The following is a 46,537-nucleotide window of genomic DNA, read 5'->3' on the forward strand; positions in this document are numbered from 1 at the left end:
GCACATTCGGCATGGAGCGCGCGCCACTCGGATTCCAGCGCTTCGCCGATGCCGGTCATCAGCCGCTCGCGCGCCGCATGGATGGCATCGGGATCGACGACCTGCATCTGGTCGCCCAGATAGGCCTCGCTCGGCAGGCGGACGGCCTCGGCCACGAAGGAGCGGTCGAGCGTCGGATCGGTGATCGTCCTGCGGATGGAATCGATGATGACGTCGCTTTCCAGCGGCGCGCCGGAGATATGCGCGAGCAGGCCATTGATCATCAGCTGCTGCATCGCTTCATAGCGGCTGAACGGATCATCGTCGCGCGCGGCAAGGAAGGCGAGATCCTGCGCGCTTTGCTCCGCCTCGACGATCACCGGCGCGGCAAAACCGCGGTTGAGCGAGAGGACCGGCGCCTGGGCAAAGCCTTCCCGGCGCATTTCGAGCTGGTCGCGCGTCAGCACCACCAGTTCCTCGCCGCCATGCTCCCCCGTTGCCGGATCGAACAGCGCGAACTTGACGGGGATTGCCATCGGCGCCTTCTCGGGCTGGCCGGGGGTGGGCGGAACCGTCTGGCGCAGGGTGATCGACAGGCTGCCGCTGGCCGGATCGTAGCGCTGCCGCACGGTGAGGCGGGGCGTGCCGGCCTGGCTGTACCAGAGGCGGAACTGACCCAGGTCGATCCCGCCGCCATCTTCCATGGCCTTGACGAAATCCTCGCACGTCACGGCTTGGCCGTCATGGCGCTCGAAATAAAGGTCGGTGCCCTGCCGGAACCGCTCCGGGCCCAGCAGCAGCGCGATCATGCGGATCAGCTCTGCGCCCTTGTTGTAGACGGTCGCGGTGTAGAAGTTGCTGATCTCCATGTAGGATTCTGGCCGCACCGGATGCGCCAGCGGGCCGGCGTCCTCCTGGAACTGGGCTGCGCGCAACGTGCGCACGTCCTCGATGCGCTTGACCGCCGCCGAGCCCATGTCGGCCGAAAAGCACTGGTCGCGATAGACCGTGAAGCCTTCCTTCAGGGACAGCTGGAACCAGTCCCGGCAGGTGACGCGGTCGCCTGACCAGTTGTGGAAATATTCGTGCGCCACGACGCTTTCGATCGCGTCATAGTCCGGATCGGTCGCGGTTTCGGGATCAGCCAACACGTAGCGCGAGTTGAAGATGTTGAGGCCCTTGTTCTCCATCGCCCCGAAATTGAAGTCCGAAACGGCGACGATGTTGAACACGTCGAGATCATATTCGCGGCCATAGACGCGCTCGTCCCAGGCCATGCTGTTCTTGAGCGCCGTCATGGCGTGGCTGGTGCGCGGCAGGTCTTCCTCCCGCACCCAGATGCCCAGCCGCACCGCGCGGCCGCTCATGGTCGTGAAGCTGTCCGCATTGCAGGCCAGGTCACCGGCCACCATCGCGAAGAGATAGCTCGGCTTGGGATAGGGATCGACCCAGCGGGCCCAATGCCGGCCATCGGGCAGCTCGCCCTGTTCCACCGGATCGCCATTGGCCAGCAGCACCGGATAGGTCGCCTTGTCGGCGCGCATCGTGACGTCATAGCGCGAGAGCACGTCCGGCCTGTCGGGGAAGAAAGTGATACGGCGGAAGCCTTCCGGTTCGCACTGGGTACAGAGCAGGCCGCCCGAAGCATAGAGGCCCATGAGCTGGGTGTTGGTCGCGGGCGCGATCTGCACTTCCGTCTCGACTTCATGGGCATTGCCGGGCAGCGCAATGACGAGCACGTCATCGTCCAGCCGCCAGTCTGCCGGGCTCAGCGCCTTGCCGTCCACCGCGACGCTCAGCGGAACCAGCCCGTCCCCGTCGAGGCGCAGTGGCCGGTCATGCCGGCCGGCGCGCGTGACGCTGAGCCGCGCTTTCACGCGCGTCGCGTGCGCGTCGAGGTCGAACTCGAGCCGGATGTGGTCGACCAGCCAGAGCGGCGGTTGATAGTCCTCGCGGCGAATGACGGGAGGCGTGGCGGGGGCGTGCGTGGTCTGGGTGTCTGCCATGGCCTATCCCTATGATGCCGCAGGCAAACGCACAACCTGGCATGGGCCCGGATGAGACGGGCGACACAGGATCACCGCACCATGCGTCGCCTTCGTGCATCTGTCCCCGCCCAGGAACCACCGCGGGCAACATGACGTCATCCTGACCGATGGCGAATGGGCCTTGCCCGCTCAGGGGAAAGGCGCCAGTCCGGCAGCGAAGGCGCGGGCATTGGCCCGTCGGCCGTTTCCGGAGGCGGCATGGCAAAGCATCTTCTCATCTTCGGGCTCGGCTACAGCGCGGGCCGGCTGGCCGGGCGTCTTGCCGCAGCGGGCTGGACGATCGAGTCCACCGGGCGCGCCGGATCGATGGCATTCGACGACACAAAGCGCGTTCATGACGCCATCGCCCGCGCCACGCATATCCTCTCCTCCGTCCCCCCCATGGAAGCGACCGACCCGGTCCTGGATCGCTACGGCGCGGCGTTGCGCGGCGCACCGGCCGCGTGGATCGGCTATCTTTCCTCCACCGGCGTCTATGGCGACACTGGCGGGGCGTGGGTGGATGAAAGCGCGCCGACGGGCGGCGGGCGGCGCGATGCCCGCGCGCGGGCGGACAGCGCGTGGCAGGCGCTCGGCCGACCGGTCCATATCTTCCGTCTGCCCGGCATTTACGGCCCCGGGCGCAGCGTGCTGGATCGCATTCGGGCAGGGAAGGCCCGTCGCGTCGCACTGCCCGGGCAGGTCTTCAGCCGCATTCATGTCGACGATATCGCCTCGGGCGTGGTCGCCGGCATGGATGGACCGGCGGGCGTCTACAATCTCGCGGACGATCGTCCCTGCGCGCACAATGACGTCATTGCCTATAGCTGCGCCTTGCTGGGCCAACCGCGCCCGCCCTTGCTGCCGCTGGAGGACGCCGGGCTCTCGCCTGCCGCGATGGCTTTCTATGCCGAGAACCGGCGCGTTTCGAACGGCAAGGCCCGGCGCCTGCTGGACTGGACGCCGGCCTTTCCCGATTATCGCGCCGGTCTAGCGGCGTGCCTTGCCGCGGAAACGGGCGCGCAAGGCGATGACCATGCCGCCTAGCGCCAGCAGCACGCCGGCAATCGCCAGCGCCGTCCAGCGATAGCCCTCGAAGAGGGTGGAAAGCCCCATCGCGAGGATCGGGACGAGGACGCTGCTGTAGGCCGCCGGCCCAGCACCGATCCGCTGGATGAGGCGGAAGTAGAGTGGAAAGGTGATGACCGAGCCGGCAATCGCCAGATAAGCGACGCCCAGCCAGTAAGCGGGACGCGGATCGATCACGGGCGGGCCGGTCGTGATCCACGCCCAGACGGCATCCGCCGCCGCGCCGATCGCCATCGCCCAGGTGAGCAGGCTCGCCATCGGCACCGTGCGCGCAAGCGGCGCCGCCTGCATGACGTTGGACACCGATGCGAACATCACCGCGATCACGCAGATGCCAAAGCCCAGCAGGACCTGCGCTGGCGTCGCCATCACGCTGGTGCGATACTCATTGAGGAAAAGCAGGGCGATACCGGCAATCGCCACGGCCGAGCCGAGCACGAAGCCGCCGGTCACGCGCTCGCCGAAGAAGATGCGGGCGAGCAGGCTGTTGGGGATCATCAGCAGCGCATAGACCAGCGCGCAGAGCCCGGAGGTCAGGAACACCTCGGCCCGGTAGAGAAGATTGAAGTTGAAGGCGAATTGCGTGAGGCCGAGCGCGGCGGCGAACAGCATGGCGCGCCGGTCGATCGCCAGCGAGGCCCCGCTCAGCCGCGCGACCATTGCCATGCCGAGCGCCGCCAGCGCGAAGCGATAGCAGACGGACCAGCCCGGCGGCACGATCGCGAGCTGATCGCGGATCACGATCCAGGTCGAGGACCAGATGAGGGTGACAGTCGCGAACGGCAGGATGATGCCACTCGCGGAAGGGGCTTTGCTCACAGAGCGGAAAGCGCGGCGGCGAGCGGCGCCACCTCAGCCTCGCCCTGATGCCAGCTCGTGACCAGCCGCGCGGCGCCGGCACCCCAATCGTAGAAAGCGAAGCCCTGCGCGCGCAGCCGGGCCGCCTCGTCTGCCGAGAGACGCAGGAACAGCTCGTTCGCCTCCACGGGATGGAGCAGCCGCTCGCCCGCCGCCTGCGCCAGAATGGTCGCGGCGGCATTGGCGGCGCGCGCGTTCGCCAGCCACAGCTCGCCCTCCAGCATGGCGTGAAGCTGGGCGGCGATGAACCGGCCCTTGGAAAGCAGATGGCCGGCCCGCTTGCGCCGCCGCCGGGCCTCGTCCGCCCGGGCGGGATCGAAAAGGACAAGCGCCTCCGCGTTGAGCGCGCCATTCTTGGTGAAGCCGAAGCTCAAGGCATCCACGCCCGCGCGCCACGTGACGTCCGCGGGCGCGCAATCGCGGCTCGCGATCGCATTGGCGAAGCGCGCGCCATCCATGTGCAGCGCCAGCCCATGCTCGCGGCAGAAGGCGCCGATCGCCGCCAGCTCGTCGGGCGTGTAGACCCGGCCATATTCCGTGGCATTGGTGAGCGAGACCGCATGCGGCTGGACCTGATGCACGTCCCTGCGGACCTGCGCCATCCGCTCGCGCAGGCCCTGCGCCGAGAGTTTTCCGCCCGCGGCGCGGCAGGTCATCAGCCGCGCGCCGCCGGTCTGCAGTTCCACGGCGCCGCATTCATCGGCGACGATATGGGCTTCCTCATGCGTCAGCACACCGCCATAGGGCGGGCACAGCAGCGCAAGCGCAAGCGCATTGGCGGACGTCCCCGTCGAGGTCCAGATGACCGCCACGTCCCGTTCGAACAGCGCTGAAAAACGCGCGTCGAGCCCCTGGCTGAGCGCGTCGCCATCATAAGCGGTATCCACGCCATTGGCGGCCTCCATCGCCGCCAGAAGCGCGGGATGCACAGGGGCTGCATTGTCGGAAAAGAACTGCATGGCGTTCAGCGATGGCGTCTCACACGGGCCTCGTCAATGCGGCGTGGAACCGCGATTGTCGAAAAGGCGCGCGCATCCATGGCTGCGGGCTTTCCGCGCGGCGACGGCCCCGCTAATGCGGCCGGAGACTTTCAGGAAGGAATGCACGCCCGATGAGGATGCCCGGTCATTTCAGGTCCCCAGCGCCGACCCCGCGCAGGCCACGCGGGAACCGGTCTTGCCTGTGACGGTGGTGCAGCCCCGCACTGTCATGGTCGGCGATATCGCGGTCGCCAATGACCGGCCGCTGGCGCTGATCGCCGGCCCCTGCGCGATGGAATCACGCGCGCATGCGCTGGAGACGGCGCAGGCCCTGGTCGAGATGACAAGCGCGCTCGCCATGCCGCTCATCTACAAGAGCAGCTTCGACAAGGCGAACCGGACGTCGGTCGATGCCGCGCGCGGGATCGGACTCGCCGCTGCGCTCGACATCTTCGCCGAGGTGAAGGTCCGTTTCGGCTGCCCCGTCATCACCGATGTACATGAGGCCGGTCAGTGCGCCCCCGTGGCCGAGGTAGTGGACGTGCTGCAGATCCCCGCCTTTCTCTGTCGCCAGACCGATCTTCTGCTTGCAGCCGCGGGCACCGGGCGTGCCGTCAATGTAAAGAAAGGGCAGTTCCTCGCCCCCTGGGACATGGCGAATGTCGCGGCCAAGCTGATGAGCACCGGCAATGAGAAAGTGCTGCTTACCGAGCGCGGCGCAAGCTTCGGCTACAACATGCTCGTCAGCGACATGCGCGCACTGCCCATCCTTGCCGAGACCGGGTGCCCGGTGGTGTTCGACGCGACGCACAGCGTCCAGCAACCCGGCGGGCGCGGCACGAGCTCCGGGGGCGAGCGGCGTTTCGTCCCCGTCCTGGCGCGAGCGGCGGTCGCGGTCGGCGTGGCGGCGGTCTTCATCGAGACGCATGAATCGCCCGACCGCGCGCCAAGCGATGGCCCGAACATGGTCCCGCTGGATGAGCTGCCCGCGCTTCTCGCTGATCTTCAGGCCTTCGACCGGCTGGCCAAGAACCGGACCTGAGGCCGGAAGACATTAGCTGCGAAAGCTTTGCCGGTCGGATCTTTCGCGACCGGCCGGCAATAGGTCGTGCCGCCTCAAATGCCTGTGACGGATAACACCGGCGCTCCCGCGACCCGTAACTTTCAGAAACCGCCGCCGGTGAGCTTCTGGCAGATCATGTCCAGCTGTTCGAGGCTGGAATAATTGAGCGTCAGTGAGCCCTTGCCGTTCTCGAACGCGATGCCGACCTTGAGGCCGAGCAGATCGGAAAGATGCTGCTCCATCGCGACGAGATCGGGGTCGCGAGCCCCGCCAGCATTGCTTGTTTCTTCACGTGGAGAACGCCCTTCCCGCTTGAGCCGTACGAGCTTCTCCGTTTCGCGCACGGACAAGCCTTTATGCGCGATGTCGCGAGCCAGTTGCGAGCAGTCGGAGACCCCGATCAGCGCGCGCCCGTGCCCCATGCTCAGCTGGCCGCCCATCACGAGATCCTGCACATCGTCCGGCAGGTCCAGGAGGCGCATCAGGTTGGCGATGTGGCTGCGAGACTTGCCGACGATCCGCGCCAGCGCATCCTGGCTATGCTGGAACTGGTCGATCAGCCGCCGATAGGCCTGCGCTTCCTCGATGGGGTTCAGGTCCTCGCGCTGGATATTCTCCACCAGCGCGATTTCCAGCGTCTCGGCCTCGCTGAAATCCCGAACGATCGCCGGAATTTCGTGAAGCTGTGCTTTCTGCACGGCGCGCCAGCGCCGCTCGCCCGCGACGATCTGATAGCGCCCGCCGCTGACCGGGCGCACGATGATGGGCTGGATCACCCCGCGCGCGCGGATGCTCTCCGCCAGTTCATCCAGCGCCTGCTCGTCGAACTGCCGACGCGGCTGTTCGGGATGCGGCGCGATGCGGGAGACCGGCAGGAACTGGACCGAGCGATTATTCTCTGGCCGCCCGCCCTCCGCACCGTCATTGCTCACCGGCACGTCTTGCGTCACGTCGCCCAGCAAGGCCGAGAGGCCGCGTCCCAGCGGCCGCCGCGCTTGCGCCCGGTTGGTCACGTCACCTTCACTCATGCCGCAACCTCCGCCTTGGGCAGCTTTTCGATCAATTCCCGGGCCAGCGCCATATAGGCCTCCGATCCAGCGCAGCGCATATCGTAGATGAGCGCCGGCACGCCATGACTAGGCGCCTCGGAAAGGCGCACGTTGCGCGGAATCACGGTCTTGAAGACGAGATCGCCCAAGCACGCGCGCACATCCTCTGCCACCTGCTCGGTCAGCCGGTTCCGCCGGTCATACATGGTCAGCGCCACCCCAAGGATCGACAAGTCCTCATTGAAGCGCGCACGGATACGCTCGAATGTCTGAAGCAGTTGGGACAGACCCTCCAGCGCAAAGAATTCGCATTGCAGCGGCACGAGAATGGACTGCACTGCGACCATGGCGTTCACCGTAAGCAATCCCAGTGACGGTGGGCAATCGATGAGACACACGTTCCAGCGATGCGTCCCGGCCGATTGCAGCGCATTGAGGAGACGATGGGTGCGCTGTTCCACTTCGATCAGCTCGATCTCCGCGCCGGACAGGTCCTGCGTTGCGGGGATGATATCCAGGCCGGGCACCAGGCTGCGAATGACCGCGTCATCAATGGTGCAATCGCCCATCAGCAGATCATAGCTGGACCGCTTGCGATCGCGCACCTGCACGCCGAGCCCTGTCGACGCATTTCCCTGCGGATCAAGATCGATCAGCAGGGTGCGATGGCCTGTCGCTGCAAGCGCGGTGGCGAGATTGATTGCGGTTGTCGTCTTGCCGACCCCGCCTTTCTGGTTCGCGATGGCAATGCTGATCATGACCGTCCTCGCGCGCCGCGAGATCTGGTTGCCGCTCGCTTCGGGCGCTGGCGAAGCGATGCTGCACTGCGGGGTGCCGGGCCCCGCCCGGGCCTGTGGAGGTCCTTGATTGTCACGACGACACTTTCGGGATCGGTGATGCTATGTTCCACGTGAAACATAGCTTGCCAGTCCTGACGAATGTTTTCCAGTTCCTTCTCGCCATTTCGGCCCTTCGGCAGCAACCAAAGCGTTTTTTCATCCGAAAGATGAGAAGCGCTCGGCAGAAGACGATCGAGCGGAGCGTAAGCGCGCGCAGAAATGACGGCTGCCGGTGCCTCCACATCAACGCGCTCGACCTTTCCCGTCATGACCTCGACATGTGCCAATCCCAGCGCGTCCACACAGCGCTGAAGAAACGCGCTCCGCAAAGGCCTGACCTCGATCAGCTTCACAGGACCCGATCGGAGGCACGCCACGACCATGCCGGGAAATCCTGCACCCGTGCCCAGATCGACCCATGCGCCCTCACCTCCCCCGGTGCCTTCGGCAAGAGACAGGAGCTGGGCCGAGTCCACGATATGGCGCGCCCAGAGATGCTCCCGGCTTGCCGTCGATATCAGATTCTGTCGTTCCGATTCTTCGAGCACCATATCCGCAAAAGCCCGCAACCGCTCACCCGCTGCCCCCTGCCACCAGCCATGCCCATCAAGCCACGCTTTCGCTTCGTTTTCGGTCATGCCGCATGCTGCCGAATGGCCACGAGAAGTGCTGCCAGGGCTGCGGGCGTTATGCCCCTGATTCGCGCCGCGGCACCCAGCGTCTCGGGGCGCGCTAAAGTCAGGCGTTCGACCATCTCCGTGCTCAGGCCCCCGATCGCGCCATAGTCCAGATCGCCCGGCAGTCCGATCGCCTCATTCGCACGCAGCGCACGCACCTCGGCATTCTGGCGCTCCACATAGGGCGCGTAGACGGCATCCTGTATGAGCTCGTCCAGAAGCTCTCCGTCGCCCGCCTCTTCCAGGGCCGGGGCCACCTCCAGGAGATGATCGACCGTCACCGCGGGAAAGCGCGCCCACTCGTGCAGCGGGCGTTTGACTCCGTCATCCTTCATATCGGCACCAGCCGCGCGCAATATGTCCGCTCCCACAACTGCGCCGAGAGCCTGGACAGCTTCTTCCCGGCGTACTTCCCGCTCGTGCCACCAGAGTTCACGCTCCTCCCCTAACAAGCCGAGTTCGCGCCCGACAGGCGTCAGCCGTGTGGCTGCATTGTCGGCACGGAGCCTCAAGCGAAACTCGGCGCGTGCGGTGAGCATCCGATAGGGCTCCGTAATCCCCTGCAGGCACAGGTCATCCACAAGAACCCCAAGATAGCTTTCCGCCCGATCAAGAATGAGAGGCGCAAGATCGCGCGCATGAGCAGCCGCATTGGCACCCGCGAGCAAGCCCTGCGCGGCCGCTTCCTCATAGCCCGTCGTTCCGTTGATCTGCCCTCCTAGGAAGAGTCCCTGCATCGCCCGCAGCGCGAGCCGCCTGTCCAGCGCGCGCGGATCGATATGGTCATACTCGACCGCATAGCCCGGCACCGCAACCTCGACTTGGGCAAGCCCGGGCAATGTCCGGAGAAATGCGCGCTGAACGTCCGCCGGCAGCGATGTGCTGAGACCATTGGGATAGACCAGATGCGTGTCCAGACCCTCTGGCTCCAGAAAGACCTGATGCCCATCCCGGTCGCCAAAGCGGATGATCTTGTCCTCTATGGACGGGCAATAACGCGGCCCCCGTCCCTCGATATCGCCCGAGAAGAGCGGCGACTGGCCGAGATTATCCCGAATGATCGCATGGGTATGCTCGTTTGTACGGGTGATGGCGCAGCGCAGTTGCGGCAAGCTCTGCCTGCCCTCTCCGCCCAGGAACGACATGGTCCAGTGTTCGCTATCGCTCGGCTGCTCCTCCAGCGCGGACCAGTCTATGGTTCGGCCGTCAAGTCTGGCCGGGGTGCCTGTCTTGAGGCGTCCCATCGGCAGATCCAGCTCACGAAGCTGGCGCGCCAACTGGCTCGCGCCATGCTCATCGATCCGCCCGCCCTCGATGCGCTCCGCACCCCGAAACATCAGGCCACCGAGAAATGTGCCGGCCGTGAGCACGACGGCGCGGCCCTCAACACCGGTGCCATCCGCAAGGACGACGCCGCTCACCATCCCTCCTGCACGCTGCTGGAGCGCAGCGACCTCGCCACGCAGGACGTGAATGCCTCTCTGCTTTGCCACCGCGCTTTGCACCGCCGCGCGATACAGCCGGCGATCAGCCTGCACTCGGGGACCCCGCACGGCGGCACCCTTACTGGCATTCAGCATGCGCCGATGGATGGCCGCTGCATCGGCGGCCCTGGCCATGATGCCGTCGAGGGCATCGATCTCGCGAACGAGATGCCCTTTGCCAAGGCCACCAATGGAAGGGTTGCAGGACATCTCGCCGATCCGAGCCGGATCGGCCGTGATCAGCGCGACGCTGGCCCCGCGACGCGCAGCAGCGGCCGCAGCCTCGGTCCCTGCATGACCGCCGCCGACAATGATGACATCGAAACCGTCCATAGCTCGCCTCTAGAACGCATGGTCGAAATGGTCAAAGCGGAACGGGCGTGGCGTCAGTGTTCCACGTGGAACAACATGAACGCAGTCACTTTCCGATGCAAAATCCGGAAAAGACCTCATCGAGAACGGCGTCGGTGGTGGATCGGCCGGTGAGCTCATCCAGGGCGGCCAAAGCCTGCCGCAGGCATTCGCCCACGAGAATCTCATCATCCAGTTCCCCGGCTTCGCCGACGGACAGCGCCGCACGCCCCACAATCTCTCGTTGACGTTGCGACAGGGCATAATCTCCCGGAACTGGCAGGAGCAACATTGCCTGCGCACAAACAGCCCCGATCAGCTGATCCATCCCCTCGCCCGAAATAGCGGAAATCGCGAGGCCTTCGCCATGACCTTGCCCGAGATCCGCCTTGGCCTGAACGCAAATCACGTATCCCGTGACGCCAGGGCGATCTGCCGGGTCGCCAAGCCACAGGATGACATCCGCCCCTGCAAGAAAAGCCGATGCCCGGGATATGCCGATACGCTCGATCTCGTCGCTCGAATCCTCGCGCAGCCCCGCCGTATCCGCAAGGATGATGGGAATGCCATTCAAGGAAATCGTGGCCTCGATCACATCCCGCGTCGTGCCGGCATGCGGTGAGACGATCGCCGCTTCCCGCCCCACCAGATAGTTGAACAAGGTGGATTTACCGGCATTGGGCGGCCCGCCAATGGCTACCCTGATGCCTTCCCGCATCCGTTCGGCACCCGGCCGGGCCAGTTCGCTTTCCATATCGCGGGCGATCACTCCGCAGTCCTCTGCAAGCGCATCGCTTATGGCTCCGGCGCGCGACACATCATCCTCATCGGCAAAATCAAGCCGGGCTTCCACCTGCGCGGCGAGCCGCGTGAGCGCCTGCGTCCACGTGGAAATACGCTGCGAAAACTGCCCGGCCATCATCGCCATCGCGGTGCGGCGCTGAAGAGCCGTCTCGGCGGCCAGCAGATCACCCAGCCCCTCGATAGCCGCCAGATCGGTCCGGCCATTCAGGAAGGCCCGTCGCGTAAATTCGCCCGCCTGCGCAGGGCGCAGACCCGGTAGGGCCGCCAGCGCCGCTTCGATACCGCGCACCACGGCCCACGACCCATGACAATGAAGCTCCGCCATCGGCTCGCCCGTCTCCGTCCGGTCTCCCGGAAAGCAGATGAGCAGACCCTCGTCCAGCAGCTCCCCACTCGCCGGATCGACGAAGCGCCGCAGACCCGCCTGGCGCGGCGGGGGCAGATCGCGCGTGGTCAGCCGTCGCGCAGCTCCGAGAGCGTCCGGACCCGAGAGCCGAATGACGGCAATGGCCGCCGGCGGCCGGCCACTCGACAAGGCAAAGATGGTATCGGGGCTCGCCATGGAGAATGAACCGCGAGAGACGAGAGCCTCAGCCGTCCTTCTTCGCGGGACCCCCGGCGGCATTCATGCCGAGGTCCATGAAGCTGGAGAACAGCTTCATGCCAGCGTCGCCCAGCGGCGAAAGACTGCGGAACATGCGCTCCATCTGCTCGAGATTGGTCTGCCCGCTCATCGTGTCGAGAACGGTCTGGATATAGAGGTCATGGATCGGCTTCATGTCCGGCAGGCCCAGAAAGGTGCGGGCTTCCTCGGGCGTGCATTGCACATCGACATTGAACTTCATGGTCGCGATGCTCCGACTGTGATCCGCCTGCTGCTGCCATGCCCGATCTTCGGGTCTTTGGCCACCAGCTTGCTGGCAACAGGGCCGCCGCAAGGCAGCGCCCTGTTGCCCCGTTCCTACTGGAACAGCTGCAGCAGACCGATCTTCTGGTCAGTGATGCCGGTGTAGATCATCGTCACCGCGACATAGAGGATCACCAGAAGGCCGATCCAGGCAATCCAGCGGTAACGCTCGATATATTTGGCGATGACATTGGCGGCGAGGCCCATCAGAGCCACTGCGAAGACGAGGCCGATCATCAGGATGCCCGGATGTTCGCGCGCCGCGCCGGCGACAGCCAGCACATTGTCGAGACTCATCGAGACGTCGGCGATGGCCACGGCCCAGGCCGCGCCCAGGAAACTCTTCGCCGGCTTGAGGCCGCTGCTTTCGTCGCCTTCGATCTCGGGCGATCCGGGGCTTTCCACCGCTGCGGCGCCATGGCCGATCTCGCGATACATCTTCCAGGCGACCCAGAGCAGCAACACACCGCCCGCGAAAACCAGTCCGATGACCTGCAGGAGCTGCGTGACCACCAGCGCGAAGCCGATGCGCAGCACCAGAGCGGCGATGATGCCGATCAGGATCACCTGGCGGCGCTGGTGGGCGGGCAGGCCCGCCGCCAGCGCGCCAATCACGATCGCATTGTCGCCGGCCAGCACGACGTCGATGAGCAGCACTTTGCCGAAGGCGGACCAGGCGCTGAGGTCGCCCGAGAAAAGATGCGCGATATCCGCGACGATGAGGTTCCAGATCTCGGTCATGACGAAGTGATAACCCCCGGCTCGCCTACTGGTTCATTGTGGCGAAGAAATCCTCGTTCGTCTTGGAATCCTTCATCTTGTCCAGCAGGAACTCCATGGCGTCGATCGTGCCCATCTGCATGAGGATGCGGCGCAGCACCCACATCTTAGAGAGCTTGTCCTTCTCGACCAGCAGCTCTTCCTTGCGGGTGCCGCTCTTGCCCACGTCCAGCGCCGGGAAGATGCGCTTGTCCGCCACCTTGCGGTCAAGCACGATCTCGCTGTTGCCGGTGCCCTTGAACTCCTCGAAGATCACTTCGTCCATGCGGCTGCCGGTGTCGATCAGCGCGGTGGCGATGATCGATAGCGAACCGCCTTCCTCGATGTTGCGCGCGGCGCCGAAGAAGCGCTTGGGCCGCTGCAGCGCGTTGGCGTCGACACCGCCGGTCAACACCTTGCCGGAGCTGGGAACGACCGTGTTGTAGGCGCGGCCAAGGCGCGTGATCGAGTCGAGCAGGATGACCACGTCCTTCTTGTGCTCGACGAGGCGCTTGGCCTTTTCGATCACCATTTCGGCGACCTGCACGTGGCGCGTGGCGGGCTCGTCGAAGGTCGAGGAGACGACCTCGCCCTTCACGCTGCGCTGCATGTCGGTGACTTCCTCGGGCCGCTCGTCGATGAGCAGCACCAGCAGGAAGACTTCGGGATGATTGTCCGTGATCGCCTTGGCGATGTTCTGCAGCAGCACGGTCTTGCCGGTGCGCGGCGGCGCCACGATGAGCGCGCGCTGGCCCTTGCCCTGCGGCGCGATGATGTCGATCACGCGCGCCGACTTGTCCTTGACCGTGGGGTCGAGTGTGTCGAGCTTCAGCTTCTCGTCGGGATAGAGCGGCGTCAGATTGTCGAAATTGACGCGATGGCGCACCACGTCCGGATCGTCGAAATTGACGCTGACAAGCTTGGTCAGCGCGAAATAGCGCTCGCCATCCTTGGGCGCACGGATCTCGCCTTCCACCGTGTCACCGGTGCGCAGGCCGAAGCGACGGACCTGATTGGGGGAAACGTAGATGTCGTCGGGACCAGCGAGATAATTCGCTTCCGGGCTGCGCAGGAAGCCGAAACCGTCCGCCAGCACCTCGATGGTGCCCAGACCCATGATCTGCTCGCCATTTTCCGCCTGCTCCTTGAGGATGGCGAACATGAGATCCTGCTTGCGGAGCGTCGATGCGCCCTCCACGCCCAGTTCTTCCGCCATGGCGACGAGTTCGGCAGGCGCTTTGCGTTTGAGATCCTTGAGATGCATTTCGAGAGTCCGGAAATTGGCGTGTGGAGCCAGATGGAAGGATTTTTTGCCGGATTCGCCATTCGACGGCGTGGGGAACGCGCGGGTCGCGATCCGGAAAGGAACAGCTCCGAATTAGGGGCTCGCCCGCCCCAAGTCAAGCGACCGGAGACGGGGTGGAATTCAGCACGGATATGCTGTCTTAGTCCTTGAGAATATGAAGGATTTCTTCCGGATCGGCGCGGTCTGCGATCACAGTGTTCACTGGCGCATGCGGATCGGCCCGGCCGATCGAGAGGCCGCAATAGAGGGTCAGATGGTCCGGGACGCCAAGCTGCGCACGCACCGTGCTGTGAAAGACGGACCAGCTGATCTGCGCGCAGCTGTCCAGCCCGGCCTCGGTCAGCAACAGCATCACCGTCTGCAGATAGATGCCCAGATCCGCCCATTGCGAAGGCCCTGCCGCCTTGTCGATGAACAGGAACATCGCGGCCGGCGCACCAAAGGCCTGGTGGTTGTTGTAGACGTAGCGCAGCCGACCGTCATGATCCTCGCGAGCGATGTCCATGGCGGCATATTGCCGTTCCCCGCAATGAAAGCGGCGAGCGGCATAAGGGTCTTCCAGCGGCTCGGGATAGACCGGGAAGGGCCGCTCGTCGAAGGCGGGCGGAACGACGCTGCGTGCCCGCGTCGCGTCCCGGAGCGCCTCGAGCCGGGCACCGGTCACCAGCCACACATGCCAGGGCTGGATATTGCTGTTGGAGGGTGCCCGCAGCGCCTTGCGAAGCACCGTCTCCAGCAGGCTCTGGTCGATCGGCTCGGGCAGGAACGCACGGATGGACCGGCGGCTGGCGACAGCATTGCTCACGTCCATGGTCAGAAGGGCCGCACGATCACAAGGATGACGACGAAAGTGACCAGAAGCGCGGGCACTTCGTTGATCATCCGCAGCCGCTTTTCCGGCCAGGGCCGCTGCCCTGCGGCGAGCTTCTTCGAATAGCCCACCATCCAGCCGTGGAAGCCCGAGAGGATGAGCACGAGCAGCAGCTTGCCGTGGAACCAGCCCTGGCTCCAGGCGCCGATATGGAATGCCAGCATCAGGCCGAAAAGCCAGACGAGCACAAGCGAGGGATTCATGATGATGCGGCGAAGCCGGCTTTCGCGCTCGATCCAGGCGAGATCCTCGGGCGATCCCAGGTTCGTCTGCTGATGATAGACGAAATAGCGCGGCATCATGAACAGGCTGGCCATCAGGAAGATGACGAAGATGACATGGGCCGCCAGAACCCAGGGATAGGCGGCGCCCAGAAATCCGATGCCCGGCAGGATCGACATGGAAAGTCTCGTTTCTCTTTGCTTGCGGCTTGCCCGACCGCTGCCTTCTAGAACCGCGCGAGGAAAATTGGAACGGCCGGAATCACGGATCGCCGCAACGCCTCCGGACTGTAGCTCAGCCGCGCACGCGCCGCACCAGCCGCTCGACATGCTCGATCGGCGTATCGGGCAGGATGCCATGGCCCAGATTGAAGATATGCGGGCGGTCCTGCAAGGCTTCGAGGATCGTGTCGACCGCGCGGTCCAGCGTCTCGCCTCCGGCAATGAGCGCGAGGGGATCAAGATTGCCCTGCACCGGCAGCCCGGCCGGCAGCGCCTTATGGGCCCAGACGGGATCGATGGTCTCGTCCAGTCCAAGCGCGTCGACGCCGGTTCCCGCAGCATAATCGGGCAGCTTCGCGCCTGCGCCCTTGGGGAAGCCGATGACCGGCGTTTCGGGATGGCGCGCCTTGAGCGCTGTCACGATCGCTGCGTTGGGCGCGATCACCCACTGGCAGAACTGTTGCGGGCTGAGCGATCCCGCCCAGCTGTCGAAAAGCTGCACGGCATCGACGCCTGCCTCGATCTGGGCCGAGAGATAATCGACCGTCGTTGCCACGATCGACTCGATGATGGCGCCGAACCGGGCGGGCGCCTGATAGGCCATGCGCCGGGCGGCGGCGTGATCCTTGCTGCCCGCGCCGGCCACCATATAGGTCGCCACGGTCCAGGGGCTGCCGGCAAATCCCAGGAACGTGGTCTCGGGCGACAAGGCCTGCTTCACCTTGCGGACGGTCTCGATGACCGGCGCGAGGCGCTGCGGCGCGGCCTGAAGCGTCGCAAGCTCGGCCTGCGCGAGCGGTGGCGCGAGGCGTGGTCCTTCGCCCGCCTCGAACCAGAGGTCCTGCCCCAGCGCGTGCGGCACCACCAGAATGTCGGAAAAGAGAATGGCGCCATCGAAGCCGAACCGGCGGATGGGCTGGAGCGTCACTTCGGCGGCCGCCTCGCTGTCATAGCACAGGTCGAGAAATCCGCCCTTTTCCGCGCGCAAGGCCCGGTATTCGGGAAGATAGCGCCCGGCCTGGCGCATGAGCCAGAGCGGCGGGCGGCTGGGCCGCTGTCCGCGCAGAACGCCGAGCAGGGGCGGCAGGACAGTCCGGTCATCCACGAGTCTATATCCTGAATCTAAGTTAAAGAGGGTTGTTGGAATCTGTTGGGGCGTGGAAGCCGGGCATTATTGCTTCCTCCGCCTTTTGCCAACAGCTTGACCTTTCGGTTGCCGCGGCCACGCGATGAGTCCCGGCATTCATCCACATTTCCCACAGCCTGTGCGCAAACCGGTCCTGCTGTGGACAAGTGATCGAGTCGCGATCGCCGTAGCGCGGACGATTTCGGGTCGGCCTTTCATCCACTGCCCTGTCCCTTGCCTTATCCGGCATTTATCCACATGGTTCCCCGCATGGATCGGCTGAACCTGCATCTGCTTTCGGACTCTACCGGAGAAACGCTGGAACATATCGGCAAGGCGGCGATCGCGCAGTTCGAGAATGTGGAGACGATCCGTCATTTCTGGCCCATGGTGCGCTCCGAGCAGCATCTGGAACGCATCATGGAGGAAGTCGGGCGCAATCCCGGCATGGTGCTTTTCACGCTGGCCAACCAGTCGCTGCGCCGCAAGCTGGAGAGCAGCTGCCGCGCCATGGGCATTCCCTTCGTCGCGCCGCTCGATCCGGTGACGGATGCCATGTCGAATCTTCTCGGTCAGGAGACGCGCAACCGGCCCGGCCGCAAGCATGTGCTGGACGAAGCCTATTTCGCGCGGATCGATGCGATCCAGTTCACCATCGCGCATGATGATGGCGTCGGCTGGGAGAATTGGGAGGAAGCGGACATCGTCCTCGCGGGCGTGTCGCGCACCTCGAAGACGCCCACCAGCATCTATCTCGCCAATCGCGGCTACAAGACGGCCAACATCCCGCTCGTGCCCGAATCGCCGCCGCCGCCCAGCCTGTTCAAGCTCCGGCATCCGATGGTCGTGGGTCTGACGGCAGGCGCCGAGCGGCTGGTGCAGGTGCGTCGCAATCGGCTGCTTTCTCTCAACCAGGCGCCGGCCACCCCTTATGTGGATATCGAGCGGGTCAACAGCGAGGTCGCGCATGCGCGCCGCATGTTCGCCGATCAGGGCTGGCCCGTCATCGACGTCACCCGGCGTTCGATCGAGGAGACGGCGGCGGCGATCGTCAATCTTTATCAGGAGCGGCTCAAAAATCTCGCCGCCGGGCTGGGCAGTTCGCTTCCGGTATGAGCGGGCCGCGTCTCCTGCTGGCCTCGCAAAGCGAGAGCCGTCGCCGTCTGCTGGAGCAGGCCGCGGTCCCCTTCGAGTTGGTCGAGGCCGGCATCGACGAGGACGCTGTCAAGGGCGCGCTGGAGGCGGAAGGCCTTGGCGCGCGGGACCTTGCCGATGCGCTGGCCGAATGGAAGGCCCAGCGGCCCTCGATGCGCCATCCCGGCGATTTTGTGCTCGGCTGCGACCAGACGCTCGAGCTGGATGATGGCAGCCGGGTCGACAAGGTCGCGACACGGGAGGAAGCAGCCGCACTGCTGGAGCGGATGAGCGGCCGCGCGCACAAGCTGCACAGCGCGGCGGTGATCGCGCAGGGCGGCGCGCCGCAATGGCGCCACATCGAGAGCGTGACGCTTCACATGCGGCCGCTGAGCATCGCGTTCATCGACCGCTATCTCGCGCTCGATTGGGATGCGTGCCGGTGGTGTGTCGGCTGCTACCGGGTGGAGGGGCCCGGCGCCCAGCTCTTCTCCCGCATTTCCGGCAGCCTGTTCGCCGTGCAGGGCCTGCCCCTGCTGCCTTTGCTCGACTATTTGCGCACACGCTCTATCTTGCCGGCATGAGCCAGCAACGCCCTTATGCCGAAGTGATCGGCGATCCCATCGCGCACAGCAAGTCGCCGACCATCCATAATTTCTGGCTGGAGGCGCTCGGCATCGATGCCGAATATCGCAAGACGCATGTGCGGCCGGACGAGCTTGCTGCCTATTTCCTGCGCCGGCGCGCCGATCCGGACTGGCTGGGCTGCAACATCACCATTCCGCACAAGGTCGCGGCGCTGGAGTTCGTTGACGATCCGGGCGGTGTGCGCGAGCGGATCGGCGCGATCAACACCGTCGCCTGCGAGACGGGTGGGCCGCTGATCGGCACCAATACCGATGCCGGCGGCTTCCTCCAGCCGCTGCTGGCGCGCAAATGGCAGGGCAGCAGCGCAATCCTTGCCGGCACGGGCGGCGCAGCGCGCGCCATCGGCTTCGCGCTGCGTTCGGTGGGCGTGAGCGCGATCACCATCGTCGCGCGCGATGCCGCAAAGGGCCATGCCCTGCTGGAAAAGCTCGGCATGGAAGGCGATGTGCAGGATTTCGCGGCCCCGCTGCCCGCTGCGGATCTGCTGGTCAATTCCTCCTCGCTCGGCATGGTCGGCCAGCCGCCCTATCAGCCCGATCTGCGCGCCTTGCCGGACCGGGCGGTCGTCTATGACATCGTATATGCGCCGCTTGAGACGCCCCTGCTCGCTGCTGCCCGCGCGCGCGGGCTCGAGACGGTGGACGGGCTGGAAATGCTCATCGGCCAGGCGGCGCTTGCCTTCGACATCTTCTTCGATGCCGATGCCCCGCGCGCGCTCGATGCGGAGCTGCGCGAACGCCTGCTCGCGCCCGCCTGACCGCCGTCCATGCCCCATCGCCCTTTCAGGCTCGGCCTCACCGGATCGATCGGCATGGGCAAGTCCGCCGTGGCCGGCATGATGCACGCCATGGGCGTGCCGGTGTTCGATGCCGATGCGCAGGTGCACCAGCTGCAAGGCCCGGGCGGCGCGCTGATCGGCGCCATCGAGGCGCGCTTTCCCGGCACCACCGGCCCGGGCGGCGTCGACCGGCAGGCGCTGGGCACGCGGGTCATTGGCCAGCCGGACGAAATGGCGGCGCTGGAAGCCATCGTGCATCCGGCCGTGCGGGCGGCCCGAAGCGATTTCCTGGCCCGGCATCGCGCTTATCCGATCGTGCTGCTCGACATTCCCCTGCTGTTCGAGACGCGGGCCGAGCGCGGGCTGGACATGGTCGCGGTCGTCTCCGCGCCTTTCTTCCTCCAGCGCCGCCGGGTCATGGCGCGGCCGGGAATGACGGAGGCGCGCTTCCGCCGGATCCGCGCCAGCCAGATGCCCGATCACGTCAAGCGCGCGCGCGCCGATGTGGTGATCGAGACGGGCTGTCCCAAATGGCGGACAAGAGCGCAGGTGCGGGGCCTGATTGCTTGCCTTCGCCGGTCGCTGGTCCGATAATGCCAACCCCACGAGTCTAGAGCGACAATGCGCGAAATCGTCTTTGATACCGAAACCACTGGCCTTGATCCGCTGACCGGGGATCGGCTCGTCGAGATCGGCTGTGTGGAGCTGGTCAATCGCATTCCCACCGGCGCGACTTATCATTGCTATTTCAATCCGGAGCGCGCCATGCCCTCGGCGGCCGAGGCCGTGCATGGCCTGTCGGACCGGTTCCTGGCGGACAAGCCGCGCTTTGCGGAGAAGGCCGCCGAGCTGCTGGACTTTCTGGGCGACGACAAGCTGGTCGCGCACAATGCCCGGTTCGATTTCGGCTTCCTCAATGCGGAGCTGGAACGCTGCCGGCTACCGCTCGTTGATCTCGAGCGCATGATCGACAGCCTGACCATCGCCCGCACGCTCCATCCCGGGGCCAAGCACAGCCTCGATGCGCTGTGCTCGCGCTACGGCATCGATCGCAGCCACCGCGTCAAGCATGGCGCCTTGCTGGACGCCGAGCTGCTTGCGCAACTCTATATCGAACTGACCGGTGGACGGCAGATCGGCCTTGGCCTGGTGGCGGAGGCGCAGATCGTGGTCGGCACGAGCGCGGCCGTTCTGCGTCCCGCCATGGCTGGCCGCGCGCCGCGTCCGCCCCGCCCCTTTTTCCCCAGCGAAGCGGAACTGGCGCGCCATGCGGCCTTTCTCGACAAGCTGGACAATCCCATCTGGCGGGATGGCGTGGCCTAGGGCAACGGCCCGGGGTCCCGCCATCCCGCTTACACAGGCCATCAAGGCCCAAGAAGAAGGAGAAAGTTGATGGACATCCGCGTATCGGGTCACCAGGTCGACACCGGTGAAGCCCTGCAGGAGCATGTCTCCACGCGCTTGAAGGCCATTGCAGACAAATATTTCTCGCGCACCATTTCCGCGAGCGTGACGTTCAGCCACGCCCCGCATGGTGCCTTCCGCTGCGATATCGTCTGTCATGTCATGTCCGGACTCATCCTGAAGGGCGCCGGTGAGGCGCATGACGCGCACCACTGCTTCGACCAGGCCGCCGAACGCATCGACAAGCAGCTGCGCCGCTACATGCGCCGCCTCAAGGACCGGCATGAGCAGACCGCCGCTGCCGAGGCGCAGCGCGACGCGACGGATACCATCGATGATGCGAGCTATGTCGTCTTCCAGTCGAGCGGAGAAGACGATGCGGACGAGATCGCCGACGCGCCGGTGGTGATTGCCGAGATGCGGGTGGATATCCCCCGGGCAAGCGTGTCGGACGCGGTGATGATGCTCGATCTGCGCAACACCAACGCGCTGCTCTTCGTGAACAGCGGCACCGCTGCGTTCAACATGGTCTACCGCCGCAATGACGGGACGATCGGCTGGGTCGAACCCCCCAAGTGACTGCCGGCGGCTGATCGGATGATGCGGGGCGGGAATGACGCTGCCTCGCTCGGATGGCGTTCGCTGGGCCGACCAACGACCCCACCCCTGCCCGGCGGCGGGGGTGGCGGTTGACCCCAGAGGCTATAAGCTCTATGGGGCCCCACGGTTTCTCCCCGCGGCAGCGCAGGGCCGGCTCGCCAGCATCCGACATCATCTGCAGGCCGCCGCAGGACACAGGTTGAACATGGATAATTTCAGCGACTTGCTGGCAGCGGACGCTGTTTCGTCTGCGGTCACGCTTCCCAACAAGAAGCAGCTTTTCCAGAAGCTCGGGCAGCTTGCGGCCGACGCCTACGGCCTCGACGCCACCGAAGTGATCGAGCGCATCACCGAGCGCGAGCGGCTGGGTTCCACCGGTTTCGGCGGCGGCATTGCCATCCCCCATGCCAAGCTCGATCATCTGGACAAGGTGCATGGCGTCGTCGTCCTGCTCGCCGAGCCCATCGCATTCGATGCGATCGACGAGGCGCCCGTGGATGTCGTGTTCATGCTGCTCTCCCCGGCGGACAGCGGCGCGGAGCATCTCAAGACCCTGGCGCGCGTCTCGCGCCTGCTGCGCAACGAGCGCCACCTTGCCCGTATTCGCGGCGTGCGCTCGGATGCCGCGCTATATGCCCTGCTCGCCGGCGGCGAGACGCGTGACGCTGCCTGAGGGCATGGCGCCCTCCGGCGAGGCCGCCCATTTTCGTGCGCTTGAGCGGCTATATGCCTCGGCGCGGATCAACCAGCTCTTTCCCTCCCGACTCTCGGTCACTGCGCCAGGGGAAGCGCGCATCGCCTTTGATGTGAACGAGAGTTATTTCCATGCCGGTGGCGCTACCCATGGCACGGTCTATTTCAAGATGCTCGATGACGCGGCCTTCTATGCCGCGAACAGTCTGGTGAGCGATCGTTTCCTGCTCACCACGGCCTTCAACCTGTTCTTCACGCGCCCGCTCCGCGCCGGTCCGGTCGTGGCGGAGGGACGCTGGCTGAGCGGAAAGCGGCGCGTCTATGTCGCCGAGGCGCGGCTGATCGACAGCGAGGGCGAGGAAGTCGGTCGCGGCACCGGCACCTTCATGCGCTCCACCATCGCGCTCGCCAGCCTGCCCGGCTATGCCGAAGCGCCATGAGCAGCCGGCCGACGACGCAGTTCCTGGTCGGTGCGCTCGTGCGCGCCGTGGAAGCGCAGGGTGGCATGGCCGCGGTGCTTCACAAGGGCGAACCGGAGAGTGGCAGCATTGTCGTGCAGCTCGTTGAAAAGGGACGAAATCATGGCTTCTACGAGCGCGTGACGGCGCTGTCGGGCGCTGTGGAACTCACCCCCTGCGGGCCGCGAAATATGGATCAACCATTTGAAATGATGGAATATATCGAGAGGCGTGTGCGTTCGGACCCCGATATCTGGTTCGTGGAACTGGATGTCGCAGAGGGGGAACAGCTCGCCGCCGCGATCCTCTGCGCTGCTTGACAATACAGCGCCCAGCGGCAAAGAGCGCCTCCACTCCCGCGCAGGTTGCCCAGGCGGTCACGGGGACACGCCATGGCAAACACGCAGACGGGGGGCGGACCGGAGCATCGAGTGATCGCATGACAAATGCGGCCCGGGCTTCGTCATCCGACCCACCGCCATATTCTGAAGGTTCATGCCCAACACTACTGTCATCGCCGCATTGACGGCGTTTGGACTCATGTCGTCCACTCTCGCGCTGGCTGAAGTCACGGATACTTCGCCGGCCGTCTTCGAGGTTCCTGCTACTGTGAACGCGCCAGCCGCGCTTCCGGTTCCGGTTGAGCCCGATACGTCTCTTTCGTCCGATGCGGGCTTCTCGCCGCTCGCGGATCCCGAGCAGCCCGACAGCCTGCCGGAACTGGTCGCCGCCGTCGATGAGCGGGGCGCCCTGAGCGAAGACGAGCATTGCCTCGCGACCGCCATTTATTACGAAGCGCGCAGTGAGAGCCTGTCCGGCCAGCTTGCCGTCGCCAATGTCGTCCTGCAGCGCGCCAAGTCTGGCCGCTTCCCCACCAGCCTGTGCGGCGTGGTGACTCAGCCCGGCCAGTTCAGTTTCGTGCGCAGCGGTCGCCTGCCCGACGCGCCCGAGACGGCGCCCCAGTGGCGCACCGCCAAGGCCATCGCCGAGATCGCGATGGAAGGCAGCTGGGAAAATCCCGTGCAGGGCGCTCTCTTTTTCCACAGCACCCGGGTTCAGCCGGGCTGGAACCGGGCGAAGCTGACGCGCATCGGGGGCCATGTCTTCTACCGATAAGGCGGTCTTGCGGGGGCCGGATGCGTTCCGGCCCCTTGTTCTTGTTCCTGTCTTGTTCTAATCAGGGTCAATGGATTTCGTTTCCGGCCCTGACCTTGTTCTCCAGACCGCATTGCTCGAGGGTACGGCCCCGGCAGTGACGCGCGGTGTCCTGCGCCTGTTCGCCCGGCATGATATTTTCGGCGTCGCGGAAGTGCCACTGCCCAACGGCCGGCGGCTCGACATCATGGCGGTGGACGCGCGCGGCAGCATCATCGCGGTGGAGATAAAGTGCAGCCGGGCGGATCTGCTCGGCGATGGCAAATGGCCGGATTATTTCGACTATTGCGACCGCTATTTCTGGGCGGTGCCGGCAGGGTTCGATCTCTCGCTGTTCGAGGGCGAGGCGCTCTGGCCGGGGCGCACCGGGCTCATCGTCGCGGATCAATATGATGCCGAGATCGTCCGGGCCGCGCCCAGCGAGCCGCTCAGCCCCGCGCGTCGCAAGGCGGAGGTCCAGCGCCTTGCCCGCCGCGCCGCCCGCCGCCTCGCGCAGCTGGCCGATCCCGAGGGGCAGATACTCTGGGGCGAAGGCGCCTGACGCCACGAGCCGGCTGCTCGCGCACCGGAATCCATGGACAAGCGCGCCGGAACATGCATCCATGTCTGCAAAGGATGCAATCGCCAGCCCGGGCTCCCGGCCAATAGGGATAGGCTGCTGCCAATTCCCAACTTGGTATGTGGCCGGTCCGCCGCTTGCGGTCAGTCCGGCAAGAGTCAGGAGAGAGCGCCTTGAATCAGACCGTCTATCCCGTTTCCGCCGAATGGCGGCAAAGAGCCTATGTCGACGCGGAGGCTTATGCCCGCCTCTATGCGCAGTCCCTCAGCGATCCGGAGGGCTTCTGGCGGGAGCAGGCGCAGCGGCTGGACTGGATACGGCCCTTCACCCAGGTCAAGGATACGAGCTTCGACGAGGCCGATTTCGGCATCCGCTGGTTCGCGGACGGCAGCCTGAACATCGCCGCGAATTGCCTCGATCGCCATCTGGAGACGCAGGGCGATGTGCCGGCCATTCTCTGGGCAGGCGACGATCCGGCCGAGAGCCGCACGATCACATATCGCGAGCTGCATGCGGAAGTCTGCCGCTTCGCCAATGTGCTGAAGGCCAAGGGTGTCCGCAGGGGCGATCGCGTCACCATCTACATGCCGATGATTCCCGAGGCGGCGATGGCGATGCTGGCCTGCGCGCGCATTGGCGCCATTCACAGTGTGGTGTTCGCCGGCTTCTCGCCGGAGAGCCTGGCGGGACGCGTCACCGACTGCGATTCGAGCGTCATCATCACGGCCGACGAGGGCCTGCGCGGTGGGCGGAAGATCCCGCTCAAGGCCAATGTCGACGAGGCGCTGGGCCATTGCACGGCGTGCGCGACGGTCATCGTCGTGCGGCGCACCGGCGGCCCGGTGACCATGGTGCCCGGCCGGGACCACTGGTATCATGAGTTGCGCGAGAGCGTGCCCGCGGATTGCCCGGCCGTGGAGATGGGCGCGGAAGACCCGCTGTTCATTCTCTACACGTCCGGGTCCACCGGAAAGCCCAAGGGCGTGCTGCACACGACGGGCGGCTATCTGCTCTGGGCGGCGCTCACCCATCATGTCGTGTTCGATTACAAGCCGGGCGAGATCTACTGGTGCGCGGCGGACATCGGCTGGGTCACGGGGCACAGCTACATCGTCTACGGCCCGCTCGCCAACGGCGCGACGACCGTGATGTTCGAGGGCGTCCCCACCTACCCCGATTTCAGCCGCTTCTGGCAAGTGGTGGACCAGTTCGGGGTGAACATCTTCTACACCGCGCCCACCGCGATCCGCGCGCTCATGCGCGAGGGCGACGAATGGGTCCGCAAGGCCAGCCGCAGCTCGCTGCGCCTGCTGGGATCGGTCGGCGAGCCGATCAATCCGGAGGCGTGGGAATGGTATTATTCCGTGGTGGGCGAGCGTCGTTGCCCGATCATGGACACATGGTGGCAGACGGAGACCGGCGGGCACATGATCACCCCGCTGCCCGGCGCCATCCCGCTCAAGCCGGGCAGCGCTTCGCGGCCCTTCTTCGGCGTGCAGCCGCAGGTCGTCGATCCGGAGGGTCGTGTCCTGGAAGGCGCCGTGGAAGGCAATCTCGTCATTGCGGACAGCTGGCCGGGGCAGATGCGTACTGTCTGGGGCGATCATGAGCGCTTCTTCCAGACCTATTTCTCCACCTATCCCGGCAAATATTTTACCGGGGACGGCTGCCGGCGCGATGCGGACGGGGATTACTGGATCACCGGCCGCGTGGACGACGTCATCAACGTCTCGGGCCATCGCATGGGCACGGCGGAAGTCGAGAGCGCGCTCGTCGCTCATGCCAAGGTCGCCGAAGCTGCCGTTGTGGGTATGCCCCATGACATCAAGGGCCAGGGCATTTATGCCTATGTGACGCTCAATGCGAACGAGGAAGGGGATGATGCGCTGCGCGCCGAGCTGGTGCGCTGGGTGCGTCATGAGATCGGCCCGATCGCGACGCCGGACGTCATCCAGTTCGCCCCTGCCCTGCCCAAGACCCGCTCGGGCAAGATCATGCGCCGCATCCTGCGCAAGATCGCGGAGGATGCGGTGGACCAGCTGGGCGATATCTCCACGCTCGCCGATCCGGGCGTGGTCGATCATCTCGTGGCGAACCGGCATCGCGCCATCGCCTGAACCGCCGCCGCGCGCGCCCGTCTGGTCCTGCCGGCGCGGCGCGCGCGAGGCGCGTTGACAAGATTTCAAGGTTGCGACATAAAATTACGGTCCGCCATGACGCGATCCGGGAGAGTCCGGGCCCGATCAGTCAGGTCCGGCGCCGAAGGAGCAACCGGTCCCGGAAACTCTCAGGCACCAGGGACCGGATCGCCAGGACAGTCTGGAGAGAGGCGTCCGGCCAGGCGCCCACCGAAGGGGAACGGTCCGCGCCGCGGATCGACGCTCTCAGGTAACCGAACAGACGGGACTACGCCTTCTGTGGAGAGGGTGATGAGTCACGGCCTGCCCGGGAGTGTCCAGCCATGGCGAGAATCGCCGTCGTCGGTAGTGGAATAACAGGAATCACGTCGGCTTATGCGCTGGTCCGCGCGGGCCATGAGGTGACGGTCATCGACCGGCATCGTTATCCCGCGATGGAGACATCCTTCGCCAATGGCGGCCAGCTCTCCGCCAGCAATGCGGAAGTGTGGAACAGCTGGGGCACGATCCTCAAGGGCTTGCGCTGGATGACGCAGCCGTCCGCACCGCTGCTCCTCAATCCCCGCCCGAGCTGGCACAAGCTGAGCTGGCTTGCCGAATTCTGCGGGCAGATCGGCAATTATCGCGCGCACAGCATCCAGACGGCGCGCCTCGCCATCGCCGCGCGGGAGCATCTCTTCCGGGTGGCGGAGGAGGAGGACATCGCGTTCGATCTCGAGCGACGCGGCATCCTGCATGTCTATCATGATGCGGACGGCTTTCGTCAGGCCGATCGCGCCAATGCGCTGCTGCGCGAGGCGGGCCTGGATCGCTATCCGGTCACCCCGGCCGAGATCGCGCAGATCGAGCCGGCCCTGAACGGCACCTTCCATGGCGGCTTCTTCACCCCGTCGGACAGCACCGGCGACATCCACAAGTTCACGCGCGGGCTTGCTGCGGCTTGCGAACGTCGCGGCGCCATACTCAGGCTCGGGGCGGGCGTGGAGCGGATCGTCGCGAGCGAGCGGGACGTGCGGCTGGAGCTGGCGGCGCCCGATGGCGGTACGCTCATCTGCGACCGGCTTGTCGTCTGCGCGGGCGTGGAAAGCCGACGGCTGGCCGCGCGCCTGGGGGATCGGGTCAACATCTATCCGGTCAAGGGCTATTCCATCACTGTCGCGCTCAATGACGAGGCGAGCCGCGCCGCCGCGCCCTGGGTCAGCCTGCTGGACGAAAGCGCCAAGATCGTGACCAGCCGGCTGGGTGCCGATCGCTTTCGGGTCGCTGGCACGGCGGAATTCAACGGCTACAACAGGGATATCCGGGACGATCGCATCCGTCCTTTGATTGCCTGGACGCAGCGGCTGTTCCCGGGCGTGGAGACCGATGCGGTCGTCCCATGGGCGGGGTTGCGGCCGATGACGCCGTCCATGATGCCGGTGGTCCGCGCCGGGCGGAACCCGCGGGTGCTCTACAATACCGGGCACGGCCATCTCGGCTGGACGCTCTCGGCCGCGACGGCGGAAATGCTGAGAGGGCTGCTCGACGGGGAATGAGCCCGTCCGGGCGGAAGATGCCCGGCGCTCGTCCCGCCAAAGGTTGAACAGGCACGCGCAGATGTGACATGCTGGGGAGCCGATCCACCTCAGCCCAGGAACGATCTTGCTGTTTTTGTCCCGCTTTCTCCTCGCCCTGGTGGCCTTTCTCCTCCTGCCTCTCTCCGCTCTCCAGGCCCAGCCGGCTTCCGCCAGCCGGCCGACGCCGGGCTATGTGCGCGTCCGGCTGGAGACGAGCATGGGCAATATCGTGCTGGCGCTGGATGCGAAGCGGGCGCCGCTCACCACGAAGAACTTCCTCGTTTATGTGGATGACGGGCGGCTGGACGACACGACTTTCTATCGCGCCACGCGCCACAAGGGCGATCCGAAGACCGGCTTCGTCCAGGGCGGCATCGATACGGATGCGCGGCGCATCTATTTCCCGACCGTGCCGCTGGAGCCCACGGACAAGACGGGCATTCGCCATCTCGACGGCGTGATTTCCATGGCGCGGCACAAGGACCCGGATTCGGGCACCGGCAATTTCTCGATCCAGGTCGGCCCCAATCCCACGCTGGACGCCCGGCCCGGCTATCCCGGCTATGCCGCGTTCGGCCATGTCGTGGCGGGCATGGACGTGGTCAAGCGCATTCTCGCGCTGGATACATGCTGCGGGCGCGGCGTCATGTTCGGCCAGATGATCAAGAACCGGGTGACGATCGTCCGCGCGGTGCGGCTGGACGGCAAGCCCGCGCCGACCGGCGCGGTGAAGCCCTGGCTGATGCGCCGGAAATAGCGCAGCGGGAGGCACCGGCGCCGAACCCCGCCGGGGCCGGTGCCTCCCGATGTATCGCCGCTTACCGGGCCAGCAGTGCCCGGGCCTGTCCGGTCAGTTCCGCCACCATCGCCGCGCTTGGGCCGGCGGCCGCCTGCGCGCGCGTGATGAGCTGGCGGAACTTGGCTACTGCGCCTTCGTTGCGCTCCAGCCATTCCGCCACATAGGGGCCGGTTTCCTTGTAGCGCGCGCCGGCGAGGAAGGCGAGGCGCATCTGCTGGAGGTCGCGGGCGCTGCCGGCGACCAGCAGGCGTTCCCACGGGTCGGTCGGGCTCATCCGCGCCGCCAGTCCCTGCAGCCAGTCGATGCCGAGCGCTTCGCCCAGATGGGTGAAGGCGCCGGCCACCGCGACTTCGCCCTGGGCGAGGTCCTTGGCGAGCAGCGAGAGGCCGATCGCGCCGTCCATCTTCACCAGCAACACAGTCCGCGCCGCCAGGGCCTTGCTCACGCCCAGTTCGCTCAGCTCGGTCATCTGCGCGGTGGTCCGGCGCGCGGGCTCCGGCTGCAGCAGGCTGTCGACTTCCTTCACGAGCGTCGCCATTGGCGGGGTCAGCGCGGCGATCGCGTCGCTTGGCCGCATCGCGGCGGGCAGCGAGCGGTGAGCATCGCCGATATGCGCTGCCATCGCATTGGCGACCTGGCGATAGAGCGCGAGCCGTGCCTGCTCGCTCAGCTTCGCGGCGTCGATGTCGTCCCACAGGGCGCGCACGTCGAACAATTGCTCGGCAATGACGAAGGCCCGCGCGATCTCGTCGAGCGTGCAGCTTGCTTCCTCCGCCAGCGTGAAGGGCAGGATCACCCCCAGCCGGTTGACGATGCGGTTGGCGAGCTTGGTAGCGATGATCTCGCAGCGCAGCTGGTGCGCCTCGATCGCGTCGGCCTCCTCCTCCCGCATCCGGGGCGGGAAGGCACGGATGAGATCGCTGGTGAGCACCGGGTCGGAAGCAAGGTTGCTTTTCTCGATGGCGTCCTGAAGCGCCAGCTTCGCGGTGGAGAACAGCACGGCCAGTTCCGGCCGGGTGAGGCCGATGCCCTCGCCCGCGCGGCGCAGCAGTTCCTGGTCGCTGGCAAGGCCCTCCACCTTCCGGTCGAGATGGCCGCCATTTTCCAGTGTCGCGATCAGGCGCACATAGGATGCCAGATCGTCGGTGCCGCCCGCCTGCGCGATGGAGAGGCCGAGCGCTTGCAGGCGATTGTCCTCCAGCACGATCTCGGCGACGTCGTCGGTCATGTCGGCCAGCAGGGCATTGCGGGCCTCCTCGCTCAGGCGGCCCTCGGCCATTTCCTTGTTGAGCGCGATCTTGATGTTCACTTCATTGTCCGAGCAGTCGACGCCGGCCGAATTGTCGATGAAGTCGGTGTTGATCCGCCCGCCCCGCAGGGCGAAGGCGATGCGTCCGGCCTGGGTCACGCCCAGATTGGCGCCCTCGCCGATCACTTTGGTCCGCACGTCCTCGGCGTCGACACGCAGCCGGTCGTTGGCGCCGTCGCCCACGTCCGCGTTGTTCTGCCCGGCCGCCTTGATGTAGGTGCCGATGCCGCCGAACCAGATGAGGTCGCTTTCCGCGCGCAGCAGGGCGGAGATCAGCGCAGTCGGCTCCATCGATGTTTCGCTGGTTCCGACGATGGCCTGCATTTCCCGGCTGAGCGGGATGCTCTTGAGCGAGCGCGGGAAGACGCCGCCGCCCTTCGAGATGAGCTTGCGGTCATAATCGTCCCAGCTTGAGCGGGGCAGCTTGAACAGCCGCGCCCGTTCCTTCCAGCTCGCCGCCGGATCGGGATCGGGATCGATGAAGATGTGGCGGTGGTCGAAGGTGGCGACCAGCTTGATCGCCTTGCTGAGCAGCATGCCGTTGCCGAACACGTCGCCGGACATGTCGCCCACGCCGATGACGCGCACGCTTTCCTTCTGCACGTCGATGCCCATTTCCGCGAAGTGGCGCTGCACGCTGATCCAGGCGCCGCGCGCCGTGATGCCCATCGCCTTGTGGTCATAGCCGTTCGAGCCGCCGCTGGCGAAAGCATCGCCCAACCAGAAATCGCGCTCGATGGCGATGGCGTTGGCGACGTCGGAGAAGGTCGCGGTGCCCTTGTCCGCCGCAACGACGAAATAGGGGTCCTCGCCGTCATGAATGACGACATTCTCGGGATGGACCACCTCGCCCTTCACCAGATTGTCGGTGACGGAGAGCAGCGAGCGGATGAAGATCCGGTAGCTCTCCGTGCCTTCGGCCAGCCAGGCGTCGCGGTCCGCGGCGGGGTTGGGCAGCATCTTGGGATAGAAGCCGCCTTTGGCGCCGGTCGGCACGATGACGGCGTTCTTCACGCGCTGGGCCTTCATCAGTCCGAGGATCTCGGTGCGGAAGTCGTCGCGCCGATCGGACCAGCGCAGGCCGCCGCGTGCGACGCGCCCGGCGCGCAGGTGGATGCCTTCCACGCGCGGCGAATAGACCCAGATCTCGCGCCAGGGGAGCGGCCGGGGCAGGCCCGGCACTTGCGCGCTGTCGATCTTGAAGGCCAGCGCTTCCTGCGCGGCGGGCGAGAAGGCATTGGTGCGCAGCGTCGCGCAGATGACGGCGCGATAGAGGCGCAAGATGCGGTCGTCGTCCAGCCCGTTCACGCCCTCGAGCGCCGCGTCGATATCGGCATTCAGCGCGGCCGCCACGTCCTTGTTCCCGCCGCGCACCGGATTGTGCATGGCATGGAAGAGGTCGACCAGCATCCGCGCGATGCGCGCTTCCCGCCCGAGCGAATCGACCACGGTGGACAGGCCGTAGGAGATGCCGGTCTGGCGCAGATAGCGGAAGATCGCGCGCAGGATGATGATGTCGCGCGGGCCGATGTCCGCCGTCACGATGAGCTCGGCGAAACTGTCATTCTCGGCCCGTCCTTCCAGCACCGCGTCGAGCGCTTCGCCGACGATCTCGGCGCGGTCCAGCACGGGCGCGGCCGGGCCGCCGTCCTGCCGTTCGAGCGCGAACCGCTGGATGTGCCCGAGCGCGCTGTCGGCGCCGACGCCGGTGCTTCGCTCGTCCAGCGCCCGGAAGCCGAAATTCTCCAGCGCCGGCACGGCTTCGGAAAGCACCAGCGGCTCGAGGCTGTAGATCTTCACGCGCAGCCGGCTCTCGCCGTCCGAAGCGATGCGATAGAAGCGCACGGAGCGGGTGCCCGGCCCCGGCAGCCGGTGCAGGGCGAGGATGTCCCGCGCCGCTTCCTCGGCCCCGGCGCTTTCACGATAGGAGAGCGGCAGGCCCGGTGCGTAGCGCTGGGCGAGGATCGCCGCGCGCGTGGTTTCGCCCAGGTCGAGCAGCCCCTGCTCGACGGCGGGCACCCAGCCGCGCAGCATCCGCTCGAGCTGGTGGTCGAGCGCTTCGGCATCCGGCATGTGGCCGCCGTCGCGCACGTCGAACGTGAAGCGCACCAGCGCAAGGCCGCTGTCCTCCAGCGCGATGGACCAGCCGAGCAGCGTCGCATTGGCCGCGCTGGCGAGCATCCCGCCAATCGCTTCGCGGCGCGTGGTCGAGAGGTCGTCGCGCAGCATCCAGACGAAGGCGAAGAGATGCCGGTCCAGCGCGTCGCTCACCAGCTCCAGCTTGGGCCGGGGCCGGTCCGCCAGGGACATCGCGGTCAGCGTCACGCGCTCGCGGTCCTCCGGCTGGAAGGCCATCATGATGTCGTGCGGCAGGGTGGTGAGCGCATGCACCATCGTCTTGGCCGCATGGCCGGTCGGATCGTAGCCGAAGCGGGCCATGAGGCCGAACAGCGTGTCGCGCAGGCCCGGGATTTCCTCGGGCCGGGCGGCGAGCGCGGCGCTTGTCCACAGGCCGGCATGGATGGAAAGCGCGGTGATCTCCTCGCCCTCGCGCACCGGCACGATGAACAGGTCGATGAGCACATGGCGATGCACGCGCGACATGCGGTTGGATTTAAGGATCAGCGGCCCGGCATGGCCGGCCTCGAACCAAGCGAAGGCATCGGCGATGCGGCTGCGGGCGATCAGCGGCTCGTCGGCGAAGGTGCTGATGCCCTTGGCGCGGCTGACATTGCCTTCCCGGTCGCGCTGTTCGTGGCCGAGCTGGGTGAGGTTGCCCTTCTGCAGCCAGCGCAGCAGGTCGCCGCCTTCGCCCGCGCCCAGCCGGTTGGCATCCGCGTTCATCGCGTCGACCATGCTGCGCCAGGCGCCCACGGCTGCCCGCACATGCGCGAGCGTGAGTTCGAGCGCGCGCGCCAGGGCCTGCCGGCCCCGCGCATCGATCCGGTCTGTCTCGATGTAGATGAAGGATTCGCGCGTCGCGCCGTCATCGTCGCCGATGGCGGTGAGGCGGCCTTCCGCGTCGCGCCGGACGGGGAGGATCGGGTGCGCGAGCAGGTGAATCACCAGCCCCGCGTCGCTCAGGCAATTGCCGATGCTGTCGACGAGGAAGGGCTTGTCGGCATTGATGATCACCAGCCGCTGGCGCCGGGTCACGGCGTCGCCCCGCAGCTCGTCGCTGCTGCTGTCGATCAGGATGACGGATTCGCCGTCCTTGCGGACTGCCGCCGCTTCGCTGACGAATTGCGCGGCGGCGTCCAGCGCGCTGCCGCTCAGCGCGTCCCGTTCGCTGCCGTGCAGCCCATCCGCGAGGGCCTTGGCGATGTGGAAAGTCGTCGATGCTTCGGAAGTGAGTGTTGCGCTCATGCCATCCTCTCTCGATGGTCGCGTCGAAGGGGTCGCGGCGCGCGACTGGCGCCGGTGTTATTTTCTTGCGTTAGACCTCTGACGATAAAACCGCAACTCGGCCGCTGCCCTTCGCGACAGGGCGAGGGGGAATTTCAGACCTTTCGAGCCGCGGCGGCATAGACCCGGCCGGTCAGCCGGTCTTCCTGGTCGAGCGCGGCCACCATGGCGAGCTGCCCGTCCGCGTCCCGCCGCAGGATGACGACCGCGAGGCCCGTCTCGTCGAAGGGCAGTGTTTCGGGGGTGATCGTGCCGGCCCCGCGCAGCTTGCGCCGGGCGCGGCTGCCGGCCGCCGGGCGCGTCGACACGCTGGCGCCGCGACGGCGCGCGCGCACGCTGGCCACCAGCCCCTTGAGCCCTCCGGGGATGCTGTGGAGATACTGGGTCAGCGCGCCGGGCTCCATGCCCTCGGCCAGCGCATGGTCGATCGCGCAGACGAACTCGGCGAGGCGGGTCTTGTCATAGTCCGCGCCGAAGACGAGCTTGGCGAGCGCGGTCAGCGGGCTGCGCGGCTGCACCTCGATGCCGGAATCGGCCAGCAGCTCGGCATAGTCGTCCGGCCGTGCGGCTGCCACGGCCGCGAAGGCGTGGGCCAGGCCGATGGCGCGATAGAGGGCATGGCGCGTGCGGCCCTCGCTGGCGTTGGCGGCTGCCGCGGCCTCGCGTGCCTGCGCCAGCGAATCGCCCAGCGCCGTCTCGCTGTCGGAATGGTCTATGAGGTCAGGCGTGAGGTCGAGCGCGGCATTGTCCCACATCCCGTCCTCGGCCATCGGCGTCTCATCGAGGTCGTCGAAGCCATCGTCGGGGCCGAGGTCGAAGCTGGTGGGGCCGTCGGACCAGATCGGCACGCCGGTCGGCATGGCCAGCGCGCCCGGACCGGCCGCGGCGACTTCCGCGGCGATGCTGTCGGCCAGGTCCTCGGTGACCACTTCCTTCCAGTTGATGACGCCATAGACGAAGTCGATGGTGTCGTCGTCGGTGGAGAAGGGCATCATGATGCCGCGATAGAGGATCTCGGCGCCGCGCTGGTTGGTGAATTCCGCCTCGAAGCCGATCGGCGCGGCATTGGCGATGATCTGGAGATAATGGTCGGTGATGCGCGAGAGCAGCGTGCGCGCCGGGATCTGGCTGACGCGGCTGACCGGGCTCGTCAGGTCGCACTGTGCGGCCAGCGCGCTGCCGAGGAAAGCGATCGTCGGGTCGTCGATGCCGCTGGTGAAGTCCAGCAGCACGCTGTGCGAGCCGAAATCGTGGATTTCGGCGGGATTGAGGTCCTCGATATTGGGGAGCGAGCGGTCGCCCAGCAGCGATGCCCAGTAATTATAGGCGCGGATGTGCATCCGGCGCTCGTCGAAGCGGACGATAGGCGGCGCATCCATCGCGTCGTCCAGCATTATGGCCTCCTCGGCCGCGCTGTGCCCCTGTGCATCCATGGTCTGACTCGTCGATCCGCCGTTGCGATTGGCCGGACACTTGCGCACGGAAGGGTAAATTCGGGGTAAAGGCGGGGCCGGATCGTAACCGCTCATTAGGACTGTTGTCCCGCGCCGGGCCACGCGATCGTCCCGATCCGGCCGGATCGGGCGCCATGCCGGAGGATCGCACGCGCCGGCCCGCCCCCGCTCGTCCGCCCGCACCGATGCCCCGGAACGCACTCTAATGGCTTGCCACGCGCCACCACTGCTGTTAAGCGCCGCCGCTGCGCGGGAAAGCCCTTCACCAAAGGCCCTCGCGCAGAAGGACCGCAGGCCGGTCCACCGGAGCCGCTTTAGCTCAGCCGGTAGAGCATCGCATTCGTAATGCGAGGGTCAGGTGTTCGAGTCACCTAAGCGGCACCATCTCTTCGAAACCGGCGGGAAAGCCGGATTCCGACAGGCCAATAGGTAACTATCTAAGAGCTCTTCTCTGTGGCTTGACCGCTGGGAGCCGCCGCAGATTGGCTGGGTTAAGGAAAACCTCGGCCGCGAAACGCCGGCGAAGCGATATAATGATGCCGCGACGGGCGCTCGGCCCGGTCAGGCGCCCACGTTGATGCGGACGATGCCGGATGGCTCGCAACGGCCGGTCAAGTTTGATGGCGTGCAGGGCGAATATGTGATTGACCGAAAGTTCAGGGTCGTGAACCGTCCCAGGGCGCGTGCCCAGTTATTGCGGCAGTCGGAAGCACTGGCGCATAATCGGGCCATTGGAACTTGGGAAGTGCCCAATGAAGCCGAGCGAATCGCTGCGCTCAAGTTGTTTAAAGAGATGAAGATCACAAACATCAAGGTGAGGGTGGTGAAGCCATGAGTGCAATAGGGGTGGCGCGGATTATCGCTGATTTCATATTGTTTCTTGACCTCACCGATGATGATGTTCTTGATCCTGATGCAGCTGTCCTCATGATGGAGGATATGGCAGCAAGGATTCAGGATTTGGACAAAGATTTTCTTCGGCAGTTGGTCGATGCTTTTCCTGTGATCGCCTCAGAATATAGCGGCGAGGCCCACAAACTGGTGCTCGACATACCCTATAGCTTCTATCTTGAGGAAACACTTGCTGCCGGCGACCCGGTGAGGCTAGCCGAACTGGAAGCGATCCGCGACGCGAGGGATTGAACGTCCGGATGTAGAGCCGGGTCGCCTCACGGACCTTTCGACGCCGCCCTGTTACGCGCGATCAATAGAAATTTCCCAGTGATTTGAGTTCCCATCCTTGTCGTCTGTGGGGCACCATTTTCCTCAAGGATCGGAATTCCCCCGTCGGGAATGTCGCGCTGGCAGCTGCGTCCGGCGTAACGCCTGTGCGAGGTGCGCCGCCTTCCCGAGGCCGCACCTCGCACAGGCCATGATCCACCGCATATTGGCTGGTGAAGGAGAATCCTGGTCCCGAAAGGCCGTGGCCCGCGCCCACGTCCCACCGCGCCGGCGCCCGCTGGCGATGTCCGCCCCCTTCCCCGTCCGCCTCACATCCCGCGCGCGCGTTTCAGGGCGCGTTCGATGTCGCGGAAGCTGTAGGGTTTCGCGACGGTGGGCACTTGCGCATGGGCATCCTCGTGCATGGCGTCGCCATAGCCGGTCGCGAAGATGAAGGGGATGCGCCGCTCGGCCAGTGCCGCCGCGACCGGATAGCTCTGCTCGCCGTGCACGTTCACGTCCAGGATCGCCGCGTCGGGGGGCTGGCGCGCGATCATCTCCGCCGCTTCTGCGAGCGTGTCGGCGAGGATCGGGCTGGCCCCCGCCTTTTCCAGCATGTCCTCCAGGGCCAGGGCGAGGATGGGCTCGTCCTCGATGATGAGGATGGCGAGGCCGCGCATCGTCATGCCGGGCTCTTCGGGATGCGGGCGTCGATCGTGCAGCGCAGGCCCTCTGGCTCGAAGTGCAGGGCCACGGCCCCGCCCAGCCCGGGCGCTATGCCGCGCTGGATGAGCCGCGTGCCGAAGCCGCGCCGCGTGGGCGGCTCCACCGGAGGGCCGCCCCGCTCCCGCCACTCGATCGCCAGCCGGCAGTGATGCTCTTCCTCCTCCACGCTCCAGGCGAGGTCCACCCGACCCTCACCGGCCGAGAGCGCGCCATATTTGATGGCGTTGGTGCTCAGCTCATGCACCACCATCGCCATAGCCATCGCGGCTTGCGGCGGCAGCCGGATGTCCGGCCCGGCGAGGTGGAAGCGCGCGCTGTCCGATCCGGCCGTCGCCTCGATCGCGCTGCGGACGGTGTCGATCAGGCGCGCGGCCTGCCAGCTCTGCGCGGTGAGCAGGCTGTGCGCCGCCGCCAGCGCGGTGAGCCGGGCATCGAAGGTCGTGCGGGCCTGCTCCGAGCCGGGAATGCCCCGGAAGGACTGGGTCGCAAGCCCCTGCACCACCGCGAGCGTGTTCTTCACCCGGTGGTTCAGCTCGTGGATCAGCAATTCCTGCTGCTCCTGCGCCTGCACCTGCTCCGTCACGTCATTGCCCTGGACGAAGATGCCCGTCACCGCGCCGGCGCCATCGAAGATCGGCTGATAGATGAAGTCGAGGAAGCGTTCCTCGTCTCCTCCGGCCCCCTCATTGGCAAGCAGGATCCGCTGGTTGCGGCCGACATAGGGCCGCCCGCTCTCGCGCACCGTATCGAGCAGCGCGATGAAGCCCTGCGCGACGATTTCCGGCAGCGCCTCGGCGACCGGCCGGCCGATCAGGTTGCGCTGCCCCACCAGGCGGAGATAGGCGCGGTTGGCGAGGCGGACTTCGTGGCGCGGCCCGCTCAGCACCGCCATGAAGCCGGGCGCCTGGTCGAACAGGGCCTTGAGCTGCTCGCTTTCCTGGCTGAGGTCCAGATTGCGCGCCTGCACGGCATTGGCGCGCTGGACGACGCCCATCTCGTCGCGCATCGCGCGCAGGCTCTCGAGCTCGGTCACGTCGACGGTGTGCTGGAGGATGTGGCGCACCTCGCCATCCGCATCATGCAGCGGGGTGTGCGTCGCGCTCCAGTAGCGCTGGTCCATGCCGCCGTCCGGCCGACTGATGTCGTAGCGGATGAGCGCCAGCTCGTCCGTCTGCCCGGTGTCGAGCACGCGCCGGAGCGAGCCTTCCAGTAGCTTGTAGCTTTCCGAGTCCGGGTCGCTGGGAAAGGCCTCGAACATCGTGCGGCCGACCAGCTCCTCGCGCGTCCGCATGGTGGCCTTGAGATAGGCATCGTTCATCCACACGAGCCGCAATTCGCGATCGAGCACGACATAGGCATTGGGGGATCGGGCAACCAGCATCCTGAAGTCGATCGTTGCCGGCATGCGCACCCATCTCCCGCTGATACTGCTTCTGCCGGCCAGGTCCCGCAGCGGCGACTCCCACGTCAGCCGGCACATATCAGTGCTGGCGCGACCTTAGCGCGCCGCGGGCGGCGCGCAAGAACCCAGCGCCGGGCCGTTTGGGGAAAGAATGGCGGGCGTGTGGCCCCTGCCTCTTGCCCGCCGATCCGGCTTGCCAATCCGCCGCGTGGCTGGCACCTCCCGGCGGTCGGCGGCAGCGGCCGTGGCATATGGGAGAGTTCGGCCATGCATGTTTCCATGTCCCCCGCTCGCTATGCGCGTGCCGCCATCGCGCTGCACTGGCTGCTGGCCGCGCTGCTGCTGTTCCAGCTCTCGCTCGGCTGGCGGCTGGAGGATCTGGCGGGGCTGCCGCAGTTCGCCGCCTATCAGCTTCACAAGAGCGTCGGCTTGGCCATCTTGCTGCTGACGCTGGTCCGCCTCGGCATCCGGCTGGCGGTGCGGCGTCCGGCGCCGGTTCCGGCGAGCCCGGCTGTCGCCTTCCTTGCCCATGCCGTCCATATGCTCTTGTATGGGGTGATGATCGCCGGACCGATCACGGGCTGGATCATCGTCTCGACGGCGTCGGTCAAGGTGCCGACATTGTTCCTCGGCATCCTCCCCTGGCCGCACCTGCCGCTCGGCAGCGGCTGGAACGAGCCGGCCGAGACAGCGCACGGGCTGATCGCCTGGCTGTTCGTCGGGCTGTTCCTGCTCCATGTCGCCGGGGCACTGCGCCACCATTTCATGGGGGATGACCTGATTGCGCGGATGATGCCGCGCGCGCTTTCCGCTCGTCCGGCGCTCAGCGTGGCGACGCTCGCCGTGCTGATCGGGGCGGGGCTGGCCTTCGTCGCGGCGCAGCGCCTCTCCTTCGCGCCTGCGTCAGGCCAGGGCGCTGCGGCCGGGGCGCCTTCCGCGCAGGCAAACGGGGCGGAGGCAGCCGGCCAGCCGGGCCAGGCACCGGCGGCGCTCGCCAACGCCGCGCAGGCCATGGAGAGCGGATCGAATGCGGCGCTTGCGCAGGAGGCGCCGGCGGCCGCCGAGCCGGTCCCCGAGGCCACCCCCGCGGCGGAGCAGGCGCGTCCCGCGGTGCCCTGGCAGGTCCAGCCGGGCGGCCGTCTCGGCTTCCGGGCGGATTATGCAGGTTCGGCTGTCGACGGCAGCTTCTCGCGCTGGGATGCCGATATCATCTTCTCGCCCGATGATCTTCCCGGGTCGCGCATCCGCGTGACGATCGATCTGGCCTCGGTGGATACGGCGGATGCCCAGCGGGACGATACGCTCCGCAGCGACGGGTTTTTCGACGTTGCCGCGCATCCGCGCGCGACGTTCCGCTCGACCGGCATCAGCTCGCGCGGGGGCAAGGCCTATCGCGCGGCGGGCGTGCTGTCGCTGCATGGGCGGGAGCGGCCGGTCAATCTGGACTTCACGCTGGACATCGATGGCAAGGATGCCACCGCCGCCGGCACCGCCAGTCTCAGCCGCACCGCCTTTGGCGTGGGCTCCGGCCAGTGGGCGGATACCGGCGAGATCAAGGACGGCGTGAGCGTGAATTTCCGTTTCAAGGCGAAACGGAAATAACGGCCCTGGGGACCTTTTCGCAAGGCCCGTTTTATATGTCCTGATGTGTCCGGAAACGCACCAGCCTGCCCGTCCCCGAACGGCGGAAAATCGCGGATCGGGCGTGACATTGACGTGCGGCTATACCGTCCGCTCAGAGCAGGCCGGGCAGCGCGTCCTGGCCGCCTTCCGGCGGCGTCAGTCCAAGATGTTTCCAGCCGGGCGCATTGAGGATGCGGCCGCGCGCGGTGCGGGCGATGAAGCCGAGCTGGAGCAGATAGGGCTCGATCACGTCCTCGATCGTGTCGCGCGGTTCGGACAGGCCCGCCGCGAGCGTTTCCACCCCCACCGGGCCGCCTTTGTAGATGTCCGCGATCATGTGCAGATAGCGCCGGTCCATGAGATCGAGGCCGAGCCGGTCCACGTCGAGCCGGGAAAGCGCATGGTCCGCCGCACGGGCGTCCACCGTCTCGTGGCCGGCGTCATGCGCGAAGTCCCGCACGCGCCGCAGCAGCCGACCGGCGATGCGCGGCGTGCCCCGCGAGCGGCGGGCGATCTCGGTGGCGCCGTCCGGCGCGATGGGCAGGGCCAGCAGCCGCGCCGCCCGGCTGATGACCAGCTCCAGCTCCTCGACCGTATAGAAGTTCAGTCGCACCGGAATGCCGAAGCGATCGCGCAGCGGCGTGGTGAGCAGCCCTTGCCGCGTCGTCGCGCCGACCAGCGTGAAGCGGGGCAGGTCGATCCGCACCGAGCGCGCGGAGGGCCCTTCGCCGATCATGATGTCCAGCGCGCGGTCTTCCATCGCCGGATAGAGGATTTCCTCCACGGCCGGACTGAGCCGGTGGATCTCGTCGACAAAGAGGACGTCGCCCTCGTCCAGATTGGTGAGCAGCGCGGCGAGATCGCCGGCCTTGGCGATGACCGGCCCGGATGTGGCGCGAAAGCCCACCCCCAGTTCGCGCGCGACGATCTGCGCGAGCGTGGTCTTGCCCAGGCCCGGGGGGCCGAAGAACAGCACATGGTCCAGCGCTTCGCCCCGCGCCTTCGCGGCGGCAATGAACACGCGCAGATTCTCGCGGGCGCCCTTCTGGCCGACGAACTCGTCGAGCGTCTTGGGGCGCAGCGCGGCATCGGCATCCTCGGCGATGCGCGTGCCCGTCGTGAGGCGATCGGATGCAGTCATGCTTTGCCCTTGCGCTCCGCTCCGCTGCCTGTCGAGCCCCGCATTTCCATCATGGCCGTTCAGAACGGGTTGATCGCATAGCCCTGCTGCTGGAGCAGGACATGCGCGGACATGGCGGAAAGCGCGAGCCTCACGCCCGGCAGCAGGTCGTCCTTGGCGATGCCGAGGCTCGCGGCGCTCTGGCCGCAGAGATAGATGTCGACGCCCTTCTCCAGAAGTTGCGCCACCGCGCTTGCCGATCCATTGGAGCGCCCCTCCTTGTGCGCGCGATAGGCCTCGTCCCGCACCACGTCCCAGCTCGCCGGTCCGTGGACGACTACGGTGACTTTGATGCGGTCAGGCGCCACGCCGGCCGCGACATGCATGTTGATGAAGCGCGCGGCACTGTTGATCGTCTTGTTCACTTCCCCCGCGGGCGCAGCGTCCTTCGCATCGAAGGCGACCTTGAGCTGCGCATCCGGCGGGATCACGAGGTCGCTGTCCACCGGCGCGGTCTGGCCGAAGTCGGTGAAGACCGGCCCGGGCCGGAAGGCGGGGCTCTGAGCGGCGGCAGGCACGGCGGCGGGCAGCAGCGCCATACCGGCGAAAAGAAGAACCGGTAACCGCATGACAGATCGTCTCCCTCGATATGGAATGGCGAGCGCGCGGAAACGGCGCCTCGCCCTCATTTCGCCGCCTTGCGCAGTGCGAGTCGCACCAGCCTGTCGAGGCTGATGTCATCCCCCAGCTCCGCCAGTGCCGCATTCACCGCGAGGCTTGCCTCGCCCGGCCGGAAACCGAGGGAAGCGAGCGCGGCCATGGCGTCCGCCTCCACGCCGCTCCCGGCCGCCGGCGCGATCCCGCCCTGCCCGCCGCCGATGGGCAGCGGCCCGCTCGCGATCGTGCCCGTCCGGTCCTTGAGCTCGCGCACGATGCGCTCGGCGAGCTTGGGGCCCACGCCATTGGCGCGCGCCACCATCGCCTTGTCCTGCGCGGCGACGGCGCGATGCAGCTCATTGGGGTCGAGCACCGAGAGGATGGCAAGCGCGACTCGCGCGCCGACACCCTGCACGCTGGTGAGCAGCCGGAACCAGTCCCGCTCCGCTTCGCTGGCAAAGCCCACCAGCCGGATGAACTCCTCGCCGACCAGCATCTCGGTATGGATCATGACATGCTCGCCCGGCCGGCCGAGAGCGGCGAGGCTGCGCGTGGACATGCCGACCAGATAGCCCACGCCGCCCACGTCGACGACGGCATTATCCGCCCCGGTGGAGACGAGCAGGCCCTTGAGATGCGCGATCATGGCGCGGGTCTAGCGATGTTCCCGCTTCGTTTCCACCCATTCCGTGCATGGCCCGGCAGAGCCTCTCCGCTTTCCCGCGCCCGGCAAATGACATAGAATGAGGCCATGAGAGGGATGCTTCACGCACTGCTTGTGTGCGGCCTCCTCGCGACCGTCGGATCGGCGACGTTGGAGCCCGCCTGTGCACAGGAAAGATGCTGCAAGATCTGCCGCGCCGGCAAGGCGTGCGGCGACAGCTGCATCGCGAAGGACAGGGTCTGCAAGAAGGTCGGGGGCTGCGCATGCGACGGCTGATGCGGCGGGGACGTCGGCGGCCGATCTCGTCGCCGGGGCCTCATGATCTCCGCGCCACAAGATTGACAAATCCGCCCGCTTTGCCTATCGGCGCGCCTTCGGACAGGCGGCCGCTCATCCCTAACCGGAGCGAGGCGGCCATTTTTGTCGATTCTGCAGAACCGATTCGATGTTGAGGAATGAACGATGAAGCGCACCTTTCAGCCGAGCAATCTGGTTCGGAAGCGCCGCCACGGCTTCCGTCTCCGCATGGCGACGGCGGCGGGCCGCAAACTGCTGAACGCGCGCCGCGCCCGCGGCCGCAAGAAGCTGACCGCCTGATTTCTTCGCGCGGCGGGGACGCGCCTCGGCGCGTCCTTGGGCGCATGACCCGCCGCGCTGATTTTCTGGCTGCCAATCGCGGCCTGCGCGCGCCCATGCCCGGCTTCGTCCTGCTGGTCCGTGATCGCCATGACGGCGATTCGATGCCGCGTCTCGGCATCACCGTGACCAAGAAGATCGGCGGCGCCGTCGTGCGCAATCGCATGAAGCGGCGATTCCGGATGCTGGCGGCCGAGCTGCTGCCGACCGAGGGATTCGAAGGGGCCGATCATGTGCTGATTGGCCGTGAGGGTGGCATCGAGCGGGATTATCAGGCCCTGCGCGGCGAGCTTTCGCGCGCCTTGCGCAAGATCGGCGGCCGGCGTGGCAAGCCCTCGCCCGAGGGCGCTCAGCCCGACCCGCAGCGATGATCGCCCGGGCGTTCATTCTTGTGGCGCGGGCCTGGCAGATCGGGCCCAGCCGCCTGATGCCGCCCACCTGCCGCTATTCGCCCAGCTGCTCGCAATATGCCATCGAGGCCCTCACGAAACATGGCGCGATAAGGGGTGGCTGGCTGGCGGCGAAGCGGCTATTGCGCTGCCACCCATGGGGCGGATGCGGCCATGATCCAGTGCCTTAGCTGCTCATGACTGGCCGGAACGAACAGGACGCAAGAGAGACTCGTGAACGATAAGCGCAACATCATCCTCGCCGTGGTGCTGACGATCGCCATCCTGTTCGGCTGGCCCGTGATTTCCGGCTATTTCTTCCCCCAGCTCAATCAGCCCGCGCCGCGCCCGGCGGCAAGCGCGCCGGCCGATCCCGCCTCGGGCGCCGCTCCGGTTCCGGGTGCGCCTGGCGCGCCGGGTGCCGCGCAGGCCATGCGCTCGCTGCCGCAGGCGCTGCGTGACGCGCCGCGCGTCGCGATCGAGACGCCCAAGCTGCGCGGTTCCATCAATCTGCGTGGAGCGCGCATCGACGATATCGTCCTGCCCACGCACAAGCAGACCATCGAGAAGGATTCGCCGCCGGTCCGCCTGTTCAGCCCCAGCGGCACGAAGGATGCCTATTTCGCGACCTTCAGCTGGAGCGGCGAGGGCATGAAGCTGCCCGGCGCGGAAACCGTCTGGACCCCGGATCGGCAGACGCTGACGCCGCAGTCCCCGGTCACGCTGCACTGGGACAATGGCAGCGGCCAGCGCTTCCTCATCCGTCTCTCGGTTGACAATGACTATATGATCACCGCTGCCCAGACGGTCGAGAATGCCGGCACCGGCGCGGTCGTGGCGCGGCCTTATGGCCTGCTCTCGCGCCTTGGCCCCTCGCGCGATCCCTCGACCTGGACGATCCACACCGGCCCGGTCGGCGTGTTCAACGGGTCCGCCAATTACGATGTCGACTTCGCGACCCTCGACAAGGAAGGCGACCAGCGCTTCGCCACGCGTGGCGGCTGGCTGGGCTTCACGGATCTCTACTGGCATGCCGCGCTCATTCCGGCGCAGACTCTCCCGGTCGAGGCGCAGTTCCGCTCGGGCGCGGACCAGCGCTATCAGGCCGACATGACCTATGGCCCCGTCGCGCTGGCGCCCGGCAAGTCCGTCACCACCACCAGCCGGCTCTTCGTGGGCGCCAAGGAAACCCCGGTCCTCGAACGTTATGCCGATCAGGAAGGTGTGCAGCTTTTCGACCGCGCGATCGACTGGGGCTGGTTCCGCTGGTTCGAGAAGCCGATCTTCTACCTGCTGGACTGGCTGTTCCGGATGATCGGCAATTTCGGCGTGGCGATTATCTGCCTCACCTTCATCGTGCGCGGCCTCATGTTCCCCATCGCACAGCGCCAGTTCGCCTCCATGGCGGCCATGCGCGCGATCCAGCCCAAGATGAAGGCGATCCAGGAGCGCTACAAGGACGACAAGGTCAAGCAGCAGCAGGAGATCATGGAGCTGTATCGCTCCGAGAAGGTCAATCCGCTTGCCGGCTGCCTGCCCATCTTCCTGCAGATCCCGATCTTCTTCGCGCTCTACAAGGTGCTGATGCTGGCGGTGGAGATGCGCCACCAGCCCTTCTATCTGTGGATCAAGGATCTTTCCGCGCCCGATCCGCTTCACATCCTCAACCTGTTCGGCCTGCTTCCCTTCACGCCGCCCAGCTTCCTCGGCATCGGCCTGCTCGCGGTCATCCTGGGCATCACCATGTGGCTGCAGTTCAAGCTCAATCCGGCACCGATGGACGAGATGCAGAAGCAGATCTTCTCGATCATGCCCTGGGTGATGATGTTCATCATGGCGCCTTTCGCCGCGGGCCTGCTCATCTACTGGTGCACGTCCAACATCCTCACCATTGCACAGCAATGGTGGCTGTATCGCCAGCATCCGGTGCTCGGCCAGCCGGCGGCGGAAGCGAAGTAGCGCGGCGGCCGGCGCCAGCGCCGGGCGCGCTGGCGATCCTGAATGAACGGAGACTTGGTGATGGACGAGGCCGACCAGACAGATCGCATCGAGGAGGCCCGGCGCATCTTCGCGGGGCCGATCGCGTTCCTCAAGTCGGCTCCCAGCCTCAAGTTCCTGCCGGATGCCGACGTGCCGGAAGTGGCCTTCGCCGGGCGGTCCAATGTCGGCAAGTCCTCGCTCATCAATGCGCTGACCGGCCGCAATGCGCTGGCCCGCACATCCAATACGCCCGGCCGCACGCAGGAGCTGAACTTCTTCGATGTCGGCAGCCCGCTGCGCTTCCGGCTCGTGGACATGCCGGGCTATGGCTATGCGAAGGCGCCCAAGGATGTCGTCAAGCAATGGCGCTTCCTGGTGAATGATTATCTGCGCGGCCGCCCGGTCCTCAAGCGCACGCATGTGCTCATCGACAGCCGCCATGGCCTCAAGGAGGTGGACGGGACGCTGCTCGACATGCTGGACGAGGCGGCGGTGAGCTATCGCGTCGTGCTGACGAAGGCCGACAAGGTGAAGGCGAGCGATCTTGCCGCCGTGATCGAGCGCACCGCCGCGGCCATGCGCAAGCGCCCGGCCGCACATCCGCAGATCATCGCCACGTCGAGCGAAAAGGGCATGGGCATGGCGGAACTGCGCGCGGCCGTGATCGGCGCGCTGGACTGAGGAGAGCGCCCGGTGCTCCGGCTCATCATCGGCAACAAGGTCTATTCAAGCTGGTCGCTGCGCGGATGGCTGGCGGCGAAACAATCCGGCCTGCCCTTCGAGGAAGTGGTCGTGCCGCTCTTCGATGCGGACTGGCCCGCCCGCAAGGCCCTGCCGGACCTCGCGCCCTCGCGCGGCAAGGTGCCGATCCTGTGGGACGGGGACAGCCCGGTCTGGGAGAGTCTCGCCATCATCGAGTATCTCGATACGCTGACCGGCGGCACGCGATTCTGGCCGGAAGAGAAGGCCGCGCGGGCCCTCGCCCGGTCCATCTCGGCGGAAATGCATGCCGGCTTCATGGCGCTGCGGCAGGCCTGCCCGATGAACCTGCGTCATGTCTTTCCCCCGCGTGAGACCAGCCCCGATGTCGCGGCCGATGTCGAGCGGATCGTCGCGCTCTGGCAGGATGCGCGCGAACGGTTCGGCGGTGGCGGCGATTTCCTGTTCGGGGCCTTCGGCGCGGCGGACATCATGTTCGCGCCGGTGGTCACGCGCTTCGTGACCTGGTCGATCCCCGTTCCCGGGCCGGCCCGCGCCTATATGGACGCCGTGCTGGACCATCCCTTCATGCGCGACTGGCGCGCCGGGGCCGATGCCGAGACATGGATCATCGCGCGGCTGGAGCCGGGCGAGGGCGATGCAGGCGCCGCTGCTCCGCAGGGCTGAGACGGCGCAGGTCCCTTCCGGTCTGCTTCAGGGCAGCGGCCGCGTCGGATAGGGCGTGCCGTCCCGGCGCTTGTAGCCATCGGCCGTGAAT

General features: G+C 66.5%; 46 protein-coding genes, 1 tRNA gene and 2 riboswitches (1 of these 49 running past the window's edge). Of the genes, 26 read left to right on the forward strand and 21 right to left on the reverse strand.

Going from position 1 to position 46,537, the window contains the following annotated elements; genetic code table 11:
* Positions 1 to 1,985, reverse strand: partial view of an aminopeptidase N gene (pepN, locus tag HNP60_RS19480; protein WP_184156698.1) — the 5' portion only. 619 nt of this gene lie to the left of the window's left edge; 1,985 of the gene's 2,604 nt are visible here — the first part of the coding sequence; the start codon lies at positions 1,983 to 1,985; the stop codon falls past the left edge of the window.
* A gap of 240 nt (positions 1,986 to 2,225) precedes the next feature.
* On the opposite strand from pepN, the gene HNP60_RS19485 reads away from it, so the two are divergent.
* Positions 2,226 to 3,053: a Rossmann-fold NAD(P)-binding domain-containing protein gene (locus tag HNP60_RS19485; RefSeq protein ID WP_184156700.1), complete on the forward strand. Its 828-nt coding sequence runs from the start codon at positions 2,226 to 2,228 to the stop codon at positions 3,051 to 3,053.
* Here HNP60_RS19485 and HNP60_RS19490 read toward each other — a convergent pair.
* Together HNP60_RS19490 and HNP60_RS19495 are read right to left on the reverse strand one after the other, a co-directional pair.
* Entirely contained in the window at positions 2,997 to 3,914 is a 918-nt protein-coding gene (locus HNP60_RS19490) for an EamA family transporter (protein ID WP_184156702.1), read from the reverse strand. The genes HNP60_RS19485 and HNP60_RS19490 overlap by 57 nt on opposite strands.
* Positions 3,911 to 4,912, reverse strand: coding sequence for a threonine aldolase family protein (locus HNP60_RS19495; RefSeq protein ID WP_184156704.1), 1,002 nt, complete (start codon positions 4,910 to 4,912; stop codon positions 3,911 to 3,913). Before HNP60_RS19495 ends, HNP60_RS19490 begins: the two co-directional genes overlap by 4 nt.
* A gap of 250 nt (positions 4,913 to 5,162) precedes the next feature.
* Between HNP60_RS19495 and kdsA the strand changes: the two genes are divergently transcribed.
* Positions 5,163 to 5,975: a 3-deoxy-8-phosphooctulonate synthase gene (gene kdsA / locus HNP60_RS19500; protein ID WP_184157206.1), complete on the forward strand. Its 813-nt coding sequence runs from the start codon at positions 5,163 to 5,165 to the stop codon at positions 5,973 to 5,975.
* A 122-nt stretch (positions 5,976 to 6,097) separates the two neighbouring features.
* Here kdsA and HNP60_RS19505 read toward each other — a convergent pair whose 3' ends face one another.
* The 11 genes from HNP60_RS19505 to hemE form a co-directional block, all read right to left on the reverse strand.
* Entirely contained in the window at positions 6,098 to 7,024 is a 927-nt protein-coding gene (locus HNP60_RS19505; protein WP_184156706.1) for a ParB/RepB/Spo0J family partition protein, read from the reverse strand.
* A complete protein-coding gene (locus HNP60_RS19510) occupies positions 7,021 to 7,803 on the reverse strand; it encodes a ParA family protein (protein WP_184156708.1) in 783 nt (260 codons plus the stop codon). The genes HNP60_RS19505 and HNP60_RS19510 overlap by 4 nt, the downstream gene beginning before the upstream one ends.
* Complete coding sequence (rsmG, locus tag HNP60_RS19515) at positions 7,800 to 8,522, reverse strand: 16S rRNA (guanine(527)-N(7))-methyltransferase RsmG (RefSeq protein WP_184156710.1); 723 nt, start codon at positions 8,520 to 8,522, stop codon at positions 7,800 to 7,802. The genes HNP60_RS19510 and rsmG overlap by 4 nt, the downstream gene beginning before the upstream one ends.
* Complete coding sequence (gene mnmG / locus HNP60_RS19520) at positions 8,519 to 10,378, reverse strand: tRNA uridine-5-carboxymethylaminomethyl(34) synthesis enzyme MnmG (protein WP_184156712.1); 1,860 nt, start codon at positions 10,376 to 10,378, stop codon at positions 8,519 to 8,521. Before mnmG ends, rsmG begins: the two co-directional genes overlap by 4 nt.
* Before the next feature lie 85 nt (positions 10,379 to 10,463).
* Positions 10,464 to 11,762 carry a tRNA uridine-5-carboxymethylaminomethyl(34) synthesis GTPase MnmE gene (mnmE, locus tag HNP60_RS19525; RefSeq protein WP_184156714.1) on the reverse strand — a complete coding sequence of 433 codons (1,299 nt, stop codon included), beginning with the start codon at positions 11,760 to 11,762 and terminating at the stop codon, positions 10,464 to 10,466.
* Between the two features lie 28 nt (positions 11,763 to 11,790).
* A complete protein-coding gene (locus HNP60_RS19530; protein ID WP_184156716.1) occupies positions 11,791 to 12,045 on the reverse strand; it encodes a DUF6489 family protein in 255 nt (84 codons plus the stop codon).
* Between the two features lie 116 nt (positions 12,046 to 12,161).
* The gene (locus tag HNP60_RS19535) at positions 12,162 to 12,848 is read right to left on the reverse strand and encodes a TerC family protein (protein WP_184156718.1); all 687 of its coding nucleotides are present in this window, start codon (positions 12,846 to 12,848) and stop codon (positions 12,162 to 12,164) included.
* Between the two features lie 25 nt (positions 12,849 to 12,873).
* The gene (gene rho, locus HNP60_RS19540) at positions 12,874 to 14,130 is read right to left on the reverse strand and encodes a transcription termination factor Rho (RefSeq protein WP_014078219.1); all 1,257 of its coding nucleotides are present in this window, start codon (positions 14,128 to 14,130) and stop codon (positions 12,874 to 12,876) included.
* 181 nt (positions 14,131 to 14,311) lie between these two features.
* Positions 14,312 to 14,983: a nitroreductase gene (locus HNP60_RS19545; RefSeq protein ID WP_014078221.1), complete on the reverse strand. Its 672-nt coding sequence runs from the start codon at positions 14,981 to 14,983 to the stop codon at positions 14,312 to 14,314.
* 2 nt (positions 14,984 to 14,985) lie between these two features.
* A complete protein-coding gene (locus tag HNP60_RS19550) occupies positions 14,986 to 15,426 on the reverse strand; it encodes a CopD family protein (RefSeq protein WP_184157208.1) in 441 nt (146 codons plus the stop codon).
* A 133-nt stretch (positions 15,427 to 15,559) separates the two neighbouring features.
* Entirely contained in the window at positions 15,560 to 16,591 is a 1,032-nt protein-coding gene (hemE, locus tag HNP60_RS19555) for a uroporphyrinogen decarboxylase (protein WP_184156722.1), read from the reverse strand.
* A gap of 291 nt (positions 16,592 to 16,882) precedes the next feature.
* On the opposite strand from hemE, the gene HNP60_RS19560 reads away from it, so the two are divergent.
* From HNP60_RS19560 to HNP60_RS19625, 14 genes are all read left to right on the forward strand, one after another.
* The gene (locus HNP60_RS19560) at positions 16,883 to 17,728 is read left to right on the forward strand and encodes a pyruvate, water dikinase regulatory protein (protein ID WP_014074328.1); all 846 of its coding nucleotides are present in this window, start codon (positions 16,883 to 16,885) and stop codon (positions 17,726 to 17,728) included.
* Positions 17,725 to 18,330, forward strand: coding sequence for a Maf family protein (locus HNP60_RS19565; RefSeq protein ID WP_184156724.1), 606 nt, complete (start codon positions 17,725 to 17,727; stop codon positions 18,328 to 18,330). Before HNP60_RS19560 ends, HNP60_RS19565 begins: the two co-directional genes overlap by 4 nt.
* Positions 18,327 to 19,151 carry a shikimate dehydrogenase family protein gene (locus HNP60_RS19570; RefSeq protein WP_184156726.1) on the forward strand — a complete coding sequence of 275 codons (825 nt, stop codon included), beginning with the start codon at positions 18,327 to 18,329 and terminating at the stop codon, positions 19,149 to 19,151. Before HNP60_RS19565 ends, HNP60_RS19570 begins: the two co-directional genes overlap by 4 nt.
* A 9-nt stretch (positions 19,152 to 19,160) precedes the next feature.
* Positions 19,161 to 19,766: a dephospho-CoA kinase gene (gene coaE / locus HNP60_RS19575; protein ID WP_184156728.1), complete on the forward strand. Its 606-nt coding sequence runs from the start codon at positions 19,161 to 19,163 to the stop codon at positions 19,764 to 19,766.
* Between the two features lie 27 nt (positions 19,767 to 19,793).
* Entirely contained in the window at positions 19,794 to 20,495 is a 702-nt protein-coding gene (gene dnaQ / locus HNP60_RS19580) for a DNA polymerase III subunit epsilon (RefSeq protein WP_014074332.1), read from the forward strand.
* Positions 20,496 to 20,564: 69 nt separating this feature from the next.
* Positions 20,565 to 21,155, forward strand: coding sequence for a ribosome hibernation-promoting factor, HPF/YfiA family (hpf, locus tag HNP60_RS19585; protein WP_184051923.1), 591 nt, complete (start codon positions 20,565 to 20,567; stop codon positions 21,153 to 21,155).
* A 226-nt stretch (positions 21,156 to 21,381) separates the two neighbouring features.
* Entirely contained in the window at positions 21,382 to 21,849 is a 468-nt protein-coding gene (locus tag HNP60_RS19590; protein WP_184156730.1) for a PTS sugar transporter subunit IIA, read from the forward strand.
* A complete protein-coding gene (locus tag HNP60_RS19595; RefSeq protein WP_184156732.1) occupies positions 21,809 to 22,309 on the forward strand; it encodes a PaaI family thioesterase in 501 nt (166 codons plus the stop codon). The genes HNP60_RS19590 and HNP60_RS19595 overlap by 41 nt, the downstream gene beginning before the upstream one ends.
* Positions 22,306 to 22,647, forward strand: coding sequence for a DUF1491 family protein (locus HNP60_RS19600; protein WP_184156734.1), 342 nt, complete (start codon positions 22,306 to 22,308; stop codon positions 22,645 to 22,647). The genes HNP60_RS19595 and HNP60_RS19600 overlap by 4 nt, the downstream gene beginning before the upstream one ends.
* Positions 22,648 to 22,822: 175 nt before the next feature.
* Positions 22,823 to 23,443, forward strand: a complete 621-nt coding sequence (locus HNP60_RS19605; RefSeq protein ID WP_184156736.1) for a cell wall hydrolase — start codon at positions 22,823 to 22,825, stop codon at positions 23,441 to 23,443.
* Positions 23,444 to 23,513: 70 nt separating this feature from the next.
* Positions 23,514 to 24,023 carry an MmcB family DNA repair protein gene (locus HNP60_RS19610; RefSeq protein WP_184156738.1) on the forward strand — a complete coding sequence of 170 codons (510 nt, stop codon included), beginning with the start codon at positions 23,514 to 23,516 and terminating at the stop codon, positions 24,021 to 24,023.
* Between the two features lie 191 nt (positions 24,024 to 24,214).
* Complete coding sequence (acs, locus tag HNP60_RS19615) at positions 24,215 to 26,158, forward strand: acetate--CoA ligase (protein ID WP_184156740.1); 1,944 nt, start codon at positions 24,215 to 24,217, stop codon at positions 26,156 to 26,158.
* A gap of 97 nt (positions 26,159 to 26,255) precedes the next feature.
* Positions 26,256 to 26,355, forward strand: a riboswitch (glycine riboswitch).
* Position 26,356: 1 nt separating this feature from the next.
* A riboswitch (glycine riboswitch) is annotated at positions 26,357 to 26,445 on the forward strand.
* 57 nt (positions 26,446 to 26,502) lie between these two features.
* Positions 26,503 to 27,714 (forward strand): D-amino acid dehydrogenase, encoded by a 1,212-nt coding sequence (locus HNP60_RS19620; protein WP_184156741.1) that lies wholly within the window; start codon positions 26,503 to 26,505, stop codon positions 27,712 to 27,714.
* Positions 27,715 to 27,820: 106 nt separating this feature from the next.
* The gene (locus HNP60_RS19625) at positions 27,821 to 28,492 is read left to right on the forward strand and encodes a peptidylprolyl isomerase (protein WP_184156743.1); all 672 of its coding nucleotides are present in this window, start codon (positions 27,821 to 27,823) and stop codon (positions 28,490 to 28,492) included.
* Positions 28,493 to 28,553: 61 nt separating this feature from the next.
* On the opposite strand, the gene HNP60_RS19630 is transcribed toward HNP60_RS19625, so the two are convergent.
* Entirely contained in the window at positions 28,554 to 33,209 is a 4,656-nt protein-coding gene (locus HNP60_RS19630; RefSeq protein WP_184156745.1) for an NAD-glutamate dehydrogenase, read from the reverse strand.
* A 134-nt stretch (positions 33,210 to 33,343) separates the two neighbouring features.
* Positions 33,344 to 34,642 (reverse strand): PAS domain-containing protein, encoded by a 1,299-nt coding sequence (locus tag HNP60_RS19635; protein WP_420825234.1) that lies wholly within the window; start codon positions 34,640 to 34,642, stop codon positions 33,344 to 33,346.
* 368 nt (positions 34,643 to 35,010) lie between these two features.
* Here HNP60_RS19635 and HNP60_RS19640 point away from each other — a divergent pair.
* The 3 genes from HNP60_RS19640 to HNP60_RS19650 all read left to right on the forward strand — a co-directional run bounded on the left by HNP60_RS19640 (position 35,011) and on the right by HNP60_RS19650 (position 35,845).
* Positions 35,011 to 35,086, forward strand: a tRNA-Thr gene (locus HNP60_RS19640).
* A gap of 193 nt (positions 35,087 to 35,279) precedes the next feature.
* Positions 35,280 to 35,537, forward strand: a complete 258-nt coding sequence (locus HNP60_RS19645) for a hypothetical protein (RefSeq protein WP_184156748.1) — start codon at positions 35,280 to 35,282, stop codon at positions 35,535 to 35,537.
* Positions 35,534 to 35,845, forward strand: a complete 312-nt coding sequence (locus HNP60_RS19650) for a hypothetical protein (protein WP_221414662.1) — start codon at positions 35,534 to 35,536, stop codon at positions 35,843 to 35,845. Before HNP60_RS19645 ends, HNP60_RS19650 begins: the two co-directional genes overlap by 4 nt.
* 347 nt (positions 35,846 to 36,192) lie before the next feature.
* On the opposite strand, the gene HNP60_RS19655 is transcribed toward HNP60_RS19650, so the two are convergent.
* Together HNP60_RS19655 and HNP60_RS19660 are read right to left on the reverse strand one after the other, a co-directional pair.
* Positions 36,193 to 36,549, reverse strand: coding sequence for a response regulator (locus tag HNP60_RS19655; RefSeq protein WP_184156750.1), 357 nt, complete (start codon positions 36,547 to 36,549; stop codon positions 36,193 to 36,195).
* A complete protein-coding gene (locus HNP60_RS19660) occupies positions 36,546 to 37,994 on the reverse strand; it encodes a sensor histidine kinase (RefSeq protein WP_184156752.1) in 1,449 nt (482 codons plus the stop codon). The genes HNP60_RS19655 and HNP60_RS19660 overlap by 4 nt, the downstream gene beginning before the upstream one ends.
* A 264-nt stretch (positions 37,995 to 38,258) precedes the next feature.
* On the opposite strand from HNP60_RS19660, the gene HNP60_RS19665 reads away from it, so the two are divergent.
* Positions 38,259 to 39,593 (forward strand): YceI family protein, encoded by a 1,335-nt coding sequence (locus HNP60_RS19665; protein WP_184156754.1) that lies wholly within the window; start codon positions 38,259 to 38,261, stop codon positions 39,591 to 39,593.
* 133 nt (positions 39,594 to 39,726) lie between these two features.
* Here the strand turns inward: HNP60_RS19665 and ruvB are convergent, their stop codons facing one another.
* The 3 genes from ruvB to ruvA are packed head-to-tail and all read right to left on the reverse strand — an operon-like array spanning position 39,727 to position 42,037.
* Positions 39,727 to 40,755, reverse strand: a complete 1,029-nt coding sequence (ruvB, locus tag HNP60_RS19670; RefSeq protein WP_184051894.1) for a Holliday junction branch migration DNA helicase RuvB — start codon at positions 40,753 to 40,755, stop codon at positions 39,727 to 39,729.
* Positions 40,756 to 40,814: 59 nt separating this feature from the next.
* Complete coding sequence (locus HNP60_RS19675) at positions 40,815 to 41,363, reverse strand: DsrE family protein (RefSeq protein WP_184156756.1); 549 nt, start codon at positions 41,361 to 41,363, stop codon at positions 40,815 to 40,817.
* Positions 41,364 to 41,419: 56 nt separating this feature from the next.
* A complete protein-coding gene (gene ruvA, locus HNP60_RS19680) occupies positions 41,420 to 42,037 on the reverse strand; it encodes a Holliday junction branch migration protein RuvA (RefSeq protein ID WP_184156758.1) in 618 nt (205 codons plus the stop codon).
* Between the two features lie 480 nt (positions 42,038 to 42,517).
* On the opposite strand from ruvA, the gene rpmH reads away from it, so the two are divergent.
* The 6 genes from rpmH to HNP60_RS19710 are packed head-to-tail and all read left to right on the forward strand — an operon-like array spanning position 42,518 to position 46,446.
* Positions 42,518 to 42,652, forward strand: a complete 135-nt coding sequence (rpmH, locus tag HNP60_RS19685) for a 50S ribosomal protein L34 (RefSeq protein ID WP_014074358.1) — start codon at positions 42,518 to 42,520, stop codon at positions 42,650 to 42,652.
* A 44-nt stretch (positions 42,653 to 42,696) separates the two neighbouring features.
* Positions 42,697 to 43,062 carry a ribonuclease P protein component gene (gene rnpA / locus HNP60_RS19690; protein ID WP_184156760.1) on the forward strand — a complete coding sequence of 122 codons (366 nt, stop codon included), beginning with the start codon at positions 42,697 to 42,699 and terminating at the stop codon, positions 43,060 to 43,062.
* Complete coding sequence (gene yidD, locus HNP60_RS19695; protein ID WP_184156762.1) at positions 43,059 to 43,271, forward strand: membrane protein insertion efficiency factor YidD; 213 nt, start codon at positions 43,059 to 43,061, stop codon at positions 43,269 to 43,271. The genes rnpA and yidD overlap by 4 nt, the downstream gene beginning before the upstream one ends.
* Positions 43,272 to 43,314: 43 nt before the next feature.
* The gene (yidC, locus tag HNP60_RS19700; protein WP_184156765.1) at positions 43,315 to 45,039 is read left to right on the forward strand and encodes a membrane protein insertase YidC; all 1,725 of its coding nucleotides are present in this window, start codon (positions 43,315 to 43,317) and stop codon (positions 45,037 to 45,039) included.
* Positions 45,040 to 45,099: 60 nt separating this feature from the next.
* Positions 45,100 to 45,741, forward strand: coding sequence for a ribosome biogenesis GTP-binding protein YihA/YsxC (gene yihA, locus HNP60_RS19705; RefSeq protein ID WP_184157214.1), 642 nt, complete (start codon positions 45,100 to 45,102; stop codon positions 45,739 to 45,741).
* Positions 45,742 to 45,753: 12 nt separating this feature from the next.
* Positions 45,754 to 46,446: a glutathione S-transferase N-terminal domain-containing protein gene (locus HNP60_RS19710; protein WP_184156767.1), complete on the forward strand. Its 693-nt coding sequence runs from the start codon at positions 45,754 to 45,756 to the stop codon at positions 46,444 to 46,446.
* Positions 46,447 to 46,537 lie beyond the last annotated feature (91 nt).

This window comes from Sphingobium lignivorans, from assembly GCF_014203955.1.
GTDB classification, from domain to species: domain Bacteria; phylum Pseudomonadota; class Alphaproteobacteria; order Sphingomonadales; family Sphingomonadaceae; genus Sphingobium; species Sphingobium lignivorans.

Bases quoted from the DNA above. Each gene is read 5' to 3' on its own strand.
- HNP60_RS19630 (WP_184156745.1), bottom strand. From the start codon at position 33,209: ATGAGCGCAACACTCACTTCCGAAGCATCGACGACTTTCCACATCGCC.
- HNP60_RS19570 (WP_184156726.1), top strand. From the start codon at position 18,327: ATGAGCCAGCAACGCCCTTATGCCGAAGTGATCGGCGATCCCATCGCG.
- ruvB (WP_184051894.1), bottom strand. From the start codon at position 40,755: ATGACTGCATCCGATCGCCTCACGACGGGCACGCGCATCGCCGAGGAT.
- HNP60_RS19545 (WP_014078221.1), bottom strand. From the start codon at position 14,983: ATGGACGTGAGCAATGCTGTCGCCAGCCGCCGGTCCATCCGTGCGTTC.
- HNP60_RS19620 (WP_184156741.1), top strand. From the start codon at position 26,503: ATGGCGAGAATCGCCGTCGTCGGTAGTGGAATAACAGGAATCACGTCG.
- HNP60_RS19600 (WP_184156734.1), top strand. From the start codon at position 22,306: ATGAGCAGCCGGCCGACGACGCAGTTCCTGGTCGGTGCGCTCGTGCGC.
- HNP60_RS19505 (WP_184156706.1), bottom strand. From the start codon at position 7,024: ATGAGTGAAGGTGACGTGACCAACCGGGCGCAAGCGCGGCGGCCGCTG.
- coaE (WP_184156728.1), top strand. From the start codon at position 19,161: ATGCCCCATCGCCCTTTCAGGCTCGGCCTCACCGGATCGATCGGCATG.
- HNP60_RS19530 (WP_184156716.1), bottom strand. From the start codon at position 12,045: ATGAAGTTCAATGTCGATGTGCAATGCACGCCCGAGGAAGCCCGCACC.
- dnaQ (WP_014074332.1), top strand. From the start codon at position 19,794: ATGCGCGAAATCGTCTTTGATACCGAAACCACTGGCCTTGATCCGCTG.
- HNP60_RS19675 (WP_184156756.1), bottom strand. From the start codon at position 41,363: ATGCGGTTACCGGTTCTTCTTTTCGCCGGTATGGCGCTGCTGCCCGCC.
- mnmE (WP_184156714.1), bottom strand. From the start codon at position 11,762: ATGGCGAGCCCCGATACCATCTTTGCCTTGTCGAGTGGCCGGCCGCCG.
- HNP60_RS19495 (WP_184156704.1), bottom strand. From the start codon at position 4,912: ATGCAGTTCTTTTCCGACAATGCAGCCCCTGTGCATCCCGCGCTTCTG.
- HNP60_RS19650 (WP_221414662.1), top strand. From the start codon at position 35,534: ATGAGTGCAATAGGGGTGGCGCGGATTATCGCTGATTTCATATTGTTT.
- HNP60_RS19655 (WP_184156750.1), bottom strand. From the start codon at position 36,549: ATGACGATGCGCGGCCTCGCCATCCTCATCATCGAGGACGAGCCCATC.
- yidD (WP_184156762.1), top strand. From the start codon at position 43,059: ATGATCGCCCGGGCGTTCATTCTTGTGGCGCGGGCCTGGCAGATCGGG.
- rnpA (WP_184156760.1), top strand. From the start codon at position 42,697: ATGACCCGCCGCGCTGATTTTCTGGCTGCCAATCGCGGCCTGCGCGCG.
- HNP60_RS19610 (WP_184156738.1), top strand. From the start codon at position 23,514: ATGGATTTCGTTTCCGGCCCTGACCTTGTTCTCCAGACCGCATTGCTC.
- HNP60_RS19595 (WP_184156732.1), top strand. From the start codon at position 21,809: ATGCCCTGCTCGCCGGCGGCGAGACGCGTGACGCTGCCTGAGGGCATG.
- rsmG (WP_184156710.1), bottom strand. From the start codon at position 8,522: ATGACCGAAAACGAAGCGAAAGCGTGGCTTGATGGGCATGGCTGGTGG.
- rpmH (WP_014074358.1), top strand. From the start codon at position 42,518: ATGAAGCGCACCTTTCAGCCGAGCAATCTGGTTCGGAAGCGCCGCCAC.
- HNP60_RS19485 (WP_184156700.1), top strand. From the start codon at position 2,226: ATGGCAAAGCATCTTCTCATCTTCGGGCTCGGCTACAGCGCGGGCCGG.
- HNP60_RS19590 (WP_184156730.1), top strand. From the start codon at position 21,382: ATGGATAATTTCAGCGACTTGCTGGCAGCGGACGCTGTTTCGTCTGCG.
- HNP60_RS19605 (WP_184156736.1), top strand. From the start codon at position 22,823: ATGCCCAACACTACTGTCATCGCCGCATTGACGGCGTTTGGACTCATG.
- mnmG (WP_184156712.1), bottom strand. From the start codon at position 10,378: ATGGACGGTTTCGATGTCATCATTGTCGGCGGCGGTCATGCAGGGACC.
- HNP60_RS19560 (WP_014074328.1), top strand. From the start codon at position 16,883: ATGGATCGGCTGAACCTGCATCTGCTTTCGGACTCTACCGGAGAAACG.
- HNP60_RS19645 (WP_184156748.1), top strand. From the start codon at position 35,280: ATGCGGACGATGCCGGATGGCTCGCAACGGCCGGTCAAGTTTGATGGC.
- HNP60_RS19510 (WP_184156708.1), bottom strand. From the start codon at position 7,803: ATGATCAGCATTGCCATCGCGAACCAGAAAGGCGGGGTCGGCAAGACG.
- HNP60_RS19635 (WP_420825234.1), bottom strand. From the start codon at position 34,642: ATGCTGGACGACGCGATGGATGCGCCGCCTATCGTCCGCTTCGACGAG.
- HNP60_RS19665 (WP_184156754.1), top strand. From the start codon at position 38,259: ATGCATGTTTCCATGTCCCCCGCTCGCTATGCGCGTGCCGCCATCGCG.
- hpf (WP_184051923.1), top strand. From the start codon at position 20,565: ATGGACATCCGCGTATCGGGTCACCAGGTCGACACCGGTGAAGCCCTG.
- rho (WP_014078219.1), bottom strand. From the start codon at position 14,130: ATGCATCTCAAGGATCTCAAACGCAAAGCGCCTGCCGAACTCGTCGCC.
- HNP60_RS19565 (WP_184156724.1), top strand. From the start codon at position 17,725: ATGAGCGGGCCGCGTCTCCTGCTGGCCTCGCAAAGCGAGAGCCGTCGC.
- ruvA (WP_184156758.1), bottom strand. From the start codon at position 42,037: ATGATCGCGCATCTCAAGGGCCTGCTCGTCTCCACCGGGGCGGATAAT.
- HNP60_RS19535 (WP_184156718.1), bottom strand. From the start codon at position 12,848: ATGACCGAGATCTGGAACCTCATCGTCGCGGATATCGCGCATCTTTTC.
- HNP60_RS19660 (WP_184156752.1), bottom strand. From the start codon at position 37,994: ATGCCGGCAACGATCGACTTCAGGATGCTGGTTGCCCGATCCCCCAAT.
- yihA (WP_184157214.1), top strand. From the start codon at position 45,100: ATGGACGAGGCCGACCAGACAGATCGCATCGAGGAGGCCCGGCGCATC.
- kdsA (WP_184157206.1), top strand. From the start codon at position 5,163: ATGGTCGGCGATATCGCGGTCGCCAATGACCGGCCGCTGGCGCTGATC.